This is a genomic window from Vibrio cincinnatiensis DSM 19608, assembly GCF_900167345.1.
GTDB classification, from domain to species: Bacteria; Pseudomonadota; Gammaproteobacteria; order Enterobacterales; family Vibrionaceae; genus Vibrio; species Vibrio cincinnatiensis.
In genome coordinates, this window is record NZ_FUXB01000008.1 from 58,008 (window position 1) to 115,678 (window position 57,671).

Sequence of the window (57,671 nt, forward strand, 5' to 3'; positions counted from 1 at the left end):
AAGCGCCACTCAATATTGATGAAAGTGAACTACCAGAATACAGCGAAGAAGATGCGTTATTCGATAGTGAATTTGAAACAGAATCCGATTTTATCTTTGATGGAGAAGGGCAGCCAGATTTTGATGAGTTGGTGAACCATCTTGATGAAGATGAACATAATGAGCAAGACAGTGTTTCTGACTCTAAAGAGCTGGATATTGAAGAGTCTTCAGAGTCACGGGATTCTGCGATGGAGGTTCAGCCCAAACCTGATATCGAAGAGGTCGACTTTACCGAGTTAGCTAGTGATAAGTTTAATGAACAACAATTAGACTCTTTGTTGGATGAACATATCGAACAGACTAGTGAACGTTTGAATACGCCGTTGGATAACCAAACCATTGATAGCGCTGGCATGGATATTGAAGCCATGCTGCAAATGGGTGGGGAAGATTGGAATGGGTTTAATCTCACCGAAGATCAAAAAGCGACGATTCCTGATGAGGTTCCTGAAGAAGACCAAGCAATATGGCAACCGGAGATTCAAAATCAACAGCCAGAAGTTGAAGTCGAAAATTGGGGACATCAAGAAGATATAGTCGATTTTGACCCTGAAAAAAGCGAGTTTATGACCATCGATGAATTGATGGCACAGGTGGAGAGAGAAGAAGGCTCCATCAATCCGGATGAAGAAGAGCTTAAGCTCGATGTTGGCTTGGATGAGTTTCCAGATGTCATTGGTGATATCACCGATTTTGATGTAGATAGCAACGCTGAAGCCGCGGGTAAATTAGATCTCGCCAAAATTTATATGGAGATGAATGATCGCAAAGGGGCAATTAAACTCTTGGAAGAAGCGATTGTTGATGGGAGTGATGATATTCGTCGACAAGCCAAACATCTTATCGATGTAATTAATGGTCGAAGATGATCACCCGTCGAGGAAAGAAAGGCAACAAGAGGTCATGTGGGTTTCCTCTTGTTGCCTCAATGATTGAGAACCTTCAGCAAGGTTGAACCTAGCATCTCTAAGTCACTTGGGTATATACTGCCACCCCCATTTTTCAACGAGAAGTAGATCATGAGAATTGCTCTGGGTATTGAGTATGACGGTACTCATTACTTTGGCTGGCAGCGCCAACGAGAAGTTATCAGCGTACAAGAAAAGCTGGAAAAAGCCCTATCAACGATTGCTAACCATCCGATAGAGGTGCAATGCGCAGGGCGTACTGATGCCGGAGTTCACGGAACTGGGCAAGTGGTACATTTTGATACCACCGCTGATCGAAAAATGGTTGCTTGGACCATGGGGGCCAATGCGAATTTACCGAAAGACATTGCTGTTCGCTGGGCAAAAGAAGTCTCTGATGAATTCCATGCTCGTTTTAGCGCAACCGCTCGTCGTTACCGTTACATTATTTATAACCATGCCTACCGACCTGGAATTTTATCTTCAGGAGTGAGTCATTATCATGGGGAGCTGGATGTAGATCGGATGCATTTGGCCGGGCAATACTTACTGGGTGAGAATGATTTCACGTCATTTCGTGCTGTGCATTGCCAGTCTCGTAGTCCTTGGCGTAATATTATGCACTTAACGGTCACTCGCCATGGGCGCTATGTTGTCATAGACATCAAAGCGAATGCTTTTGTCCATCATATGGTTCGTAATATTGCAGGAAGCCTTATCAGCGTCGGGCGTGGTGAGCAGGAGCCGCAGTGGATAGAATGGCTGCTCGCGGCAAAAGATCGCAAGCTTGCTGCCGCGACGGCGAAAGCAGAAGGGCTATACTTGGTGGATGTGGATTATCCCGAGCGGTTTGAGTTACCCAAAGCTCCGCTTGGTCCGTTATTTTTAGCGGAAGATTTGAACTAATTGGTCATTGTGACTTCCAACAACATGAAGGTGTGGTCGGCATAAAAATAGGTACAACCAGTTTTTTGTCTACAGTTAGCATTTTGTATGCTTTAATCCTCGCGTTAATGTCTAATTTATATCTTTCGTAATAAAGCGGGAGATGGGAAAGTAAAAGGTCTTGCATGAGTTGGCTTGAAAAGATTTTAGAGAAAAGCAACATCGTCAGTTCACGTAAAGCGTCTATACCTGAAGGGGTATGGACCAAGTGTACATCATGTGAACAGGTGCTTTATTACGCTGAGTTAGAGCGCAATCTTGAAGTTTGCCCTAAGTGTAATCACCATATGCGAATGAATGCTCGTCGACGTCTTGAAACGTTTTTAGATGAGAATCACCGTCGTGAAATTGCAGATGAACTTGAACCCAAAGATATTCTGAAGTTTAAAGACTCAAAACGCTATAAAGAGCGTATTGCAGCAGCACAGAAAAATAGTGGTGAGAAAGATGCATTAGTGGTGATGACGGGCGAAGTTATTGGCGTTCCGGTTGTTGCTTGCGCATTTGAATTTTCTTTTATGGGCGGTTCAATGGGGTCTGTTGTTGGTGCCCGTTTTGTACGTGCTGTTGATGCTGCAATTGAAAACAACTGTGGATTGGTTTGCTTTTCTGCCAGTGGGGGTGCTCGTATGCAAGAGGCATTAATGTCTTTGATGCAAATGGCTAAAACCAGTGCAGCATTAGAACGTCTTTCTAATAAAGGGTTGCCTTTTATTTCAGTGATGACAGATCCAACGATGGGCGGAGTTTCAGCCAGTTTAGCGATGCTGGGCGATATTAATATTGGCGAACCTAAAGCATTAATTGGTTTTGCTGGACGTCGCGTGATAGAGCAAACCGTTCGTGAAGATCTCCCAGAAGGCTTTCAGCGTAGTGAATTCCTTTTAGAGCACGGTGCGATAGATATGATCGTTGATCGCCGAGAAATGCGCCAACGTGTTGCTGGATTATTAGCCAAAATGACCCGTCATTCTTCACCTCTGGTTGTTTCTGTGGACGGTGCGCCACAGGAAGAAACTTATTCTGTACCAGAAGTGGATAAAAAAGGGTAAAGTAGGGGCTAACAAAACCAAGCATAACCACGGTTCTACGTTAGATGACTCAATACTCTATTCCTCAAGCCACCTCTCCACTTGCGATGTGGCTTGATTATTTATCACACATTCACGCTTCAGCCATTGATCTCGGGTTAGAACGTGTCCAAGCGGTTGCGGAAAAAGCACAACTGACTCAACAAGCGGCAATGGTGATCACTGTTGCGGGCACCAATGGTAAGGGTTCTACTTGCGCATTAATGGAGAGTATTCTTCTTCATGCAGGTTATTCTGTGGGCGTTTACAGCTCTCCTCACTTAATCCGTTATAACGAACGGGTTCGTATTAATGGTCAAGAACTTCCAGATGAGAAACACGCCCAAGCTTTTGCCTATGTAGAAGCTAAACGGGGGGATATTTCACTGAGTTTGTTTGAATTTGGAACGCTTGCAGCGTTGCGACTTTTTCAAACAGAGAAAGTTGAGGTCATTTTATTGGAAGTTGGGCTTGGTGGACGTCTGGATGCCACTAATGTCGTTGAGCATGACATTGCGGTTATCACCAGTCTTGCTATTGACCATGTGGATTGGTTAGGCAGTGACATTAATGTGATTGGTTTTGAAAAAGCGGGTATTTTTCGAAAAGGAAAGCCTGCCATTTGTGGGCAACCTTCTCCTCCTGCAACCGTCGCTGCGCATGCGGATGATATTGGTGCGAAATTTTACCAAGTGGGGATTCAGTACCATTATGAATTATCGTCTGAAAATGGCTGGAACTGGAAAAGTGGTTCATTTGAGTTGACCGATTTACCCGTACCCAATTTACCGCTGCCGAATGCGGCGACGGCATTGATGGCACTCGGTTGCTCAGGTTTGAATGTGAGCGATATTGATGTCATTGAAGGTTTGCGTACCGCAGCGCTCGCAGGTCGGATGCAACGGTTAGATACCCAACCAACCATTGTATTAGACGTTGCACATAACCCCCATTCAGCTCACTATCTCGTTGCTCAACTTGAACGCCAGTATCCTCAGAAGAGCATTCACCTAGTGATTGGTATGTTGCATGATAAAGATATTAAGTCGACCTTGGATGCGCTCGCTCCTATTGTGACGCACTGGTATCCAGCTTCACTTTCAGGCCCTCGCGCCGCAACCGCTCAAGCGCTTACTCAATACATTCCTTATGACCTACAACACTATGACAACCCTGTCACGGCTTTTAAAACTGCGTTGACACAAGCACAGGCTGATGATGTCATCGTTGTTGCTGGCTCGTTCCATACCGTAGGTGAAGTGCTTGAGTATTGGCAAGAGAAAGGAGAGTAAATGGCGAGTAAATTTCAAAGCCGATTAGTGGGAACGATTATTTTAGTGGCTATCGGCGTCATTGTACTACCAGACTTATTAGATGGAAAAAAACTCCACTACCAAGAGGAGATCGCAAGCATTCCTCTTAAACCTGAATTAGACAGTGAAGTGGAAAGATTTGAAATTCTAGATCCTATCGAAGATCAAGTTGCCCTTCCTGACTCTCCTGTGACCGCCGTTGATACGGCTCCGGTTGAGCAAGGTGCTGAGAAAGGTACACAGAAACTCACCACGACCACTCGGCCTGTTATTGAGAAAAATGACTACCAAGACAGTGCTTGGATCATTCAGCTGATGGCTCTGAAAAATGCCGAAAATGCTAAAACGGTTGTGGCGGATCTACAAAAGCGGGGTTACCAAGCCCACACCAAGCAAGAAAATAGCTTTACGCGAGTGATCATTGGGCCTGATGTATCAAAAAGTAAGCTAGAAAAACAGTTGGTGGAATTAGAGAAAATTACCGGTGCAAAAGGTCAATTGCTCAAGTTTAAGCCAATAAACCCATAAGAAAACGTTTGCGTCGCGTATTTTTCTGTTAAAATGCGCGCCAACTTAGAATGTAAGAACTCATGAATTGGTTAGATATTGTCATTTTAAGTGTGATCGGCTTGTCCGCGTTGATTAGCCTAGTTCGTGGTTTTGCTAAAGAAGCATTATCGTTAGTGATATGGTTTGCGGCGTTTTATATCGCCTCCGAGTATTATGCGAAATTAGCGGTGTACTTTAGCAATATTAACGATGACATGTTCCGAAATGGGGCGGCAATAGCCGTGCTATTTGTGGCAACATTGATTGTCGGAGCGATTGTTAATTACGTGATTGCACAGTTGGTTCACAAAACTGGGTTATCAGGAACAGACAGAATTCTCGGCGTCGTTTTTGGTGCTTTACGAGGCGTTCTGATTGTTGCCGCCGCCTTATTTTTTATGGATGCTTTTACTGCATCCCCAAGCGCAGAGTGGTGGAAGAGTTCGCAGCTGGTGCCGGAGTTTAGCCGCATTATTGCTCCGTTCTTTGAACATCTACAAGCAACATCAAGTTTTCTTTCTGGCGCGGTTTAAGCGCCAGTTATTGTCGCAAATCGAGGATTAGGACATGTGTGGTATTGTTGGAATCGTGGGTACAACGCTGGTAAACCAGTCAATTTATGACGCGTTAACGGTATTGCAGCATCGTGGCCAAGATGCCGCTGGTATTTGTACCATAGAAAGCAATCGTTTTCGTCTGCGCAAGGCGAACGGTTTAGTCAAGGATGTCTTTGAAGCTAAGCACATGCAGCGTCTTCAAGGGACGGTGGGAATTGGCCATGTCCGTTATCCAACGGCAGGCAGTTCAAGTGCTTCTGAAGCTCAACCTTTCTATGTCAACTCTCCATTTGGTATTACCCTTGCGCACAATGGTAATCTGACGAATGCGGCCGATGTGCGGCAAAAACTCTTCGAAAAAGATCGTCGCCATATTAATACTACTTCAGATTCTGAGGTTTTATTGAATGTGCTGGCCCATGAGATAGATACCGTCAAAGGAAATGTGACCGCCGAGGATGTGTTTCGTGCCGTTGCAAATGTCCATCGTACTATCCGTGGCGCTTATGCCGTCACCGCGATGATTATTGGCCATGGCATGATTGCTTTTCGTGACCCACATGGTATCCGCCCGCTCTGTTTAGGTAAGCGAGAAGTGGGCGAACGTACGGAGTACATGGTTGCTTCTGAATCGGTGGCGCTAGATGCGGTAGGCTTTAGCTTTATGCGCGATATCGCACCCGGTGAAGCTATTTATGCAACCTTTGAGGGGGAGCTGTTTACCAAGCAATGTGCTGATCATCCGGTTTTGAACCCGTGTATTTTTGAGTACGTTTATTTTGCTCGCCCTGATTCTTTTATTGATAAAATTTCGGTTTACAGTGCCCGAGTGGAAATGGGTAAGAAGTTGGGTGAACGCATTAAAGAAAATTTTAGCGAATTGGATATCGATGTGGTGATTCCTATTCCTGAAACCTCGTGTGACATTGCCTTACAAATTGCACAAGCAATCGATAAACCTTATCGACAAGGGTTTGTGAAAAACCGTTATGTTGGCCGTACATTCATTATGCCTGGGCAGCTACAGCGGATAAAATCAGTTCGCCGTAAACTGAATGCGATTCGTTCTGAATTTAAAGACAAAAATGTACTGCTGGTTGATGATTCGATTGTACGTGGTACTACCTCTGAACAGATCATTGAAATGGCTCGTGATTCAGGCGCGAAAAAAGTGTATCTGGTTTCTGCCGCCCCTGAAATTCGTTTTCCTAACGTTTATGGGATTGATATGCCGAGTGCGAATGAACTGATTGCACATGGACGTGATAATGAAGCCATTTGTCAGCAGATTGGCGCTGATGCGCTAATCTTCCAAACATTGGAGGATCTGGTGCAAGCGGTTGGTTTGGGCAATCCTGATATTACTCAATTTGAAGCGTCAGTTTTTAATGGAGAATATGTCACTGGAGATATCGATCAGGCTTACTTAGAATACCTTGAGTCGATGCGTTGTGATGATGCAAAAACTCAAGCGGAAATTCAGCAAGATCTCGCCAACCTTGAGCTTCATAACGAAGGGGCGTAATGTTTCTTTAGTGGGTTTAATGATAGAGAAAAAAGAGAGCGCAAAATTAGCGCTCTCTTTTTTGTAGTTATTCTTTATTTACAACACCATTGCGGCAAGCCAGCCAAATGCAATTAACGGTAAGTTATAGTGAATAAAGGTTGGGACGACTGTCTCCCAGATGTGTTCATGTTGTCCATCCGCATTTAAGCCAGAAGTCGGGCCTAAAGTGGAGTCTGAAGCTGGAGACCCCGCATCACCCAGTGCTGCCGCTGTCCCTACTAGAGCAATGGTTGCCATCGGAGAGAACCCAAAAGCAAGGCAAAGGGGAACATAAATCGTTGCGATGATCGGAATGGTTGAGAATGAAGAGCCAATCCCCATCGTGACTAATAAACCCACCACAAGCATTAGCAATGCCGCAAGAGGTTTGTTATCCCCAATACTGGTAGAAAGAGCGGTAACCAGTGATTCAACGCCACCAGTTGATTTCATGACGGCGGCAAATCCTGCTGCGGAAATCATGATAAACCCGATCATTGCCATCATGTGTACCCCTTTGGTAAACACATCATGGGTTTCTTTCCATGCTATCACACCGCCAAAAGTAAAGACCATAAAGCCGGCTAAAGCCCCAATGATCATTGAACCGGTTGCCAGTTGTACGGCTAAAGCGGCGACAATCCCAATCGCAGCGATGACAATATGTTTATGATTGATTTTATGATTTTCTTGATGGATAACCGTTAGTTCGGTTTCTTTATATTCTCGTGGTTTACGGTAAGTAAAGAAGATGGCAAGGAGCAAACCGACGACCATGCCTAATCCTGGTAGTAACATCGCCATCGGAACTTGGCTGGCTGTTACATGTTCTAAACCGTTATCTCGCAGGTTTTTCAGCAAAATATTGTTGAGAAAAATCCCGCCAAAGCCAACGGGTAAGATCATATAAGGAGTGATCAGTCCAAAGGTGAGTACACAGGCAATCATACGACGATCCACCTTTAATCGAGCAAAAACACCTAAGAGTGGCGGAATTAGAATTGGGATAAAGGCGATATGCACAGGGATAACGTTTTGAGAAGACATAGCCATTAGAAGCAAGGCAACCAATACGGCGTATTTCATCCCCGTTGTTGCTGCAGAACTTTGTTTTCCATGCAAACGTTTTATGACGGTTTGAGCGAGAACATCGGTGATGCCAGAGCGTGAAATCGCCACAGCAAACGTTCCAAGCATGGCATAGCTTAATGCGATGGTTGCCCCACCACCTAAACCACTTTCAAAGGCAGAAACGGTTTCGTTTAGGCTCATCCCCGCAACGAGCCCACCAACAATTGCACTGAACGTGAGTGCAACAACGACATTAATGCGCATCAGGGCTAAAATTAGCATGACGCAAACAGAGATAACGACAGGATTCATAGACTTCTCAATTCATTCCATTTATTTATTATTCATCGGTAGTTGTGGCCTGTTCAACGAGTGGCCAGCCTCCGAGCGCTTTCCATTTATTGACAATCCCACAGAATAATTCTGCGGTTTGCTGGGTATCATAAAGGGCAGAGTGTGCCTCTTTATTATCAAATTCCATCCCCGCGGCTTTACACGCTTTTGCTAAAACGGTCTGCCCATAGGCCAAACCACTTAGCGCCGCAGTATCAAACGTTGCAAAGGGATGAAAAGGGACTCGCTTCAGTTTGCAGCGCTCATTGGCTGCCATGACAAATCCATGGTCAAAGGCTGCATTATGCGCGACAATAATTGCTCGGCTGCAATCCGCGGCTTTTTGTTCTTTTCTAACCTGTTTATATATCTCTTTTAAGGCGTACTCTTCACTTACTGCCCCACGCAATGGGCTAAATGGGTCATAAATCCCCGTAAATTCTAACGCCGCCTTTTCTATATTGGCACCTTCAAAAGGTTCGATATGGAAATGAATCGTCGAGGCTGGATGCAAATTGCCTTGTTCGTCCATCGTTAAGGTAATGGCGCAAATTTCCAGTAAGGCATCCGTTAATGGGTTAAAACCTGCGGTTTCTACGTCAATAACTACCGGGAAATAGCCCCTAAAGCGTTTTTTTAGCGTGAGTGCTTCATTAATAACCGTCATGTGAGCCTAACTTATCTAAACATGAGGGCATTATTACAGATTCTGTAGTTAAGCAAAACCGAATCTCTGGGATTTCCCTGTAATAGTTTTTGCTTACCTTCAATAAATGTTATTGAGAGGGATGAATCATAGGGTTTGGAAAAATTACAGTATCGTTCTTGAATCAGCAAGGGTAGACTCATGATTCGAAATAGCGCAGGGATGTTGGGAAACATGGCGAGTTTTTTGCATCATGTTTGCCAGATAGATAAGAGACGATGATTTTTATTCGATAAGCGGCAAAACGTCGCCCCTGTTGTCGAGAAGTGGTAAGAGAATACGTTATGAATAAATGGGTTATGACCAGCTTTTGCATGATAGGAACGATAGTTTCGTTTACTGTTTCTGCGATGAGTAAGCAGTATGTGGCCACACCACAACAATCGACTTGGCAAATGGTTACTAATACCCCTTTAGAATGTCGTTTGGTTCATCCGATTCCTAATTATGGTGATGCGGTTTTTACCTCTCATGCCAGCAAAAAAATCAATCTTGATTTTGAATTGAAAATGCGTAGACCAATGGGAGAAACACGAAACGTCAGTTTAGTGTCTATGCCTCCTGTATGGCGACCTAGTGAGAGTGCAGAACGCATTACCAATCTTCAATTTTTTAAACAGTTTGATGGCTACATTGGTGGGCAAACGGCTTGGGCTCTATTGAGTGAGTTGGAGAAAGGGCGCTACCCTACATTCAGTTATCAAGACTGGCAAAGCCGTAATCAGCGGATTGAGATCATGTTGTCATCGGTTCTTTTCCAGCCTCAATACAATGTTTTTAGTGATTGTATTGCTAATTTATTACCTTACAGCTTTGAAGATATTGCATTCACGATTTTGCATTATGATCGCGGTGACAGCGTTGAGCTTAATAAAGCATCACAAAAACGTTTGGCGCAAGTGGCAGACTACATTCGTTATAACCAAGATATTGATTTAGTTTTGGTGGCTACTTATACCGATAGTAGTGATGGAAAAAATGAGAGCCAGAGTTTGTCTGATAAGCGGGCCGAGTCGTTACAGAAATATTTCCACTCTCTGGGTTTGCCGGAAGACCGAATTCAAGTTCAAGGTTATGGTCGCCGTCGTCCTATTGATGATAACACCTCACCTGTTGGGCGAGATAAAAACCGTCGTGTAGTGATTTCTTTAGGGAGAACACAAATTTAATAAAAGGCTTCTTACCCCTGTACAAGATGGTACATAGCAAGAAAAACCGCTCTTTCGAGCGGTTTTTACTAACCTTCTAAACCCGCACTGGCTTGTGTATTTTGGATAAGTTCAACCATATAGCCATCGGGATCTTTAATGAAGGCGATATGGGTGCTGCCGCCTTTTACTGGGCCTGCTTCACGTGTCACATTCCCGCCTGCGGCTTTTATCGCATCACATGTGGCATAAATATCATCAACACCAATGGCAATATGACCATAGGCATTGCCTAGGTCGTACTCTGCGACCCCCCAGTTATAGGTCAATTCAATGACAGCACCGTCTGATTCATCACCATAGCCTAAGAAGGCAAGGGTGTATTTGTATTCGGTGTTTTCATTTTTACGTAGTAGCTTCATACCCATGACATTGGTATAAAATTCGATAGAACGGTCAAGATCTCCTACACGTAACATAGTATGAAGAATACGACTATTTGACATAAAAGACTCCTAGCTTTCAGGGTGAATTTTTTCTTTATATTCACATAAATCTTCGATAATACAGCTACCACAGCGCGGTTTTCGTGCGATGCAAGTGTAGCGGCCATGAAGAATTAACCAGTGGTGGACATCGATTTTAAACTCTTTAGGGACGACTTTGAGTAGTTTTTGTTCCACTTCATCCACATTTTTCCCTACTGCAAATTTGGTTCGGTTTGAGACTCGGAAAATATGAGTATCTACCGCAATCGTTGGCCAGCCAAAAGCGGTATTGAGTACCACATTCGCGGTTTTGCGTCCGACGCCGGGCAATGATTCGAGAGCGGCACGGTCTTCTGGAACTTCACCTTGATATTTATCTAACAGAATACGACATGTTTTGATGACGTTTTCAGCCTTTGAGTTAAATAAGCCGATGGTTTTAATGTATGACTTTACTCCCTCCACGCCTAGATCCCAAAGGGCTTGTGGGGTATTGGCGACAGCATAAAGCTTATCGGTTGCTTTATTGACACTGACATCGGTCGCTTGGGCAGAAAGCAAGACGGCAATTAATAATTCAAAAGGGCTGTTCCAGTTTAATTCTGTTTGTGGGTTGGGGTTGTTTTCCCTTAGCCGCTGAAGAATTTCGACTCGTTTTGTATTATTCATGGGTATCTTGCTTCCTGTTTATCTTAGGCACTTATACATTGGTGACTCGAGCACGTTCAATGGTTGGTTTTTCTTGTTTAGGTTGGCGCAGTGCGAGTTGCCTATCAATGATATTTTTCATTGCAATAAGAAATCCGACTCCAATAAATGCGCCGGGAGGAAGCAGTGCGAGTAGAAAACTGTTGTCTAAATGGAACACTTCGATACGTAGTATGGTTGCCCAATCTCCAAGCAGTAGATCGGCACCGTCAAAGAGCGTACCGTTGCCAATGATTTCGCGTAGTGAACCGAGTACGACGAGCACAGAGGTCATGCCTAGCCCCATCCAGAACCCATCTTGTGCCGCGGGCAGAACCTCATTTTTGGAGGCAAAAGCTTCAGCTCGGCCAATAATGATGCAGTTGGTGACGATTAACGGGATGAAGATCCCTAACGAGAGGTATAAACCATAAGTATAGGCATTCATCAATAGCTGAACACAGGTGACTAAGGCGGCAATGATCATCACAAAAATTGGTATACGAACTTCTTTAGGCACATAGTCACGCACCAAAGATACGGTCACATTTGAGCCGACTAAGACAAATAAAGTTGCCAACCCAAGGCCTAGTGCATTGGTTATTGTGGAAGAGACGGCTAATAATGGGCATAACCCCAGCAGTTGCACTAAGGCAGGGTTATTATCCCAGAGACCATTTTTCAGCAAGGTTTTATGATCACTCATTATTCTCTCCTCCACAGTAGAGTGGCTGTTGCAGGATTTCATTACGGTGCAGGTTAACGTAATTAACCGTTCTTTTCACCGCTTTAACGACGGCTCGTGGAGTGATTGTTGCTCCGGTAAATTGATCAAATTGCCCGCCATCTTTGCGAACTTGCCACTGCTGCTGATTCTCTTCAGTAACTTGCCGCCCCGTAAAGCTTAGGATCCAATTACTGATTCGTAGGTCAATTTTATCACCCAATCCTGGGGTTTCTTGGTGAGAAAGAACTCGAGTACCAATGACCGTGCCTTCATTATCAATACCGATGATGAGTTTAATGGCACCGTTATAACCATCGGGAGCAATGGCTTCCATCGCTAAGGCCGTTGGTTTACCTTCCAAACTGGCTTGATAAACATGCAGAGTTTTGGTTGTACCGAGTGAGGAATTACTCACTAACGTACAGGTTTGTGATAACTCATTATCGTGTAGATGCGGTGGAACCACTTGATTTAATATCGATAACAGTTGGGCCTTTTCTTGAGCTTGTATTTGGCTGGCGGTTAAATATTGGGTTAAGGCCACAACGCCTGTCGATGCACAAGCAAAGATAGCAAGGATCAGCCCATTTTTACGTATGGCAGTCAGCATCGCTTTTCCTTAATGTCCGTAAGTTCTAGGCTTAGTGTAGTAATCGATCAACGGCACACACATATTGGCTAATAATACCGCAAAAGCGACCCCATCAGGAAAACCACCCCAACTGCGGATGATAAACACCATGCAGCCAATGAAAAAACCATACACCAGACGTCCTTGATGGGTTGTGGATGCGGTTACTGGGTCGGTCGCAATAAAAAAGGCTCCCAGCATAGTGGCTCCTGAAAGCAGATGCATGATTGGTGATGCTGTGGTATCGGGAACCAGTAACATGGCCAGTGTACTTGATGTGATAAGTCCAGTTAGAAAAGCGATTGGAATATGCCAGTGAATAACCCGTAGCTTAATCAATACTACCCCCCCAATGAAATACGCAAGGTTGACCCATTGCCAACCTATTCCGGCTAAACCGCTAAATTGTGGCTGCTTCATTGATTCTGAGACGGTGTGTCCGGTATGGATTGAGATCTTAAAAGCATCTAATGGCGTTGCCATTGTCATACCATCGATGCTGGTTCTTATTTGCTGTAGAGATAATCCGTCTTGATTAAATCCGCTCATAATGAGTGACCAAGAATCAATCAAAGAAACTGACTCAGGAGCCAATGGATTGGGGGCTATCCAGCTGGTCATCTGTACGGGAAAAGAAATAAGCAAAACCACATAAGCCACCATCGCTGGATTAAATGGATTTTGCCCTAATCCACCATACAATTGTTTAGCGATTAAAATGGCAAATAAAATACCAATAGTGATCAGCCACCAAGGGGAGAGTGGGGGAATGGCAATAGCGAGTAGCCACGCCGTTACTAAGGCACTGTGATCACGGATTGCCATTAATGGGGAGCGCTTTCGTAGCCTCATCACGCTGGCTTCTAGCATTAGAGCGATGGTGATGGCCAATAGTAATTGTATAAGGGTTCCCCATCCGAAAAAGTAGGTCTGGGTCAACAACCCTGGTAAAGCGCAAATCGCCACCCACTTCATGAGATCCGATGTACTACGCTTATTATGCGTATGTGGGGAGCTGGCAATAAAAAAGGCCACTATTTGTTCTCCTCAACGTTATTTTGTTGATTTTCTGTTTTCTGGGCGGCTTTACGCGCTTTAGCACGAGCGATAGCGGCCGCCACGGCCGCTTTTTTGGGGTCAGCTTCAGGCGTTGGTTCAGGCTGTGTTTCTACGGTCTGCTGCTCGGCTTTACGGGCTTTAGCTCGAGCGATAGCGGCCGCTACAGCGGCTTTTTTCTCATCGCCGGTGTCTGTGGTTGGCGCAGTTTCAGCGGGGGTATTTTTTTCAGCTTTACGTTGTCGAGCCAGTTGTTTACGTTCTTCACGCAGTTTAATCATTTCAGAATTATCTGGCTCTTGAGTTTCGGTTTGCGAGGCTTTTGCTTGTTTTGCTTTCGCCCGGGCAATGGCCGCTGCCACAGCGGGTTTAGTGGTATTATCGCTGGTTTCTTGGCGGTGTTTTTGGGCTTTAACCCGAGCAATCGCAGCAGCGATTGCGTCTTCACCACCACTTTGTTGCATCTCTTTTCGTCGATCTTCAGCCGCCTTCTTAAAACGATTTTCCCGTTCTGCTTTGTCGCGCTCCATTCGCGCTTTTTTCTCTTCAAAGCGCTGTTTAGCCCGTTCAGCCGCTTCAGTTTCTCGTTTACGAGTGTGAATTTCGGCTTTGGCTTGGCGGTAATAGTGAACCAGTGGAATTTCGCTTGGACAAACATAAGCACAAGCGCCACATTCGATGCAATCTTTGAGGTTCAGTTCTTCACATTTTTCATATTCTTGTGCTTTAGCATGCCAGAGCAATTGTTGAGGCAGCAGAGACACTGGGCAGGCATCGGCACATTGTCCACAGCGGATACAGGCCATTTCTGCTTGTTGTAGAGCGATCTCTTTTCTTGTTGGCGCTAAAATACAGTTGCTGGTTTTAGTAATAGGGACGTTAGCGTGAGGCAGAGTAAAGCCCATCATCGGGCCTCCCATGATCAAACGGGGTAATTTTCTGTCTGCTTGATAGCCAAATTCATCGAGAAGTGATTGAATGGGGGTTCCTAAATGAACCCAAACATTACATGGTTGGGAGAATGTCTCTCCAGTGAGGGTAATTACTCGGCGTATTAGTGGCTCTCCGTCTATAACTGCCCGTTTAATTGCGTGTATTGAGCCTACATTTTGGACAAGGACGCCCACATCGACAGAATGTTTTCCTGCGGGGACTTCAAGGTTGGTGAGGAGCTTGATGAGTTGTTTGGCTGCACCGGAAGGATATTTCGTTGGAATAACCCGAATGACAATATCTTTATCTACGGCGGCTTCCTGTAAGGCTTTGATCGCTTCTGGTTTATTGTCTTCAATACCGATAATGGTTAATTTGGGCTTTAAAATATGCTCAACAATGCTGATGCCATCAATAATTTCTCGGGCATGTTCACGCATAAGGGCATCATCGGCGGTAATATAAGGCTCGCATTCAGCCGCATTCACGATGAATATCTCAACACGAGATAATCCAGAATGAATTTTTTTTGCCGTTGGAAACCCCGCGCCTCCTAATCCTGCGATCCCTGAATTGCGGATGATTTCAATCAATTCTTCTGGTGAGGCTTGAGTATAGTCTGTGATAGGTGAGTGTTCATACCAACGGTCTTCTCCATCGGCTTTAATGACAATACACAGTTCGCTCAGCCCCGATGGGTGAGTAATGGTTCTTGGTTCAATAGCACTAATGATACCTGAGGTAGGAGCATGAATAGGTAGCATGAATGTGCTGGAGAATGAGGTAAGTGGCTGCCCTTTGAGTACTTTATCACCGACATGTACCAACAACTCACCAGACTTACCTATATGTTGTTTTATCGGTAAGACAAATTCCTTAGCTAGACGTGCTTCTACCAATGGTATCTTTGTTGATTGTTTTTTATTTTCTGGTGGATGAACCCCTCCGGGGAAGTCCCATAGAGCACCAGTACGAATTTTTTCGATTAATGACAACATACTCATTCTTAATTCACGCTATTTTGCGAACCGTTTGACGCACCGGATTCATCTGTTGAAAAATGGGGGATATTCACAACTGGAATAGCATTCATTTGCCATTTCCACGTATCCGGCGTTGTTTCCACAGGGATCATCTCGATACAATCTGTTGGGCAAGGCGCGACACATAAATCACAGCCTGTGCATTCGTCTTTTATCACGGTATGTACTGCTTTTGTTCCTCCGACGATGGCATCGACAGGACAAGCTTGAATGCATTTCGTGCAACCAATGCACATATCTTCATGAATAAAGGCAACGGTTTTGACTTTGTTGTCGAGATCGTGTGCAGACTCTTGAACATCAACACCCATTAAATCCGCGAGTTTTTCTATTGTAGCTTGCCCACCTGGAGGGCATTTATTGATTGCATCCCCATTAGCGATAGCTTCAGCATAGGGGCGGCAACCAGGGTAGCCACATTGACCACATTGTGTTTGCGGCAAAATAGCATCGATTTGATCTACGATCGGGTCACCTTCGACTTTAAAACGGATCGAGGCAAACCCTAAGATAGCACCAAAAATCGCGGCTAATGCCGCTAAAGCCAGAACGGCGATCAATAACGTACTCATTACAATTTCACCAATCCGGTAAAGCCCATAAAGGCAAGGGACATAAGCCCTGCGGTAATCATCGCTATCGATGCACCTTTAAATGGAGTGGGAACATCCGCCACTTGAATACGCTCACGCATGGAGGCGAAAAGAATGAGAACCAAAGAAAAACCGACGGCAGCACCAAAACCATAAATGATGGATTGGATAAAGTTATGGTTTTCATTAATGTTGAGTAGTGCCACACCCAGTACTGCGCAGTTTGTCGTAATCAAAGGCAAGAAAATACCTAATAGGCGATATAAGGTAGGGCTGGTTTTATGTACGACCATTTCGGTAAATTGCACAACAACAGCAATCACTAAAATAAAGCTCATGGTTCTTAAATATTCAATGCCAAGTGGGCGAAGAATGTAACTTTCAACCAGATATGCGCAGACGGAGGCAAGCGTAAGCACAAACGTGGTGGCAAACCCCATGCCTATCGCAGTTTCCAGTTTTTTGGACACTCCCATGAAAGGGCATAAGCCCAGAAACTTTACCAGTACAAAGTTATTAACCAATACTGTACCGATTAATAGCAAAAAATATTCGGTCATAATGAAAGTCGTCTTCAATTCTGATCTGAGCATTATCCTGTTTTGAGCCCTCAATAACAACCGAGGAAAAGCAAGGTTTTCACTTACTGAATAGAAAACACACATAAAGGGGTAGCGAGAGTCTCTACTTTCCGCGATATTTAAGAATGGTTGGGCTTTACCGCGTGCTTAAAGAAAAAGGCTTTCATCTTATAAAAAGCCTTTTCAGGTTGATCGTTTTTGGTGATACCTTCTTTTTTATACCTACATTAACGTTTAAAGCGAACCACAAGTTCATGTAAATCATCGGATACTTTATGAACATTATCAATGCAGTCACTGAGCTCATTGGATCCTTTGAGGGTGGAAGTTGCCAGATTGGAAATATTGACGATTTGCTGATTTACCTCTTCTACGACATGGGTTTGTTGCTCTACTGACGTTGCGATTTGTGAGGACATGGCGGCGATCTGCTCAACAGCTTGGGAAATTCCCTTTAATACCTCACCACTTTCTAGCACATAGGTAAGTCCTTGCTCAGCATCAGAAACCCCAGTTTGTGATACGTTGACCGCTTGCTGAGCGCGTTGTGTGAGTTCGGAAATAATCGTATGGATATCTTGTGTGGATTGCTGGGTTCGTGTCGCTAATACTCGAACCTCATCGGCCACAACGGCAAAGCCTCTTCCTTGATCGCCCGCTCTTGCCGCTTCAATTGCTGCATTTAACGCGAGTAGATTTGTCTGTTCTGCAATGTTTTCAATAATTTGTGCTACGTGAGCAATTTTATTGGTTTGTTCAGAAACACTTTGTACGGATTGTCCGATTTGTTGAACAGTGTGTTTGAGTTTTTCGATAGCATCACGTGTGGTATTAGAGGTGGTAACGCCGTTTTGAGTCAGTTTATTTGCCACTTCAGCTTGATCAGCAGCATGATTGACATGCTTTGATACATCATGGATGGAAGTGCTCATTTCATGCATCGCTGCAGCAACCGCTTCAGTCTCTTTTTGCTGCCGAGCTATTTCTTTCTTAGCATTTTGTGTGAGTGACTGACCTTGTTTGGCTTTTGTCGAGACATCGATGGCAGCATTCTCTATTCTGGCAATGATGGTGCTTAAATGCGCAGCTTGGCTATAGAGAGACACTTTAATTTTTCCCAGTTCACCTCTATCGTCGGTATAAGTGTACATGGCGAGTGGGTGGTAGAAGGCGGATTTGAGCATATCACTGAGTGAGCGGAGTGTTTTTTTCCTCGCGTAGGAAACCCACCCTCCGAAGATGATCACCCCTGCAAGTAATAAGCTTTCAGACAATTCTGGATACCCTATGACATAAGCGGTGCTTGAGGCTATCAAAGCCAATACTAAAAAGAGGTTTTCTAACTCAATGGGTGAGGTTTTTTTTGGGGATTTCCCTGAACGGATTCTTTGATAAAATTGTTCCGCTCGGACAATGGCTTTCTTATCTGGGCAAGAACGAACAGACTCATAACCTATCACTTTATTGTCTTGGGTGATCGGTGTGACATAAGCATCTACCCAATAGAAATCGCCATTTTTACAGCGATTTTTTACTAACCCCATCCAAGGTTGTCCCGTTTTGAGGTGTTCCCACATAACTTTAAATGCCTCTGAAGGCATATCAGGGTGACGCACAATATTGTGAGGTTGACCAATAAGTTCCTCTTTTTGAAAACCACTAATTTTGACGAAAGCGTCATTACACTCCAAGATGGTTCCGTGGGTATCCGTGACAGAAATCAGTTTTGTGTTTTTATCAAAGGTTTTTTCTTTGTCTGTAACTGGTAGATTTTTTCGCATAGAAGTACCCTGAAGGCAGTAGCATTGCCGACTGCGATGTTATACATATTGATGTTATGAAACACATTGGTGCCTACATAAGAGTAATCTAATTTTATAAATGTGCCATTGGCTCTCTTATTCTCATGTCACGCTTGTTAATAAATTGTGTGATTTATCACTAACCGTATGAGTATCAAAGTAATGTGAAAGAGAAAGGGGAGGCGTAAAGCCGATTTATAATGAGAAAGCGAGTAGAACTTAGCCGCGGCGCGTTATCATTAAAACGGCGTGACTAAGAGAGTATTCAGTGAAAAACTTGGTTAGCTGGCCAGTAGCCAAATAGCGACGCCCATCATCATTGTGCCAGCGATACGATTCAATACCCGTAAATTATCCGCTTGTCCTAGTGCTTGTTTTAGGCCTTTTCCTCCCATTGCGTAGAGAGACATAGAGACAAACTCAGAAATCATGATGATAGAGACGAGAAGGGTGAGTTGTGGAACTAAGCGGTGAGATTGATCAATAAAAGGGGGTAATAGAGCAATCATAAATGCCCAACCTTTAGGGTTAGCGATGGCGGTGATGAAACCTTGCATCAACAGGGTACGACGATGGTTTGCTATTTGAGAATGGTCAACCGAACTCAGGGCGAGTTTGCCTTTTGAGCGCCACATTTGAATACTCAGATAAAGTAGATAGCCTGCCCCCAGTAGCTTAAATAGGGTAAAAATCCATGGATAATTGAGCATGATGGCAGCAATACCCACCACGGCTGAGATAGCCACTACCGCAACTCCAATCAGCTCACCAATCATCATCCATAGGGTTCGTCGATAGCCAATACTCATTCCAAGCGTTAACGCTAACGTCATACACATCCCGGGTGTAATCGACACAAAGAAAAAAGTTGGAATAAATAAGCCGAGTAATGCGCTATTCATGCAGTGATCCATCAACGATAATTTCTTTGCACAATAAGCGTTGAGCGAAGCTTAGGCAAGAGGTGGCTAGGCCTTTTCTTTTCATCCTAAGGCCTTTTTCTCCATTTGTTGGACAGTTTGAATGAGGCGGTCGGGTAAAGCGGCTTTTTGGCCACTGACAAAGTTGAACATGACGATGGTTGCTGAACCTGTCGTGGTGACTTTCCCTATTTTTTTACTCACGATCTGATACTCCATGGTGAAACGATCCGTTTGAATATCCACCACTCTAGAACCAATTAATAAAGTATCAGGAAAGGTAATGGGAATTTTATAGCGGCATTGGGTTTCACTCAGTACTGGACCTATTCCACTGGTTTGTGTTTCTTCCATTAAGGCGATGTGTTTGAAGTAATCAATTCTAGCGGTTTCAAAGTAGCGAAAATAGACCACATTATTAACATGCTGAAGGGCATCCATTTCTCCCCAAACGACGGAAATTTCAGTAATGACGGGGAAATCGTTGAGTAATGGTTCCATAAAAAGCTCTTCTTGACGTTTTTAGAATAATTATTCTATCGATATTAATGAGTAAATAGGGTGATTTTGTTATCATTTTTTTAACAACTGAGTGAATGTTCCAGCATAATTTATGGGTTACACTGAAACAAAGTCGTATACTACTTTTTCGGATGGGTGAAGCCTCCGTAGAGATCCATCCGACGATGACGTAAGTTGGTCACTGAGCCCTCAGTATTCAGTTGTTTCAGCTTATCCAGATCCACATCAGCAAAAATAATCATCTCTGTATTGGGGCTAGCTTCAGTAATCGTCGCATCGTGTGGAAAAAAAACATCTGAGGGAGAGAAAACGGCTGACTGAGCATATTGGATATCCACATTATCAACTCGCGGTAAATTACCGACACTGCCTCCGATGGCGACATAGCACTCGTTTTCAATCGCTCTGGCTTGTGAGCAAAGACGAACACGCTGATAACCGTTTTTCGTATCGGTCCAGAAAGGAACAAAGATAATTTGCACGCCTTGTTCTGCTAACATGCGCCCGAGTTCTGGAAATTCGCTGTCATAACAAATTAAAATGCCTACTCGGCCAGCATCCGTCTCAAACACTTGGACGTGGTTACCACCATCAATTACCCAGTCGCGTTTTTCATGTGGGGTAATATGAATTTTGTACTGTTCATCAATGGATCCATCGCGGTGGAGTAAATAAGCGACATTATACAGTTGCCCATCTTCTAATACGGGCATACTACCCGCAATGATATTGATGTTGTAAGTCACGGCCAGTTTCGAGAAATGCGTTTTTATCTGTTCACTAAAGGAAGCCAGAAAACGAATGGCTTCGACGCTGTTTTGCTCGCGTTTTAATCCCATCAATGGCGCATTAAAAAACTCAGGGAATAGAGCGAAATCAGCTTGATATTTTGAAAGTGAATCGACAAAAAATTCTGCTTGATCCAGTAAATCTTCTACACTGAGTACCGCCCGCATTTGCCACTGAACGATACCAATACGAACTAAGGTTTTTTCGATATCATGAACAGATTGAATATCTTCTTCATAAAAAAAGTTATCCCACTCGAGTAAAGTGGCATAACCTCGGGAGTTATCGTCTTCAGGTAGGTAGTGGCGCATGATACGTTTGACATCAAAATCATTGGCCAGTTGAAAGGAGAGAATGGGATCGTGTAGCTCACGTCGTTTCACTTTCTCGATATAGTCCATCACTGGCATGTCATCCGCATATTGAGCATAACCGGGTATGCGACCACCCGCTAAAATGGCTTTTAGGTTATCACTACGGCATAACTCCTTTCTGGCGGCATAGAGCCGGCGGCCTAGCCGTAAGCCTCGGTAGTCAGGGTGAACAAACACATCCAAACCATATAAGGCATCGCCATTGGTTTTATGCTGAATGACATTGTGTTCATTGATAATGTCAGTATAAACATGAGGAAGGGAAAAACGGTTGTAATCCACCTTGATGGTCAGCGCGGCTCCAATGATTTTACCATCATCTTCGATGCAAATTTGCCCATCAGGAAACTGATGAATTAAATCCATAATGGTCATTCTTGGCCAAGCGCCACCCACATCGTGAAACACTAAGTCCATTAACGCTGCCAATTCAGGATAGTCACTCTTTTCAATGACACGCAGAGTCAATCGTGGTGTTGGGTTACTCATACACTATGCATCCTTTTTGATTCATACTGGACAATATTTCCTTTTAAATCAAGTTCAAAGGATATTCAGTATAGTTGGGATAGAGTGAGTCATCAGTAAGACGCTTGCCATCTTAACATTGAGAATGTGCGATGGTTTATAATAAAAGTATTAGTAACTTGCATGATAACCTCGAGCTTTGTCACGAGATTAGCGCTGAAAAAATAAGCAATTTAGGTCATATTGTTTGCTAACACGATCATCGTAGTGATTCATCACTATGATGACTCTCTCAATTAGGCTCAGAGTAAATGATCATGCCGTTATGTCAGTTGCCAGTTTTGTATGTGTTATCCCGCAGTCTTCAACTTTTTAAACAACAGTGGCGACCGTTTCTTCGGTTATCGTGGCCTTATTGGTTGGTGACGTTGAGTGCTCACTATTTTATGCCGAAAGAAGAATACAGTGTTCCGCAAACCATACTATGGGGTACGCTTCTTATGGCTATTACTGCTTGGGTTACGGTTCGTTTGCATAGACAGATTCTCTTAGATTCTCTGGAAAATTCATCCTCTTCAGGAATTCGAGAGCTAAGAATGATTGGTTATTGGATATTGATGGGGACCGGGCTGTTTTTCCTGCTTATGGGCAGTGTGTTTGTGTTTTTTTACTTCTTTGAGGCGTGGCTTACTTCCTTTCCCATTTTTATTCTTTATCTATTTTTTTCGTTGCCCTGCTGCTGGTTATTCGCTCGTTGGAGTTTAGTCATTCCAGCCGTAGCGATTGATCAGGAACCGCGGGGCTTGAAAATGGCGTGGAATTTATCGAAACCCTATCAAACACCACTATTTATTTTGCTGGGGCTTTTACCTTACAGCCTGACGGTATTATTTATGGTTCTGATTCAGTGGGATGTCACCGGACAGTGGGACTTGCTTTTTAATGCCGCGATGTATTTTTTCTGGCTATATCAAGTCTGTGTTTTGTCACTCACTTATCACTGGATTGTTCAGCGCAGTAAAATTGAGCGTTTCTTAGATACACCATCATCGGTTACGTTGGTAAATAAGTGATGGTTATTTTATGTAATGCTTGATTTCTCATTATTGAGCAAATCGTCAAATTTGATAGAAATGTCAATGAAATTCCATGATGGTGTCAGCGAGATCGTAGATTAAAAAAGGATTTAGCTTGAGACTCGCTTGAACGCACACTTCTGATTATCCAGAGTTAACACTTCCTTACAATTGCAGTATTACTGTGTTTAGTTTAGGGCAACGACAAATCGGCTTAGATGGCATTCTCGTCCGATTGGAACCCTTCAGCTGTAGACTAACCACTCTTATCAGTTCTTACGCCTACCCCTGCTTGTTGTTCAGTACGCTTGCCCTTAAAAGTCTAATTTTTACTATTTAGGAGAAGAATCATGAGTGACATTGCGCTATCTATCAGCATTCTTTCGCTGGTAGCAGTGCTGGGGTTGTGGCTTGGAAATTGGCGAATATATGGTGTTGGGTTAGGGATTGGTGGGGTGTTGTTTGGTGGCATTTTAGTGGGCCATTTTACGACGGCTTGGGGAATCGAGCTCGACTACAATACCCTACATTTTATTCAAGAATTTGGTCTTATCCTGTTTGTTTATACAATTGGTATACAAGTGGGGCCAGGTTTTTTCTCTTCCTTGCGGTCATCCGGCCTTAAACTTAATGGCTTTGCGGCTTTAATTGTTCTACTGGGTTGCTTAGTGACCATTGCACTTTACTACTTATTTGAGGTGCCATTACCCGTTATTCTGGGTGTGTTTTCGGGTGCGGTAACCAATACGCCTTCCTTGGGGGCTGGGCAGCAAATTCTGGGAGAATTGGGAGGGCAAGAAAACCTGCTCGATTTAACTGGGATGGGCTATGCAATTGCTTATCCATTTGGTATTTGCGGTATTTTACTTACGATGTGGCTATTACGTATGCTATTTCGAGTTAATATTTCGCAAGAAGCCGAGGAATTTGAAATTCATAACGGGCATAAAAAAGAGAGCCTAAACACGATAAATGTCGCGGTGAAAAACCCGAACTTAAATGGGTTGTTTTTACAAGACATCCCCGCGTTAAGTGATGGTAATATTATTTGTTCTCGTTTAAAACGAGGAGAGCAACTTTATGTCCCTAAACCGGATTCTCGTGTTGAACTGAATGACTTACTTCATCTTGTTGGAGATAAGAAAGCATTAGAAAAAGCTCGGTTAGTGATCGGTGAAGAGGTTGATGCTTCGCTGTCTACCCGAGGAACCGAGTTACGTGTGCAGCGTTTAGTGGTCACCAATGAAATTGTGCTGGGTAAAAAACTGCGTGATTTGGATCTGAAAGAAAAGTATGACGTAGTGGTCTCTCGGCTCAATAGGGCGGGGGTAGAGCTAATTCCTTCTAGCCAATCAACCTTGCAATTTGGGGACATTTTAAATTTGGTTGGCCGCAAAGAAGCCATTGAATCAGTGAGTGGTATTGTTGGGAATGCGCATCAAAAATTACAACATGTACAAATGTTGCCTGTCTTTGTCGGAATTGGTCTCGGTGTATTATTGGGTTCGATACCTTTTTACTTGCCAGGTTTTCCTGCGGCGATCAAGCTTGGTCTTGCAGGTGGCCCTCTTATCGTCGCTTTGATTTTAGCCCGTATCGGCAGTATTGGTAAGATGTATTGGTTCATGCCGCCAAGTGCGAACTTAGCGTTGCGTGAAATTGGTATTGTGCTTTTTCTTTCAGTTGTAGGGCTGAAATCGGGTGGGCACTTTGTTGATACCTTGATTCAGGGGGATGGCGTAAGCTGGATGGGGTATGGTGCGTTAATTACGGCGATTCCATTGATTACGGTGGGGATTCTCGCCCGGTTATTTGGTCACCTGAACTATTTAACCGTCTGTGGGATGTTAGCCGGTTCAATGACGGATCCACCAGCTCTGGCGTTTGCTAATGGATTACATGAAACCAGTGGTGCATCTGCACTAGCGTATGCCACGGTTTATCCTTTGGTCATGTGTTTACGAATATTGTCACCGCAGGTATTAGCTCTGATTTTATGGGCATTGTGAGCAATTATGACGGAAGGGGACGATCCTCTTCCGTTTTTATTTATTCACAGGGTGGAGCTAAGTGGATTAAAGCGAGACCACCTAATGCCGTTTCACGATATTTTTTGTTCATATCTTTTCCCGTTTGATACATGGTTTCAATGACTTTATCTAACGAAATAAGACACTTACTGGTTCGCTTAAGTGCCATGCGTGAAGCGTTGATCGCTTTGACGGCCCCCATTGCATTGCGCTCAATGCAGGGAACTTGGACCAAGCCACCAATCGGGTCGCAGGTCATACCGAGGGAGTGCTCCATGGCGATTTCTGCCGCAATACAGATCTGTTCATTGCTTCCTCCGAGCAACGAGGTGAGCCCAGCCGCTGCCATTGAAGAGGATACGCCAATTTCACCCTGACACCCTACCTCCGCTCCTGAAATGGAGGCATTCATTTTATATAGCATACCTATTGCTCCCGCAACGGATAGGAAATCTTTAAGCTGCTTGGTCTCTAGTGGTTGAACAAACTGGTGATAATACATCAAAACTGCGGGAATAACTCCAGCCGCTCCATTGGTGGGAGAGGTAACCACTTGCCCACCCGCCGCATTGTCTTCACTGACAGCAAAGGCAAATAAGTTAACCCAATCTAATATTTCCAAAGGATCTGTTACATTTTTTGCATTTGATTGTAGTTTTTTCAACAACGCAGGAGCACGACGAGTGACATTCAACCCTCCTTCTAAAATGCCTTCCGTCTCAAATCCTCGTTGCATACAAGCAGACATGACTTGCCAAATTTGCTCTGTTTTTTGATTAATGGTAGGGGTGTCGTGGAAGGCAAGTTCATTACGTAGAACTAATCCACTTAAACTTAATCCATTCTCCTGTGCCTGTTTAAGGAGATGCTCAGCACAAGTAAACGGAAATTCTACGGCTATCGGGATGGTTTGATTACCATGTTCAAGTTCGTGTGCGGTCGCAATAAAACCTCCGCCGATGGAGTAGTAAGTTTCACAAGCCAATTTTGTATGCTGCCTATCAAATGCACTTATCATCATTCCATTTTCATGCAGAGGTAAACTTTGCTGATGGAAATGTAGATCCTCTCTCGTCGAAAAGGCAATGTGTTTTTGCCCAGCTAAAAGTAATGTTGAGGTTTGCTCAATCACTTGTAGGGCTAATCTGGCTTGAGTGGTATCAAGAGTCGCTGGGTGTTGACCGAGCAAGCCCAGTAATACAGCGCGATCGGTGTGATGACCTTTACCCGTTAAAGCGAGTGAGCCGTATAGATCAATCTGAACGTTTGTGACAGCGCTGATATCTTTGAGTAAGGATAAAAATTGATGGCCCGCCAACATTGGACCATTGGTATGAGAGCTTGATGGACCGATCCCAATTTTAAAAATATCAAAAATAGACAGCATAATTGTGGCTCCAGTGTTGCTCAATTTAAACAGGCACTTTCTCATGCTTCATGAGTCGTCGCTCCCGATAAATGATGGATTGGCTGCCCATCGAAATGTTGCGGGATTTGTTTATCATAAGTATAGATGGAACTAACGGAGTCATTCAGTAAAAGGAGGCGATAAAACCTAGTGTTTTAGTCTGGTATTTGTTAATTTCCCGTTAATCCCAGATGTTAAGAGAAACGACCATGTCAGTTTGGCAAGCCACGAATTTAAGCTATCGCTATTATTCACTTCCCGAAGCCTTTTATTACCTTGTTGTTCCTCAACCGGTCAAAAATCCGCATTGGGTCATGTGGAACCGTGATCTTGCCGAACAATTATGCCTGCCTAGAGTGCCTAATGATGAGTTATTGGCCAACTTTTCTGGGCAGGTGATACCGGATTTCTTTCAGCCACTTGCGATGAAATATGCTGGCCATCAGTTTGGTGTTTATAACCCAGATTTAGGGGATGGGCGAGGGGTGCTTTTGGCGGAAATCGAAACTCTCTCCGGCGACGTGTTCGATCTTCATCTTAAAGGTGCAGGGCTAACGCCTTTTTCTCGAATGGGAGATGGAAGGGCAGTATTACGCTCCACCATTCGAGAGTATTTATGCAGTGAAGCAATGGCCGGCCTTGGCATTGCGACAACTCGGGCTTTGGCGATGATCAATAGTGAGACTCTTGTTTATCGTGAGCAGTGTGAACAAGGGGCATTGCTGGTACGAGTAGCACAAAGTCATATCCGTTTTGGACATTTTGAACACTTTTTTTATACCCAGCAGACAGACGAACTTCGTTTATTGGCGGATAAAGTGATTGAGTGGCATTTTGCTGATTGTCAGCAAGAAGAGCAGCCTTATTTGGCATGGTTTCAACAGGTTGTTGAGAGAACGGCTAAAATGATCGCTCAATGGCAAGCGGTGGGGTTTGCGCATGGAGTGATGAATACCGATAATATGTCCATTCTTGGGCAAACGTTTGACTATGGTCCTTTTGGTTTTCTTGATGACTATGAACCGGGTTTTATCTGTAATCATTCTGACTATCAAGGGCGTTATGCCTTTGAGCAGCAGCCCCGTGTTGGATTATGGAACCTCTCTGCGCTGGGTTACGCACTCTCGCCACTGATTGAACGCCAAGATATTGAAGACACGCTTCATCAGTATGAAGTTCGATATCGTGATTATTTCAGTATCTTGATGCGACAAAAATTGGGTTTGAAAACGAAGCTTTCGCAAGACAGTGAATGTTTCGATCAACTTTTTCAGTTATTGACCTCGAATCGGGTCGATTACACGCGTTTTTTCCGTCAACTCTCTTGTCTAGATGTCGCCGGCGAGCAGGAAGTTTTAGATTTAATCCTAGATAGGCAAGCTGGGCGAGCTTGGTTAGATCGTTATCTGGCTCGTTGCCAAGAAGAAAAAAATGAGCAAGGGCGGGTGATAACCTGTCATGAACGTTGCTCAGCAATGAGGCGGGTAAATCCGAAATATATTTTGCGTAATTATTTAGCACACCATGCCATTGAAGAAGCCAAGCAGGGAAATTACAGTGAAATTGAAACGCTCACACAAGTATTGCGACATCCTTTTGATGAACAACCTGAACATGATCAGTATGCAAAATTACCACCAGCGTGGGGGAAAAAACTGACGATAAGCTGCTCTTCCTAGGAGAGAGGGGATAAATGGTCGATTCTATGCCTTATAAAATAAGAGCAAGATCTCTTTTTAAGGATTTGGATAAAAAAAAGCCTCGATTCTCTTGAAAAAGCCTTTATTGTCCCCATTTCAACTCTCATGGTTTTAAGTGTTTGATGAATTTTTTAGCACTTAGGTCAGTTTTGACAGATTCAGTGGCCGTGATTTTGGGTTTAACTCGACAGGAAAAGCCCAGATCGGTAGAATGTCACGTCTAAATTTTTGCCCTGAGACTAATCAGAGATACCTTTATTCGGCGCAAATCGGCAAAGATATCACTTATTAGTCCGATATTAAGGCTTATTCAGCTGAGATATCGATGCTCAATATTTATCATTTAAGTGTTCAATCGAGCACAACACAAGGATGCAGCCAATCACTGTATTGGCTCATGATGCTCAGAAATACTGAGCCAGTTTTGAGGTTTATAAACAATGCAAGTTACTGTTGAAACGCTAGAAGGCCTAGAGCGCCGTCTCAATATTACTGTTCCAGCTGCAAACATCGAAGATGCGGTGACAGCGGAACTACGCAACATCGCAAAGAACCGTCGTTTCGATGGTTTCCGCAAAGGCAAAGTGCCAATGAAGATGGTTGCTAAGATGTACGGCAAAGCAGTACGTCAAGATGTATTGGGTGAAGTGATGCAGCGTCACTTTATCGAAGCGATCGTGAAAGAAAAAATCAACCCAGCTGGCGCACCAACCTTTGCTCCTGTTGAAAATGAAGCGGATAAAGATCTTGTATTTACCGCAACTTTTGAAGTTTATCCAGAAGTTGAATTAAAAGGTTTGGAAAACATTGCAGTAGAAAAACCATCAGCAGAAGTGACGGATGCCGATGTAGCAGAGATGCTAGAAACGCTTCGTAAGCAACAAGCTACTTGGGCTGAAGTGGACGAAGCTGCGGCAGAAGGCAAGCGTGTTTCTATCGATTTCGTTGGTTCTATTGACGGTGAAGAATTTGAAGGCGGTAAAGCGGACAACTTCCCACTAGAAATGGGTGCTGGCCGTATGATTCCTGGTTTTGAAGACGGTATCGTTGGCAAAACGAAAGGAATGGAATTTGAAATCGACGTTAACTTCCCTGAAGATTACCACGCAGAAAACCTAAAAGGTAAAGCGGCGAAGTTTGCAATCAAAGTGAATAAAGTTGAAGCTCGTGAACTACCAGAAATGAACGATGAGTTCGTGGCTAAGTTCGGTGTGGCTGAAGGCGGACTTGAAGGCTTGAAAGCAGAAGTTCGTAAAAATATGGAACGTGAACTAAAACAAGCAATCAAAACTCGCGTAAAAGAGCAAGCGATTGAAGGTTTAGTGAAAGAGAATGAAATCCTCGTTCCTTCAGCTCTGGTTGATCAAGAAATCAATGTATTGCGCCAACAAGCCGCTCAACGTTTTGGTGGCAACATAGAAGCCGCCAATCAGTTACCTCGTGAGCTATTCGAAGAGCAAGCGAAACGTCGCGTAGTGGTGGGCTTATTACTTGGTGAAGTGATTCGTACTGAAGAGTTGAAAGCAGACGAAGAAAAAGTGAATGCGCTTATCAATGAGATGGCGACAGCCTACGAAGACCCATCAGAAGTGATTGCTTACTATCAACAAAATGAGCAAATGATGAATAATATGCGCAACGTGGCTCTTGAAGAGCAAGCGATTGATGCGATCATTGCTAAAGCAAAAGTGACGGAAAAAACCGTTAGCTTCAATGAGCTAATGAATCCAGAAGCGGCTTGATTTCAGCAAGTTGTCACGTAGAAGGGTTGACGAAATGTCAACTCTTCTGCTAACAATGGTCCGTGTGATGCCCATCATTCGGGCCATTTATTTTAGGGACACAAGACTATATGAGCTACCAAGAAAAAAATACAATGTCGCCAATTATTGATGCGCTCGTACCCATGGTGGTAGAGCAAACCTCTCGGGGTGAGCGTTCATATGACATCTATTCTCGTCTATTAAAAGATCGAGTCATTTTTCTGACAGGTCAAGTAGAAGATCACATGGCAAACCTTGTCGTGGCTCAGCTGCTTTTCTTAGAATCTGAAAATCCAGATAAAGACATTTTTCTCTACATTAATTCTCCCGGTGGTAGTGTGACGGCTGGTATGTCAATTTATGACACGATGCAATTTATCAAGCCGAATGTGAGTACTTTATGTATTGGGCAAGCTTGTTCGATGGGGGCTTTCTTGCTCGCTGGTGGCGCGCCAGGTAAACGTTATGTATTACCTAATTCTCGAGTTATGATCCACCAACCATTAGGTGGCTTCCAAGGGCAAGCCTCCGATATCCAAATTCATGCTCAAGAAATTCTTAGCATTAAGAATAAGCTCAATAAATTGTTGGCAGAACATACAGGTCAACCACTGGAAGTGATTGAACGTGATACTGATCGTGATAACTTCATGTCAGCAGAACAAGCAGTAGAATACGGTTTAGTGGATGCAGTGTTAACTCACCGTGGTGAATAACCCATGTGATAATTGGTTAACGCAATTTAGTGTAAATTGTTATACACTGAAACCATAAAGAGTAAAGGCTAAGAGGTTAGCGAATGACAGATAAAAGCAAAGAGGGTGGTAGTAGTAAACTGCTGTACTGCTCTTTCTGTGGCAAAAGCCAGCACGAAGTTCGCAAGCTAATCGCAGGTCCTTCAGTATACATTTGTGATGAATGTGTCGATCTTTGTAACGATATTATTCGTGAAGAGATCAAAGATGTTTTACCGAAGAAAGAATCGTCGGCATTACCTACGCCGCGTGATATTCGTGAACATCTCGATGACTATGTGATTGGGCAAGAACATGCAAAAAAAGTGCTTGCGGTTGCGGTATATAACCACTACAAGCGTTTACGTAACGGTGATACAACGAGTGATGGTGTGGAATTAGGCAAAAGTAATATTTTGCTTATTGGCCCAACGGGAAGTGGTAAAACACTGCTTGCTGAAACTTTAGCTCGCTTTTTAGACGTTCCGTTTACGATGGCAGATGCCACCACACTCACTGAGGCGGGTTATGTGGGTGAGGATGTTGAAAATATCATCCAGAAGTTGCTGCAAAAATGTGATTATGATGTCGCTAAAGCAGAACGCGGTATTGTTTATATCGATGAGATTGACAAGATTTCACGTAAAGCTGAAAACCCATCTATTACTCGGGATGTCTCTGGTGAAGGGGTTCAGCAGGCGCTACTAAAATTAGTGGAAGGGACAGTGGCTTCCGTTCCTCCGCAGGGTGGGCGTAAGCATCCTCAGCAAGAGTTTTTGCAAGTGGATACGTCGAAAATCCTCTTTATCTGTGGAGGCGCGTTTGCAGGCCTAGATAAAGTGATTGAACAACGTGTAGCGAAAGGCACCGGAATTGGCTTTGGCGCAGAAGTTCGCTCAAAAGATAGTAGCAAGTCTTTAAGTGAACTCTTTACCCAAGTTGAACCAGAAGATTTAGTGAAATATGGATTGATTCCAGAGTTTATTGGCCGTTTGCCTGTAACGGCAACCTTGACCGAACTGGATGAAGAAGCCTTAATTCAAATCTTATGTGAACCGAAAAACGCACTGACCAAACAGTATGCTGCTCTTTTTGAGCTAGAATCAACAGAACTAGAGTTTCGTGAGGATGCCCTACGTGCCATCGCAGCTAAAGCGATGAAGCGTAAAACAGGCGCTCGTGGCCTACGTTCTATTCTTGAAAACGTGCTGTTAGAAACCATGTATGAATTACCGTCAATGACAGACGTTGAGAAAGTCGTCATTGATGAATCTGTGATAAATGGTGAGTCAGAGCCGTTGCTTATTTACACCGGAAATGAGAATCAAGCCGCAGGTGCTGAGTAAAAATTGTTCGACTGTTTTAAAAGGAGGCTGTTAAGCCTCCTTTTTTTAATTCTGTCATTGAATCCAGTCTGTTAGCCCCCATATACTGCGATATACATAAAAGCGGAAGAGAGAATAATATGAACTTGGAACGTTCCGAGCGTATTGAGATCCCAGTACTGCCTCTACGTGATGTGGTGGTGTACCCACATATGGTCATTCCTCTGTTTGTTGGCCGTGAAAAATCCATCCAGTGCTTAGAAGCGGCAATGGATAACAACAAGCAAGTGCTTCTGGTTGCTCAAAAGCAAGCGGAAACCGATGATCCGAAAGTTTCTGATCTTTTTGAAGTGGGAACGGTAGCGACCATTCTTCAGTTGTTGAAACTACCTGATGGTACGGTAAAAGTCTTAGTTGAAGGTCAGCAGCGCGCAAAAATCAATCAATTCAATGAAGGCGATTTTTTCTCAGCAGAAGCCGAGTTCTTATTAACGCCAGAGTTAGATGATAAAGAGCAGGAAGTGGTTGTTCGAAGCGCAATCAATCAATTTGAAGGTTTTATCAAACTAAATAAAAAGATTCCTCCAGAAGTTCTGACATCATTAAACGGCATTGATGAAGCGGCTCGTTTAGCCGATACCATTGCAGCCCATATGCCACTGAAATTAGTGGATAAGCAAAAAGTATTAGAGATTTTAGATGTTGCTGAACGTCTGGAGTTTTTGATGGGGCAGATGGAGTCAGAAATCGATCTTCTGCAAGTTGAAAAACGTATTCGAACCCGTGTTAAAAAACAGATGGAGAAATCCCAACGTGAGTACTATTTGAATGAGCAAATGAAAGCGATTCAAAAAGAACTTGGCGATATGGATGATGCACCTGATGAATTTGAAGCTCTACAGCAGAAAATCGAAGGCTCGAAGATGCCAAAAGAGGCACGCGAGAAAACGGAGCAAGAGCTACAGAAACTAAAAATGATGTCCCCCATGTCTGCTGAGGCGACAGTGGTACGTAGCTATATCGATTGGATGGTGAGCGTTCCTTGGACAAAGCGTTCTAAAGTTAAGAAAGATCTATCAAAAGCGGAAGAAATTCTTAACGCGGATCACTATGGTTTAGAACGGGTTAAAGAACGAATCCTAGAATACCTCGCGGTGCAAAGCCGAATCAATAAGCTTAAAGGGCCTATTCTATGTTTAGTTGGGCCTCCTGGGGTTGGTAAAACGTCATTAGGTCGTTCTATTGCAGCGGCGACGGGGCGTAAGTATGTCCGTATGGCTTTAGGTGGGGTTCGTGATGAAGCGGAAATTCGTGGTCACCGCCGGACTTATATTGGCTCATTACCGGGTAAATTGATTCAGAAGATGGCAAAAGTGGGGGTTAAAAACCCGTTATTTCTATTAGATGAAATCGATAAAATGTCGTCAGATATGCGTGGCGATCCTGCTTCCGCTTTATTAGAAGTGTTAGATCCTGAGCAAAATAACTCTTTTAATGACCACTATTTAGAAGTGGACTACGATTTATCTGATGTGATGTTTGTTGCTACATCAAACTCGATGAATATTCCAGGACCTTTATTAGACCGTATGGAAGTGATTCGTCTATCTGGCTATACAGAAGATGAAAAACTCAATATTGCTAAACGCCATTTGGTGAATAAACAGATTGAACGAAATGGCTTGAAGCCGAGTGAGATTATGATCGAAGATTCGGCCATTATCGGTATCATTCGCTACTACACTCGGGAAGCTGGGGTTCGTGGACTTGAGCGGGAAATTTCAAAAATCTGTCGCAAAGCGGTGAAGAAAATTTTGCTCAATACAGATGTGAAAACCGTGACGGTTAACCAAGAGAATTTGAAAGAGTTTTTAGGTGTGCAGCGCTGTGATTATGGTAAAGCGGATGATAGTAACCGTATTGGTCAAGTCACTGGGCTTGCTTGGACTGAAGTTGGGGGCGATCTTCTTACTATTGAAACGCAATCAATGCCTGGCAAAGGTAAGCTGACGCAAACCGGGTCTCTGGGTGATGTGATGCAAGAGTCTATCCAAGCCGCGATGACGGTGGTTCGTTCTCGTGCGGAGAAATTGGGTATCAATACTGATTTCTATGAGAAAAAAGATATCCATGTCCATGTTCCTGAAGGTGCCACTCCGAAGGATGGTCCAAGTGCGGGTATTGCAATGTGTACAGCACTGGTATCTAGCTTAACGGGTAACCCTGTTAAAGCTGAAGTTGCCATGACAGGAGAAATTACTTTGCGTGGTGAAGTTCTTCCTATCGGTGGCTTAAAAGAGAAGTTGCTCGCTGCGCATCGTGGCGGAATCAAAGTGGTGCTGATTCCTAAAGATAATGAGCGTGATTTAGAGGAAATACCGAGCAATGTTATTGCTGACCTTCAAGTGATTCCCGTACAGTGGATTGATGAAGTCTTACGTGTTGCACTGGAAAAAGATCCGAGTGGGGTCACTTTTTCGGTAGCAAAATAGTGATATGCAGCAAAAATAAGTAAAAGATTGTGCTGATAGGCAGAAAAAGGCTTGTCAGCCTTTTTTTTGAGAGCTAACGTTACTCACTATGGCTTAAGCCCAGTTGTCACAAGGCTTTAAGCCTGTTTTTAATGTTAATGGAACGAAATCGGCACCGAACAAAATAATAACTTGGTGACCAAAGGGGAATCACAGTGAATAAGACACAATTAGTAGAAAAAATCGCAGCTAACGCTGATATTTCAAAAGCATCGGCAGGCCGTGTACTTGATGCGTTCATTGAAGCGGTTAGCGATACTCTTCAGTCTGGCGATCAGGTAGCATTAGTCGGCTTTGGTACATTCTCTGTTCGTACGCGTGCAGCTCGTACAGGTCGTAACCCAAAAACGGGCGAAGAAATTCAAATCGCTGAAGCAAAAGTACCTGCTTTCAAAGCAGGAAAAGCATTAAAAGATGCTTGTAACTAATTGAGTTACTTTTTTGCTGTTTCTAAGCAAATTTAATTCGAACCTTTTGAAATTATGCGCATCATACTGATGCGCATTTCTTTTTCTGATATTATCGCGCTATTCAATTTTAGCTGAAGTGTGTTACTTCAAACCCGGAGAGCAGTAAAACTATGATGGATCGATTACGCGAGGGCGTGAACAGCATCGCGGTAAAAATTATCCTAGGATTAATTATCCTTTCTTTTATCTTTGCTGGGGTAGGCAACTACCTGATCAGTGGCGGCAACAATGCAGCGGCTAAGGTTGGCGGTATTGAAATTAGTCGGGGGGAGTTTGAGCAAGCTTATCAAAATGAACGTAATCGTATGCAAGCTCAGTTTGGTGATTCTTTTTCTAACTTATTAGCTGACCCCGCTTACGTCTCCTTATTTCGAAAATCAGTACTCGATAATTTGATTAACGATGTTTTGATTGAGCAACACGCCCAGTCTCTTGGGCTAAGAGTCAGTGATGAACAAGTTCGGAAGATGCTCTTATCTATGCCGGAATTTCAATCAGCAGGTCGATTTGACCAAGAAATCTATCAATCCGCCTTACGTCGAGCCGGGTTTACTCCTGAAGGGTTTGCACAATATTTACGACGTAATTTAGTCCGTAATCAATTGATGACAGCTTTACAAAGTAGTGAATTTACCTTAACGGGTGAGGTTGAAGCTCAAAACGCTTTAATGACTCAGCGTCGTGAAATTCGTACCATTACCTTGCCTACGGCTTCTTTTACTCAATCTGTTGAACTTACGGATGAAGAAATCGAGCAGTATTATCAGCAAAATGATGAGCGTTATACCCGTCCAGAACAGATGAGAATATCTTACATCGAGCTAGCGGCTAAAAAGCTAAAAGAGACGATTGTGATTAGTGATGAGCAAGTGAACGCTTATTATCAAACTCATCAAGATAAATATACTTCGAATGAACAGCGTAAAGTGAGCCACATACTGGTTCAAGGTGATGATGAGTCGTCTGCTCAAGCTATTCTTGATGAACTCAATAATGGCGCTGATTTTGCTACTTTAGCCAACCAGAAATCACAAGATGTTGGTAGCTCAAGAGAAGGGGGCAATCTTGGCTGGATTGAGCGTGGCACTATGGATATTGCTTTTGAAAATGCCGCATTTTCTTTGCAGCGAGTGGGTGATGTTACGGGGCTTGTCAAATCAGAGTTTGGTTATCACATTATTAAACTTGATGAGTTAAAAGCGCCAGTGGTTCAGCCTCTTGAGCAAGTTGCGGCAGATATCAAAGCAGATCTGCAAGATCAACAAGCGGTTGACACATTTTACCAATTACAAAATGAGCTGGAAAAAGTGGCCTTTGAGTCGCCGGATTCATTAGATGAGGCCGCAAAAGTTATCCATGCTTCTATTCAAAGAACGGATTTTGTTTCAACGAATAATATTCCAGAACTATTACGTCATCCAACGGTGATGCAAGCATTACAGTCACCGGAAGTAAAAGACGATGGGTTAAACTCTGAGGCGATCGAAATCGCGCCAGAACACGTTATTGTTGTCCGTATTGAAGAGTCGCGCCCGGAAATTATTTTGCCATTGTCAGAGGTGAGAGAGTCTATTGAAACCAAGCTGGCGCAATTAAAAGCTGAGCAACAAGCGTTAGCATTAGCCAGTCAGCTAGTCAACGAGCTCCGGACAGGAGATGACCACTTACTGACGGAGCATAACCTCACTTTTAGTAAACCAGAAATCGTGGACCGTGATACGCCGCTTGCTCATGTGATTTTTGCGATGTCTAAACCAGACCTTGATCAAACGGTTTATACTCAAGCGAAAGATCAGGCGGGAAATGTTGTTGTGATCGCATTAGATAAAGTGGAAACCGCAGCAGATGTTCGATTCCATGAACCTATTGCTGCGCAATTAGCTCGTGTCGGCACTCAGCAAGATTTGAACGCCGTACTTGGCGTGTTGCGTCAAAATACCAAAATTGAGTATTTTGCTGTGAGTCAATAGTCGGCAATTATGTAATTGATATGTTTATTAAAATGGGCTGCATTTGCAGCCCATTTGATTTTGTATATTTTCATAAACAGTTGAAACAAGGTTTCCTTTACTATCCCACTGCATTGCCATACAGGGTAAAAACAAGGAGAGTCATAATGTTGAGAAAATATATAATTGTATTGTTATTAGGGCTTTGCTGGCCGACTAGCTATGTGCTGAGTGAAGAAATGAAAGAGAATAGCCAAGGGTTTACTATCACAGTAAACATTAATACTGCATCCGCAGAAGAGATAGCAACGCTATTGCAAGGCGTCGGGCTGCAAAAGGCCCAAGCAATCGTCGAATACAGGGAGACCAATGGCGCTTTCTTACATAAGGAAGATCTAGCGAAAGTTAAAGGAATTGGCAGTGCAACGGTGAGAAAGAACGAGAAACGCATCCTACTTTGAGTCTAGAGGCTGTTTGTTTGGAAAAACTCAGGGCATTGCCTCTGAGTTTTTTGTTATATGCAGTTGTGTTAAGTATTTTTATGCGTTTTTATTCTTTTATTTCTCAATCATAGGATGGTGTATTCACCCTCGATAAGCGATGGCATTATTACCCTAGAGTTAAATGTTTGGGACACTCGCATCTTGATAGTACAGGGTATATAATTCTGCGCTGGTTAAACGCGCCGTCAGTCGTGAAAATAAAAAATAGATGGAGTAAAGCATGTCCTTGCAAACAGCGGTCATTACCGTAGATGGGCCAAGTGGTGCAGGTAAAGGCACTCTTTGTATGTTATTAGCGAAAAAACTGGGTTTTCAGCTATTAGACTCTGGGGCTATTTACCGCGTGTTAGCTCTTGCAGCCATTCATCATGGTGTTGATATTGAATCGGAAGATGCTTTAGTCCCACTGGCGACACACCTTGATGTGCAATTTATTGCTGAAGGTGAGCTTGTCAAAGTGATTCTTGAAGGGGAAGATGTTTCAAGAGAGCTGCGAAAAGAGGAAACGGGTATGGCCGCCTCAAAAGTTGCTGCCTTTCCACGAGTTAGAGAGGCATTGTTACGCAGACAAAGAGCGTTTGATCAAGGTCATGGCTTAGTGGCGGATGGCCGCGATATGGGAACCGTTGTTTTCCCTAAAGCTACAGTGAAAATTTTCTTAGATGCGAGTGCACATGAACGCGCTCAGCGTCGTTATAAGCAGTTGCAACTGAAAGGGCTTGATGTTAAATTTGACGCCCTTTTAAGCGAAATTCAAGAGCGAGATGCACGAGACCGCAACCGCTCCGTCGCGCCGTTACGCCCGGCTGAAGATGCGCTGTTGCTTGATTCAACCACACTTTCTATCGACGAAGTGGTTGATAAAGCACTACAATATATCGAATCGAAACTAGCGGAATAAACCACGCTAGTTAAGAGCGTTGGTCGCAAGGATGATGACCAGCGATTTTAATAACCCCATGCGGTAGGATACCCATGGACGTTTAATTATTGAAGATTAAATACATGACTGAATCTTTTGCTCAACTCTTTGAAGAGTTTCTAAACGAAACCCAATTCCAACAAGGTACTATTGTTAAAGGTACTGTTGTTGCGATTGAAAATGGCTATGTTCTTGTTGACGCTGGCCTTAAGTCTGAGTCTGCAATTCCTGCTGAACAATTCAAGAACGCTGCTGGCGAACTTGAAGTTGAAGTTGGTTCTGAAGTAGATGTAGCGCTTGACGCGGTTGAAGACGGTTTCGGTGAAACTCAACTTTCTCGTGAGAAAGCAAAACGTCACGAAGCGTGGATCGTTCTTGAGAAAGCTTACGAAGAAGCAGAAACGGTTATCGGTATCATCAATGGCAAAGTTAAAGGTGGCTTTACTGTTGAATTAAACGGTATTCGTGCGTTCCTTCCTGGCTCTCTAGTTGATGTTCGCCCTATCCGTGACACTGCTCACTTAGAATACAAAGAGCTAGAGTTCAAAGTTATCAAGCTAGACCAGAAACGTAACAACGTTGTTGTTTCTCGTCGTGCGGTTATCGAATCAGAAAGCAGTGTTGAGCGTGACGAACTTCTTGAAACTCTACAAGAAGGTACTGAAGTTAAAGGTATCGTTAAGAACCTTACTGATTACGGTGCATTCGTTGATCTTGGCGGTGTTGATGGTCTACTACATATCACAGATATGGCGTGGAAACGTGTTAAGCACCCATCAGAAATCGTTAACGTTGGTGACGAAATCTTAGTTAAAGTTCTTAAGTTTGACCGTGACCGTACTCGCGTATCACTAGGTCTAAAACAGCTAGGCGAAGATCCATGGGTAGCGATTGCTAAACGTTATCCAGAAGGTCATAAACTGACTGGCCGTGTAACAAACCTAACTGATTACGGCTGCTTCGTTGAAATCGAAGAAGGTGTAGAAGGTCTTGTTCACGTTTCAGAAATGGATTGGACGAATAAGAACATCCACCCATCTAAAGTTGTTAATGTTGGCGACGAAGTTGAGGTTATGGTTCTTGATATCGACGAAGAACGTCGTCGTATCTCTCTAGGTCTGAAACAATGTAAAGCTAACCCATGGCAATCATTCGCTGAAGCGCAAGCTAAAGGCGATAAAGTCACTGGTAAGATCAAGTCTATCACTGATTTCGGTATCTTTATCGGTCTTGATGGTGGTATCGATGGTCTTGTTCACCTATCTGACATCTCTTGGAATGTTCCTGGAGAAGAAGCGGTACGTGATTACAAGAAAGGCGACGAGATCTCTGCTGTTGTTCTAGCGGTAGACGCAGAGCGTGAGCGTATTTCTCTAGGCGTTAAGCAAATGGAAAATGACCCATTCAATGCTTATGTTGCTGATAATAAGAAAGGCACTCTAGTTAACGGTACAGTAACAGCGGTTGATGCTAAAGGCGCAACCATTGAGCTAGAAGATGGCGTTGAAGGTTACCTTCGTGCCTCTGAAATTACTCGTGATCGTGTAGAAGATGCATCTCTACTGCTTAATGTTGGTGATAAAGTTGAAGCGAAATTTACTGGTGTAGACCGTAAAAACCGCGTAATCAACCTATCTATCAAAGCGAAAGATGAAGCTGAAGAGCAAGAAGCAATGGCATCAATCAACAAACAAGATGACGCTGCTTTCGGTAATGCAATGGCAGACGCTTTCAAAGCTGCTAAAGGTGAGTAATCTAACTTACTGATTAGAAAGGGGCCATATGGCCCCTTTTTTATAGGTTGATTATTATAACCTGATGATTTATTCCGTTTAGTTATGCTAATATAACCAAGCCTCAAAGACCTTATTGATTTTTTGAGGTATAAAACCGAGCAAAAAGTCTCCTATACGGTCGATCTTCCCTGATCCCCATAGTGCTGCTTAGCAATGCTCTTTTTTATAGAATATTAACCAAGTGTTTGTTGGAATTGATATTACTGACTATAATCAGGGTAAAAACTCGAAGAGGGAAACTATGACTAAGTCTGAATTAATAGAAAGGCTGTGTGCCGAGCAACCCCATCTTTCAGCAAAAGAAATTGAAGATGCGGTAAAAGATATTCTTGAACACATGTCGAAAACATTAGAGGCTGGGGAGCGCATCGAAATTCGAGGATTTGGTAGTTTCTCTTTGCACTATCGTGATCCCCGTGTTGGACGCAATCCTAAAACTGGTGAAAAAGTCGAATTGGATGGCAAATATGTCCCTCACTTTAAACCCGGTAAAGAATTACGTGAGAGAGTTAATCAAGATCTATAATGGTAGAACGGCCTCATAAGCGGCATACTGTCACAGTGTGCCGTTTTTTTATGTGCTCTCTTTGACGGTGTTTTCTTTTGATCGTTTATCGTTTTTGGGTTGAAGAAGAGTGATAAAAACAGGGTCTCTGAGCGGTATGGTAGATTTCGGTTAACGTCGATGGAATTTGATTATAGAATCGAACATGGTTTGTCTGAGCAATTTCCTGCATAATCAGTAAATAGATTTGTGGATGGGTCATCAATTATGAAAATTATAAAAATCCTTGCGCTGCTTGCTCTATTCTTACTTGCTTTAGCGTTAGGTTCACAGAATCAAGCACTGGTCACATTTAACTACTTATTGGCTCAAGGTGAGTTTCATTTGTCCACTTTACTCGGTTCTGTCTTTATCGCCGGTTTTCTTATCGCTTGGGTTATTTTTGGCAGTTTATACCTCAAATCTCAGTTGGAAGTTCGAAAACTGAGTAAGAAGCTTAAAAAACAATCAGAGCTACAAGAACTTGCTAAACCTAAAGCGAATCTTGAATAAGGCTATCAGTTAGATGTTAGAACTTCTCTTCTTGCTCTTGCCAATTGCCGCCGCCTACGGATGGTATATGGGAAATCGTAGTGCCCAGCAAGACAAGCAGAAGCATTCCCACCAAATTTCTCGCCAATATGTGACGGGGTTGAATCTGTTACTTTCTGATCAGTCTGATAAGGCCGTTGATCACTTTATTGAATTATTGCAAGTGGACAATGAAACGATTGATACCCACCTTGCATTAGGTAACTTATTCCGTTCTCGTGGTGAAGTGGATCGGGCGATTCGTATCCACCAAAATCTTATTTCTCGTTCTGGCTTAACGATTGATCAAAAAAACCTTGCATTACAACAGCTAGCGAAAGACTACATGGTCTCTGGTTTTTTAGATCGGGCCGAAAAAATTTTTGAACAACTGGTGGATGAGCCAGAACATCGTGAATCAGCGCTTCAACAGTTGACTGCGATTTACCAACAGACTCGTGAATGGCATAAGGCGATTGCTTGTGCACAAGCCTTGGTGAAGCTGGGGCGAAAGCGAATGAAGCAGACCATTGCTCATTTTTGGTGTGAATTGGCCATGCAAGAAAAAGCGGAAGGGAAAGATCATAAAGCCATTCAGTTATTTAAACGAGCTCTGCATGAAGACCCGAAATGTGTTCGAGCCAGTATTTCCCTTGGAAAACTCTATTTATCTCATCAAGATTATAAACAAACGCTGGTTTATCTTGAGAAGGTCTTAGAGCAAGATATTGATTTTATCGGGGAGGTTTTACCTTCTTTAGCTGAGTGCTATCACCAACTTGGGCAAGAGGCACAATTGGTCGAATTTTTACGTCAATCTATTGATAGTAATGCTGGGGTTTCAGCAGAGCTTATGCTGGCTCAACTGGTTGCTCAACACGATGGCGTTGCCAGTGCTCAGGAACTGCTGACTCGTCAGTTAGTGAAAAATCCTACCATGAAAGGGTTTTATCGACTGATTGATTATCATATTGCAGAAGCAGAAGAAGGGCGGGCCAAAGCTAGCCTATCGACATTACAGCGTTTGGTAGGAGAACAATTGAAAGCTAAGCCGCATTATCGATGTCGTCGGTGTGGTTTCTCAACGCATTCCCTCTATTGGCATTGTCCATCTTGCAAAGGGTGGGGTTCGATCAAACCTATCCGAGGTTTGGACGGTGAATAATTTTTAAGATTTGCAGCTCTATAGGCTGCATTTTTTTAGGCTCAATATATCTTAGGAGTAGAAATGAAGGACCCAAAAGTAATCGTGGCACTGGATTATGAACAAAAAGAGGATGCGCTTCGGTTTGTCGATAGAATTGACCCTGCGAGTTGTCGATTAAAAGTTGGCAAGGAGATGTTTACCCTGTTTGGTCCCCATTTTGTTACGGAACTTCATGCTAAAGGCTTTTCGGTATTTCTTGACCTCAAGTTCCATGATATTCCGAATACATGTTCTAAAGCGGTACGTGCGGCGGCTGAGCTTGGTGTCTGGATGGTCAATGTTCATGCTAGTGGTGGAGAGCGAATGATGACCGCTTCACGAGAAATTCTTGAACCCTATGGCCATGAGCGTCCGTTGCTTATTGGTGTTACTGTGCTAACCAGTATGGAAAAGCATGATTTACAGGGTATTGGTATTGAGAGTGAACCTGAGCAGCAGGTGATGCGCTTAGCTACATTGACGAAAAATTCTGGTTTAGATGGGGTGGTTTGTTCCGCTCAGGAAGCGGCTATGTTGAAAAGTGAACTTGGGCAAGCATTTAAACTGGTGACACCTGGGATCCGGCCTGTAGGGGCTGAGGTTGGCGATCAGCGTCGGATTATGACTCCTGTTCAAGCTATTCAGTCTGGGTCTGATTATTTAGTAATTGGTCGGCCAATTACACAATCGGTTAATCCAGCTCAGGTGCTAGCAGAGATTAATGCCTCATTATGCTAGGCCATTTTTGAAACCGCTGGATCTACATAAACAAAAAGAGGTGGGCTGTTCACCTCTTTTTGTTTCTCTAGTTGTGAGTAGTGTCAATGGGACTGCCACTATGAAATTTAAAGTCATGATCGGGTGACGAAATCAGTTTAGCTTCGACAAGGCGAAAATAGTCGATGCGTTGGTGAATCTCTTTTTCTGCTATTTGTTCGGCTAATGCTAAGTAATCTTGATAGTGACGGGCTTCTGAGCGTAAAAGTGATAGGTAAAACTTTCCGATGGATGTTTCTAAATAAGGCGCAAGTTTCGCAAAACGTTCGCATGACCGAGCTTCAATAAAGGCTCCAATAATCAGCTTATCGACGAGTGCATCTGGTTCATATGTTTTGACATGCTTAATCATGCCTTTAGCATAGCGGCTCGCGTTAATAGGATGATACTCCAACCCTTTTGCTTCGATAAGTTCAAGAACTTGATAAAAATGGTGCAGCTCTTCTTTGATCAGTAGTACCATTTTATCAATCATTTCCTGCCCATAAGAGCAGTTGGGTTTGGCTTGAATTGATTTTGACAGTTGGCTTTTCCCTTTTAGAGTGTTGAGGTTACCAAGGCATTTATAAGCAAACTGTTCATACGGCTCAACTAAACGGCTCAACAGCTGGCCAGCCTCTTCTGTGACTGCATAGCGTTTGAGCAAGAAGATGGCGCTTTGTGCTGCTTTCAGCTCACACAATAAATGATCGCGCAGAATAATAGGGAGGTTTTCCGGCTTTTTTGCTTCCTCAATCCAAGCTTCTGGCGTTGTGCAGCCGAGAAACTGATCAATAGGGTTTAGTAGCTCTTGGATAGTTGGAGTATTTATCATCATCATAAGTAATTAAAAAAGGCCGCCAATGCGACCTTGTTAGACATGAATCGCACAGAAGGCGATTACCACTTTTTCTTTTCGCCAAAAAGGGCTTCCATATCACTATTGCGCTCTTTTTCTTCAAGCTGTTGGACTTCAGAAGCATTTTTTGATTGACGACGAGCTTCGACCTCATCATACATGGTCTGTAGTTTTTCTCTCGCCTGATTGGAGTAGTTATCATTTTTTGTGCTTAGCACATCAATGCCTTTTCGTAACAATTGAAGTGCTGTGCCGGGTTGGCCTCGTACGATGGCATCATTTGCCCGTTTGATCACATTTTCAATGTTGATCCGGATTTGTATCGTTTCCAATCGAGCATTTTCAGTCACGTAAGCTTGGGTGTCAAAACGGCCTTTATTGTGTTCACTGCGGATGGTATCTCGTAAGCGCTTGACGAGTTTGAGCATTACGATGGCTTGTTTATCACTACTTGGGACTTTAAAGGTAGTGCTTTCCCCACCTTGGTGGTGTTCCTTTAGATGTTGGATTTGGGTTTGCATGTTTTCAACACGTTGGGCTAGTTGCTTATTTTTAGGATCGAGATCCAACATGTTCTGTAAGGCATCAAGGATACGACTATTTAAACAAACGAGTAAATCTTTGCTAAACGGCAAATGATGTGCATTGCCGATGAGATCTTCGGTTGCATCAATAATGGTCAGATATCTTGCCGACTCTTGCTTTTTTGTCGTTTCAACCTTGAGTTTGTATTGAAGCATAATGTTATAACCCAAGATTAAAACCAGTAAAATGGCCACCAGAGCGATAATTAAACCTATATTCATAAAATCCGTATCTTTTTCAAAGGGCCCAATGCCAAAGGATACACTATCCTAGCTGTTCTCTACACTACCTACCAATAGGCAATGTCCATTATTTCTGTTTTCCGCATAAAAAAATGCAACAGAGCGATCATTTTTAGTGGGAACTGCTGATTTTCCCTTAAAATACTCGAAAGATGAATCTTTTATAGAACAATTTCTTGTAAGCTCTTTGCATTATGTTTACGAAGCGTTATAACTAATAATTATAAACTATGAAATTGCGATGTCGCACTTCGCATGGAAATATAGGATCAATTATGAAGTTGCAGCAGCTTAAATATATTGTAGAAGTGGTCAATCATAACTTAAATGTGTCGGCAACAGCAGAAAGTCTATATACGTCGCAACCTGGTATCAGTAAGCAAGTGCGTTTACTGGAGGATGAACTGGGTATTCAAATTTTTGAACGTAGTGGTAAGCACTTAACACAGGTGACGAGTGCAGGGCAGGAGATAGTCCGTATTGCGACGGAAATTTTAGCCCGGACTGAAAGTATTAAATCGGTGGCGGCAGAACATACCCACCCAGAAATGGGGACGCTAAATATTTCGACCACTCATACTCAAGCGCGTTATGCCTTACCCGATGTGATTAAAGGCTTCACGGCTCGCTATCCTAAAGTTTCCTTACACATGCATCAAGGTACGCCGAGCCAAATGTCAGAAGCGGTAGCGAAAGGGATAGCGAACTTTGCTATAGCGACTGAAGCGTTACATTTATACCAAGATGCGATCATGTTGCCTTGCTATCACTGGAACCGTTCAATTGTGGTACCGAAAGACCACCCATTAGCACAAAAAACAGCAGTGACGATTGAAGATATAGCCGCTTACCCTTTAGTCACGTACGTATTTGGTTTTACGGGGCGTTCAGAACTGGATACGGCATTTAATCGTGTTGGATTGCACCCAAGGGTTGTGTTTACTGCAACGGACGCAGATGTCATTAAAACCTATGTTCGGATGGGGATCGGGGTCGGTGTTATTGCGAGTATGGCGATTGATAAAATCCAGGATACGGATTTAGTTGCTATTGATGCTAGCCATATTTTTGGGGCGAGCACGACCAGCATTGGTTTTCGTCGAGGAACGTTTTTACGCTCGTATATGTACGATTTTATGGAACGTTTTGCTCCACATCTCACTCGCCCAGTTGTGGAGCGAGCGATTTCTTTAAAATCCAATGCAGAAATTGAAGAGATGTTTAAAGATATCGAATTACCAGTTCGTTAGCCCTTTCCTCTTGGTTATCCTCCCTCTAGAATAAGCTCTTTCTTTAGGGGGGATCATGAGAGACATTTTCCAACAGTGTGATACGTTTCTTTACCAAACCCAGCCTTTCTGGCGTTTTGAACCTTTTCACTACAGTGGCGCTTTAATCTCTCCTTGGCATCATATTATTCCTGAGTTAGATAACCGATTAGAGGGTCTTTCTCTTGAACATATCGTTACCTTGAAACAGCAGCCAGAACAACTTACGAATCTTTTAGCACCGTACATTCCCGACTTAGATAACATGGTTCGTCTTCAAGACGCTTTGCTATCGAAGGTGAGTGTTGAAAGTGCTCGAGAGGCGTGTCGTGACCTTTATACGGGCGTCCCAGGGCGAAAAGTGAGGCAGATACAGAGTTTGGGCCCTTTTCTGGTGAGTCGACATCAAGGAGAGGCTGAGGCTTGGCTTGAGTGGTGTTCTGGTAAAGGTTATCTTGGTCGTTGGCTTGCTGCTCACACCTCACATCCTGTTGTCAGTTTTGAGTATCAAGCAACATTATGCGAAAAAGGGCAATATGAAGCGGATCATTTAGGGTTGGCGATGACTTTTGTTCAAGGGGATGCCTTTGATGTTGGTAGCCAGAGTCTATTTCAAGCCCATCAGCATGCTGTTGCTTTGCATGCTTGTGGTGATCTACATATTCGATTGATGCAGTATGCTGTCAAAGGCCAGTTAGCCGCCATGACCTTTTCTCCTTGTTGTTATCATCTTATCGAAGGACAGCATTATCATCCGATTTCTGAGGCAGGGAAACGTTCTTGTCTAAATTTGACTCGTAATGAATTGCGCATACCGCTACAGGAAACGGTGACTGGAGGAGAGCGGGTTAAACGCCATCGTCAACTTGAGATGAGTTATCGTCTCGGGTGGGATGCATTGTTACGAACGGAATTGGGTTATCAAGAATACTTACCCACCCCAAGTATTAAAAAATCGCAGCTAAGTGATGGATTTCAAGCTTTCTGTCTCTGGGCAGCGGATAAGAAAGGGATTGATTTACCTCTGGTTGATTTTAACCATTATCAAGAACAGGGCATTCAGCGTTTTTGGCGTATGGAACGGCTTAGCCTAGTTCAACAAGGATTTCAACGCTTACTGGAATTATGGTTAGTGTTGGATAGAGCGGTCTTTCTACAAGAGCAAGGGTATCAAGTTGAGATCAGTGTGTTTTGCTCACGTGAAGTCACACCAAGGAATATTGTTATTCATGCTCAAAAAGATAACCGGGTATAACCCGGCTATAAACAGGTATCATATCAGTGGTTGATGGCCTCGAGTGGGGGAACATAGGGAAGCTTGAAATTATCGGCAACTTCTCGACACGTGATCTGCCCATGAATGATATTGAGGCCTTTCAAAAATCCGGGATCACTGAGCAACGCTTGTTGGTAACCTAAGTTTGCCAATTTTACAATGTAGGGAAGCGTGGCATTGTTGAGAGCAAAGGTTGATGTTCGAGCCACGGCTCCCGGCATGTTGGCAACACAATAGTGGACGACATTATCAATGACGTAAGTGGGATTGTCGTGGGTGGTCGGACGAGAAGTTTCAATACATCCTCCCTGATCAATAGCGACATCGACGATGGCCGAACCTGGTTTCATTCGTTTGATATGCTCTTTCGTGACGAGTTTTGGCGCTGCAGCCCCCGGAATTAATACGGCACCAATGACCAAATCGGCCTCTAAAACCTGCTGCTCAATCGCATCGGCAGTGGAATAAATCAGTTTTACTCGGCCTTGAAACTCTTCATCAAGTCGACGGAGTGCGTCGATGTTTTTATCTAAAATCGTCACCTCAGCTTTCAAGCCTATGGCGATTCGTGCTGCGTTTGCCCCAACCACGCCTCCCCCAATAATGACGACTTTCGCTGGAGCGACCCCGGGAACACCACTAAGCAGCAACCCCATTCCTGCATGAGATTTTTCCAGAGCGAGTGCTCCGGCTTGGACCGACATTCTACCCGCAACCTCAGACATAGGCGCTAATAGTGGTAAGCGTCCCATATTATCTGTTACAGTCTCGTAGGCGATGCAGACCGCTTTACTCTTGATAAGTGCTTCAGTTTGTGGAAAATCTGGGGCAAGATGTAGATAGGTAAATAGAATTTGCCCTTCTTTTAGCATTGCTCGTTCTACAATCTGAGGCTCTTTCACTTTTACAATCATGTCTGCTTGCGCAAAGATATCAGCAGAAGAGTGAAGGATGGATGCGCCTGCAGCGATGTAATCATCGTCTGAAAAACCGATACCTATGCCTGCGTGGGTTTCGACAATCACTTGGTGGCCGTGGGAGAGAAGTTCTCTTACACTGGCGGGAATCAATCCCACACGATATTCGTGGTTTTTGATTTCTTTAGGGATGCCAATTATCATCCTAGCTCCTTATGTGTTGGGTTGTGTTAATGAATGTAGCTGTTTTGTGTCGAATTTATAACTAGTTTAGTTGCGCATATATAAAGTTTGATGCTGAATATAAAGAAGTTGAAGTATATTTTTTTGCAAGGAAGTAATAAGGTGGAATAAAAAATGGCAGACAACTATAAAAGGCCGTCCAAGGATCTTGACCGTATTGATCGCAATATCTTAAATGAGTTGCAAAAAGATGGTCGTATTTCGAACGTAGAATTATCCAAGCGAGTAGGGCTTTCTCCTACTCCTTGTCTAGAACGTGTGCGCCGTTTAGAGCGTCAAGGTTACATCACGGGTTATACCGCGTTGCTTAACCCACAGTATCTCGACGCTTCACTGCTTGTGTTTGTCGAAATAACGCTCAATCGTGGTGCTCCTGATGTGTTTGAACAGTTTAATACAGCAGTACAAAAACTGGATGATATTCAAGAATGTCATTTAGTCTCTGGTGATTTCGATTATCTTCTTAAAACACGAGTCTCTGATATGGGGGCGTATCGTAAGCTGTTGGGAGACACCTTGTTGCGTCTACCTGGGGTGAATGACACGCGTACTTATGTTGTTATGGAAGAAGTAAAACAAACCAACCAGTTGGTCATTAAGACCCGTTAATACGGTAATGAAGGTGGTTAAATCAACTTCTTGCCACATTCTGACGTAGAGACATTGGGTTTTTGACCTTGGTATGGTTAAATCAATAAACAAACCGAGCGGCTATGGCCGCTCGGACTGTTTTCATCTCTCCAGTATGCGTATAGTGTAGTGCATATTGGGCATTATCATAGTCAAGTTGGTTTATGTTCAAAGAGAACAAGCATAAAGTTGAAACGATTATCAAGACCAGTGAAGAGCCTCAGTCTTTGCGCTTGAATGGTAAACAACGACTAAAAGAGTGCGGATTGATTCTCGCTGTGCTCTCCTCCATCTTATTGTCAGTCGCTTTACTGACTTTTCATCCTGCGGATCCTTCTTGGTCACAAACCGCATGGGGTTCTGATATCCAAAATGCAGGAGGTATTGTTGGGGCGTGGGTCGCCGACACTCTTTTCTTTATTTTTGGTTCGTTAGCGTATTTATTGCCAATTCTTTTAACACTCTCTGCTTGGATTTTTCTAAGGCCGAGAGAGGCAGATGAAAAGTTTGATTTCACGCTATGGGGAACGCGGTTGCTGGGGTTAGTCATGGTGATTTTAACCAGTTGTGGCCTTGCTGATATTAATTTTGATGATATTTGGTATTTCTCTTCTGGTGGGCTTATTGGCGATGTTTTAACTAGCCTTGCATTACCCACGTTGAATCTGTTAGGTACGACGCTTGTTTTACTCTTTTTATGGGGGGCAGGGTTCACCTTACTGACTGGGATATCATGGCTCACTATTGTGGAATGGTTGGGAGAGGGGGCGATCAGCGCCTTTCAATGGCTGGTTAACCGTTTCCGTGGCGAAAATGCAGAATTAGTCGCTCCTCAGTTAGTTGAACCTCAAGTCGCTGAACCTCAAATGGTTGAGCCTATCCAAAATCCGAACCCTCAGCACATTGATGAAGAGGTGGGGGCTCACTCTGAATTTTCAACGATAGAGCTTGAAGAGGATCCGCAAGAGCGGCGCTTTAATATTCATATACCAGAGCCGCGTACTGCTGATGTTCGTTCGGTTCAACCAAAGAGCGTTTCTCAACAGGAACCTCCTGAATTTTCTTATCCAGATGACGCTGAACCCGTATCGCCCACACCATCGCGTGAGGCGCAGCTTGGTGCGACCATTGAAGAACTAGAAAATGCGGCTCGTCAGAATAACGATTTTGCTGTGGTACTCGAAGAAGAAATAGAACAACTCAATGACGTTTCTGGTGTGCCAGCAACGGTGGGCTCCGAGCAAGAAGTGCAAGAGAGTCACCATACCTTTTCTTCATTACCCAAGTCGGATGATGATTTTGCTGAACCGATGATTTCAACACTGGATGTGGTTGAAACGTCAGCAGAAGAATATCCAGCGAAAACATCATCGATGAACACTGAGGAACCCACAATAGAGGGAGAAAGTGAGGATGACCCTGATGTACAGGCTTTTCAAACCTTGGTTTCAGAGGCTCAAGCCAATATTGCCGCAAAACAAAATCCATTTTTGATGCAGCAAGATGTGAATTTACCGAAACCCACAGAGCCGATGCCAACGTTAGAACTTCTGTATCATCCAGAGAAACGAGAAAACTTTATAGATCGAGCGGCTTTAGAAGACATTGCTCGCTTGGTTGAATCCAAATTGGCTGATTATAAAATTCAAGCGCAAGTGGTGGATATCTTCCCTGGCCCAGTCATTACTCGTTTTGAGTTAGACTTAGCTCCCGGAGTGAAAGTAAGCCGCATTTCTAGTTTATCGATGGATTTGGCTCGTTCTCTTTCTGCGATGGCTGTTCGGGTTGTTGAAGTGATTCCTGGTAAACCTTATGTTGGATTAGAACTGCCCAATATGAGCCGTCAAACGGTTTATTTATCCGATGTGATCAGTAGCAGCCAGTTTAAAGAATCAAAGTCGCCCACTACCATCGTATTGGGCCAAGATATTGCGGGTGAAGCGGTTGTCGCAGATTTATCAAAAATGCCTCATGTTCTGGTCGCTGGAACCACGGGGTCGGGTAAGTCGGTCGGTGTTAACGTCATGATTCTTAGCATGTTGTATAAATCGACGCCGGAAGAGGTTCGATTTATTATGATTGACCCGAAAATGCTTGAGTTATCAATCTATGAAGGCATCCCTCATTTATTGTCCGAAGTTGTGACTGACATGAAAGATGCCTCCAACGCATTGCGTTGGTGTGTGGGAGAAATGGAACGCCGTTATAAATTGATGTCTGTATTAGGCGTTCGAAACATCAAAGGCTTTAACGATAAACTGAAAATGGCGGCACAGGCGGGGCATCCGATTCATGATCCACTTTGGAATGAAGGGGACAGTATGGATACGGAACCTCCATTGTTGGAGAAACTGCCTTATATCGTGGTGGTGGTTGATGAATTTGCCGATTTAATGATGGTTGTTGGGAAAAAGGTGGAAGAGCTGATCGCTCGCTTAGCTCAAAAAGCGCGCGCGGCGGGTATTCACCTTATTCTGGCAACACAACGGCCTTCTGTGGATGTGATCACCGGATTGATTAAGGCCAACATTCCGACACGGGTTGCCTTTACCGTTTCAACGAAAACCGATTCACGAACCATTTTGGATCAAAGTGGTGCTGAGTCGTTATTGGGAATGGGGGATATGCTTTATCTACCGCCGGGTTCAAGCCATACCATTCGTGTCCATGGTGCTTTTGCTTCCGATGATGATGTTCATGCGGTAGTCAATAACTGGAAAGCGCGGGGCAAGCCAAATTATATCAGCGATATTATTAATGGTGACCAAGGGCCGGATGCATTATTGCCGGGAGAAAGAATGGAGGAGGATGAAGAGATGGATCCTCTGTTTGATCAAGTAGTAGAGCATGTGGTAGAAACTCGACGAGGCTCGGTGTCTGGGGTTCAACGTCGCTTTAAAATTGGTTATAACCGTGCTGCTCGTATCGTTGAACAACTGGAAGCTCAAGGTATTGTGAGTGCTCCAAGTCATAATGGTAATCGAGAAGTTTTAGCCCCCGCACCACCGAGAGATTAATCTCCTCTATCATCGTCATGCAGCTTAGAGTGATCTAAGCTGCATTTTTTATACTCCTCTCTCAGTCAATTTGATGGAGTCCCAGCATTAACCCTTTATCTTCACGCGACAAGCAAGCTCTTTTCGATCTATTTTCTGCCTTTCTATTTTCTGTTTATTTACATTTATTCTGTGAATTAATTTTTTCAGTAAAAAAATTAACAATAATAATCATGCCAATATTTAATTTCTTATCCAAATTAATTCAATAAGCGTGATGAAGGGAATATTCCTGAATATTGATTAATTGGGAACGGTTCCTTGTGTGATCGCATTCATGGTTTCTATCGTTTTGGTGAATGTAAACTCTCCTCTGTCAGTGGCATGCAGGGAGGCGCATGTACAGTGGTCACTGGCCTCAGAAATGAAAGGATTACCACATTGAAACAATGTACCCCCTAATCAATACGTTCTTTCTGAGTAGCGCTAAGGAAAAGCATTAAACCAATAAAATTAAGACAATGACTATCAAGTCAATGGAGATAATAATGAAATTCAATACCTTTGGTAAACTTTCGCTTGCTTCAGTTTTAGTTTCTACTGCGCTGGCAGCGAATGCTGGTATCAGCGTTGAGAACGAGATGGGTCTATTTACGATTGGCGGTGACGTTGAGTATGATCTCAACTTTACTGATAAAGAACGTGGTAACAGTGATAAACAAAATTTCAACCAAGACGGCCGAATTTTGGTTCAAATTGCTGCTGAGCGTGCTGTAGCTAATGATCACTATCTAAAAGTACAAGTTCAACCGCTATTAAAATCAAGCGGGGACGTCGATTTAGATGATGCTTTCTTTGCTATTGGTCGCCAAGCCGATTGGGAATTGAAGATTGGTCGTTTTGAAGCGTTTGATATGTTCCCTGTTGGGCAAGATACCATGCTCGATTTTGCGGGCGATGAACCTTACCGCTTGAAAGAGGCTCGTGGCCGTGGTGATTATGGTCAAGTTAGCTATGCAAAATCGTTCGACAATCTTTATTTCGAATTAGCATCATTATTTAAAGAAAATAACAGTACTGACGCAGACAAGAATGCGGTATTTGTTCGCCCAGTTTTAGCTTTCCAAGCAACAGACAGTTTGCGTTTTGCTGCGGGTATGGAAGCTAACCTGACGGCAGACAAGAAAGATGAAGCGAATGACTACATCGGTTATGGTGCGACGATTCAATATGCTGTGCAGGACTTTAGCTTAGATTTAAGCTATGCCTACCGTGACTTTGATACCGTAAAACAAGATGACACTTCGATTGGTGCCGTTATTCAGTATAAACGTTTTGGTTTAGGTCATATCTATTCTGAAACTGATACGGGCAGCAAAGAGAAAATGAACACCACTTGGGCATCTTATGAAATTGCTAACGTGATGGATGTGCAAGATTTCTCTATCTACCTTGGTTCTTACTTCTCTAAAGTGGATAACGATAGCGATGACCAAGATGTTGGCGTTCGTGTTCGCTTCAAATACTTCTTTTAATTCGTAATTCGCACTGCTTAGTTTGCCCACCGATTGGTGGGCTTTTTTATGAGAAGTGGAAGTTATGTCTGCTAAGGCTATGAAGCACGTTTAATGCATTGCGCAACCAAGATTGCAGCAAGGGCGACTAAGTTTCCAGCAAAAATGATGATGAGCCATTGTGGCATACTTAGCGTAAATAATTGCCAAGAAATATCACTGCAATCCCCATAGGCTTCGAACATCCAAGGTGCCCACTGATTCAATGGAGCCCAGCTTGGGAAGGTGACAAAAAGATCGCAAGTATTAAAAGGGGAAGGGTTTAGTTGGTAATCTACATGCTGCATGGATAAGACTAGCCCTTGGTAGGCACTACCTCCCCAAATGAGGAGCCCTAGCCACCGAAAGATTGGATGTTTAGGTTTGATGAAGCCGATAAGGGCCCCTATACCAATGCCTAACATGGCGATTCGTTCATAGATGCACATAACACAAGGGGCTAGCAGCATCACATGTTGAAAATAGAGTGCTGAAAGCTCAAAAAAAAGTACGAACAGAAATAATATCGCCCAAGAGAGGCGACGATGAGAGAAATGTTTGAGTTGCAAAAGTGCGTTCACATCATCATCCTTGCGTAATTAGGATAGTATTTGAGCCATTGATATTGATGAGTATCAATGGCTTGATATAGTAGTCAGAGCTTTTTAACGTGGAATAGTTTCTTATTCAATACAAATTTTTAATGCCCCATTGTAATCACTGCTGATTTAAGGCTATGGTGGGTAATCCACCCCATTTCATAAAAATAGCTAGTCATGGGGTCAAGTAAGAGTATTACGCAACTCAAACCCACTAAACTCATCACAAGGGTATATGGCAGAGCCATGAATACCATTCTCCCATAAGAGAGGCGGATTAATGGCGCGAGGGCAGAAGTGAGGAGAAATAAAAAAGCAGCCTGTCCGTTTGGCGTAGCGACGGAAGGAAGGTTTGTTCCGGTATTGATAGCAACGGCCAATAAATCGAATTGATCTCGAGAAATTAACCCATGTTCCAGTGCCGATTGTACTTCACTGATATACACGGTTCCAACAAAGACATTGTCTGACACCATAGATAAAAGACCATTGGCCACATAAAACAGAGCAAGCTGAGTGCCTTTATCTTCAATGTGTAACACACCATGGATGATTGGAGTAAACAGCTGTTGATCAATAATGACTGCCACAATAGAGAAAAATACCGCTAGCAACGCCGTAAACGGTAAGGCTTCTTCAAACGCTTTACCTAAAGCATGTTCTTCGACGATGCCTGAAAAGCTCGTGGCAAGAATGATCACCGATAAACCAATTATTCCCACAGCGGCTAAGTGCAGCGCCAATCCGGTGATCAGCCAAATAGCGATAAGAGCCTGTACCCATAGTTTCGCCCTATCTTGTTGAGTTCGATTCATGCGGGTTTCGTTATCAAAATCCATCAGGATTTGGCGAACATTGGTGGGTAATTGTGCGCCATAGCCGAAGATTTTAAAGTGTTCAACCAATAGGCAAGTCACTCCCCCGCAAAAAAAGACAGGAATGGTGATGGGGGACATGCGAATAAAAAATTCACCAAATAACCAGCCAGCGTGATCGGCAATAATCAGATTTTGCGGCTCACCCACCATGGTCATTACCCCCCCTAGAGCCGTTCCAACTCCTGCGTGCATGAGTAGTGAGCGTAAAAATGCACGATAATTTTCTAAATCCTCACGGGTCAGTTCGGAAAGTTGTTCATCGTGCGTATGATCGTGTGATAGTGCCGACGGTTGTCCGGAGGCCACTCTATGATAAATCGCATAAAACCCGACGGCGACACTGATGATCACTGCAATCACCGTCAGTGCATCTAAGAATCCAGAAAGAAATGCGGCGGTAATACAAAAAGCCATTGATAACATCAGCTTCGAGCGGATACCTAATAAAATCTTGGTGAAGATGAATAACAGCAAATTCTTCATGAAGTAGATACCCGCAACCATAAACATCAGCAGTAGTAGCACTTCAATATTAGCGACGAGTTCATGTTTAACTTGATCTGGGCTAGTCATACCAATGGCAATGGCCTCAATCGCCAATAATCCACCGGGTTGTAGCGGGTAACATTTCAAAGCCATGGCGAGTGTGAAAATAAATTCTGCAACTAATAACCACCCGGCGATAAAGGGGTCGATAAAAAAGAAGACCATGGGGTTGATGATTAAAAAGACGATGATGGCGATTTTGTACCAATCTGGGGCTTTACCCAGAAAGTTTTTAATAAAAGCACTTCCGAGAGATATCGGCATGATGATGACTCTTGTATTGGTAAACCAGCGAATGGGATCATTTTTTATACTGACTGAATAATATGATAAACAAGAATACGTCTATTTTTACTGAGTCAGATATTAACAAATAAGCATATTTATGCAGTTGAGTGTAAATTAAACCAAGTAAATTGAATCTTATCTCCTGTGAATGAAACAACGTCGATAGCGATAACCGGAGATGTCTCTATTTTGACGATAGAAGGGTAGTGGATGATGCGGAGGGAGTAAACGGTGTTAACCCGCTTTTCACGGGTGCTTTTTGATAAATTAAATTGAAGAAATGAGCGGATATAATGTGGGTATTACCGCTATCTATGATTGAAATTGAGTTGTTACTCTAATATTGAAGATGTGACAAGTTTACTTAGGGTTTGTTTCCGCTCAATGAAAACTAGTGGTATGATGAGTGCCATTCGACCCAAATAAATTAGAAACTGGATAAGTAGTTAATGGTCATCAAAGCAAAAAGCCCAGCAGGTTTTGCAGAAAAATACATCATTGAAAGCATTTGGAATGGTCGTTTCCCACCAGGCTCCATTTTACCTGCCGAGCGAGAGCTTTCTGAACTTATAGGGGTTACTCGTACCACATTACGAGAAGTGCTTCAACGTCTCGCTCGAGACGGTTGGCTCACCATTCAACATGGCAAGCCGACTAAAGTAAATCAGTTTATGGAAACATCAAGCCTGCATATTTTAGACACACTAATGACATTGGATGCAGAAAATGCCACCAGTATTGTGGAAGATTTGCTTGCTGCTCGAACCAATATCAGCCCCATATTTATGCGTTATGCTTTTAAAGTAAATAAAGAGAGTTCAGAACGCACCATCAGTAATGTGATTGAATCTTGTGAATCTTTATTAGCAGCAGAATCGTGGGATGTGTTTATTGCAACCTCACCATATGCCGATAAAATTAAACAGCATATTAAAGATGAAGCGGATAACGAAGACTATACTCGTCAAGAAATGTTGATAGCAAAAACGTTTAACTTTTATGACTATATGCTGTTTCAACGCTTAGCCTTTCACTCGGGTAATCAGATCTATGGTTTGATTTTTAATGGGTTGAAGAAACTGTATGATCGAGTTGGCAGTTATTACTTTTCTAATACAGAAGCGCGTCAACTGGCCCTATCTTTTTATCGTGATTTACTTGAGGTGTGCCATTCGGGAGCTCGTGAACAGTTACCGATTGTGATTCGTCAGTATGGTATTGAAAGTGCACAAATCTGGAATCAGATGAAAATGACGTTACCGTCAAACTTTACAGAAGATGATAGTTAATTCTTTAACAAGTCACGATGTGATTGAAAAAGCCCAAATGGGCTTTTTCTGTATCCAGCCTTATATATCACCACCAGCTGCTTGAAACCAACCGGTTAGGTGCCTTTTTAAATCTTTCAATTCATCAGGGCCAATCAGAGCCAGCCCTAAATCCTCGGCGCGAGTAATATCATTATGACGTAATGGGCGGAAGCTGACTAACATGGCTCGGGCTTGTAGCCCGCCAAGTAAGTCACGTAAGGACTCTAATTTATATAAGGTATCGTCACCATCATCACGCATCCCTTTCGTCTTACATTCAATAATATGCAGCTTATTATTGACAACGGTTGCGACATCTAACTCATTACGTACTTCTCGTTCACCGAGTTGACGGTAAACCTGAACATTAAGTGAGCGATCTTGGATAGTTGGCATCCCATCTTGGATCTGTTTTACCGTACTGTGAACGAGTGTTTCTAGCCACTCACCGTTTG

General features: G+C 43.3%; 50 protein-coding genes and 3 pseudogenes (1 of these 53 only partly in view). 32 read left to right on the forward strand and 21 right to left on the reverse strand.

Going from position 1 to position 57,671, the window contains the following annotated elements:
- The 7 genes from B5D54_RS08935 to purF form a co-directional block, all read left to right on the forward strand.
- Nucleotides 1-911, forward strand: a 911-nt coding sequence (locus B5D54_RS08935; protein ID WP_303046252.1) for a FimV C-terminal domain-containing protein, incomplete at its 5' end; no start/stop codon positions are given.
- Nucleotides 912-1,061: 150 nt separating this feature from the next.
- On the forward strand, nt 1,062-1,856 hold the full coding sequence (gene truA, locus B5D54_RS08940; protein WP_078926203.1) for a tRNA pseudouridine(38-40) synthase TruA: 795 nt from the start codon (nt 1,062-1,064) through the stop codon (nt 1,854-1,856).
- A gap of 164 nt (nt 1,857-2,020) precedes the next feature.
- A complete protein-coding gene (gene accD, locus B5D54_RS08945; protein ID WP_078926204.1) occupies nt 2,021-2,947 on the forward strand; it encodes an acetyl-CoA carboxylase, carboxyltransferase subunit beta in 927 nt (308 codons plus the stop codon).
- A 44-nt stretch (nt 2,948-2,991) separates the two neighbouring features.
- The gene (gene folC, locus B5D54_RS08950) at nt 2,992-4,257 is read left to right on the forward strand and encodes a bifunctional tetrahydrofolate synthase/dihydrofolate synthase (protein ID WP_078926205.1); all 1,266 of its coding nucleotides are present in this window, start codon (nt 2,992-2,994) and stop codon (nt 4,255-4,257) included.
- Nucleotides 4,258-4,806, forward strand: coding sequence for an SPOR domain-containing protein (locus tag B5D54_RS08955; protein ID WP_078926206.1), 549 nt, complete (start codon nt 4,258-4,260; stop codon nt 4,804-4,806).
- 62 nt (nt 4,807-4,868) lie between these two features.
- Nucleotides 4,869-5,360, forward strand: coding sequence for a CvpA family protein (locus tag B5D54_RS08960; protein ID WP_078926207.1), 492 nt, complete (start codon nt 4,869-4,871; stop codon nt 5,358-5,360).
- 34 nt (nt 5,361-5,394) lie between these two features.
- Nucleotides 5,395-6,909: an amidophosphoribosyltransferase gene (gene purF / locus B5D54_RS08965; RefSeq protein ID WP_078926208.1), complete on the forward strand. Its 1,515-nt coding sequence runs from the start codon at nt 5,395-5,397 to the stop codon at nt 6,907-6,909.
- 78 nt (nt 6,910-6,987) lie between these two features.
- Here the strand turns inward: purF and B5D54_RS08970 are convergent, their stop codons facing one another.
- On the reverse strand, nt 6,988-8,313 hold the full coding sequence (locus tag B5D54_RS08970) for a Na+/H+ antiporter family protein (RefSeq protein WP_078926209.1): 1,326 nt from the start codon (nt 8,311-8,313) through the stop codon (nt 6,988-6,990).
- A gap of 28 nt (nt 8,314-8,341) precedes the next feature.
- The gene (gene rnt / locus B5D54_RS08975; RefSeq protein WP_078926210.1) at nt 8,342-9,001 is read right to left on the reverse strand and encodes a ribonuclease T; all 660 of its coding nucleotides are present in this window, start codon (nt 8,999-9,001) and stop codon (nt 8,342-8,344) included.
- A gap of 323 nt (nt 9,002-9,324) precedes the next feature.
- Here rnt and motY point away from each other — a divergent pair, with 323 nt between their 5' ends.
- Nucleotides 9,325-10,209, forward strand: coding sequence for a flagellar protein MotY (gene motY, locus B5D54_RS08980; protein WP_078926211.1), 885 nt, complete (start codon nt 9,325-9,327; stop codon nt 10,207-10,209).
- Between the two features lie 68 nt (nt 10,210-10,277).
- On the opposite strand, the gene gloA is transcribed toward motY, so the two are convergent.
- The 12 genes from gloA to B5D54_RS09040 all read right to left on the reverse strand — a co-directional run bounded on the left by gloA (nt 10,278) and on the right by B5D54_RS09040 (nt 21,823).
- Nucleotides 10,278-10,694 (reverse strand): lactoylglutathione lyase, encoded by a 417-nt coding sequence (gene gloA / locus B5D54_RS08985; protein ID WP_078926212.1) that lies wholly within the window; start codon nt 10,692-10,694, stop codon nt 10,278-10,280.
- A gap of 9 nt (nt 10,695-10,703) precedes the next feature.
- Nucleotides 10,704-11,345 carry an endonuclease III gene (gene nth, locus B5D54_RS08990; RefSeq protein WP_078926213.1) on the reverse strand — a complete coding sequence of 214 codons (642 nt, stop codon included), beginning with the start codon at nt 11,343-11,345 and terminating at the stop codon, nt 10,704-10,706.
- A gap of 31 nt (nt 11,346-11,376) precedes the next feature.
- Nucleotides 11,377-12,069, reverse strand: a complete 693-nt coding sequence (locus tag B5D54_RS08995; RefSeq protein ID WP_078926214.1) for an electron transport complex subunit E — start codon at nt 12,067-12,069, stop codon at nt 11,377-11,379.
- The gene (rsxG, locus tag B5D54_RS09000) at nt 12,062-12,700 is read right to left on the reverse strand and encodes an electron transport complex subunit RsxG (RefSeq protein WP_078926215.1); all 639 of its coding nucleotides are present in this window, start codon (nt 12,698-12,700) and stop codon (nt 12,062-12,064) included. The genes B5D54_RS08995 and rsxG overlap by 8 nt, the downstream gene beginning before the upstream one ends.
- Nucleotides 12,701-12,709: 9 nt before the next feature.
- Nucleotides 12,710-13,756, reverse strand: coding sequence for an electron transport complex subunit RsxD (rsxD, locus tag B5D54_RS09005; RefSeq protein ID WP_078926216.1), 1,047 nt, complete (start codon nt 13,754-13,756; stop codon nt 12,710-12,712).
- A complete protein-coding gene (rsxC, locus tag B5D54_RS09010) occupies nt 13,756-15,708 on the reverse strand; it encodes an electron transport complex subunit RsxC (RefSeq protein ID WP_078926217.1) in 1,953 nt (650 codons plus the stop codon). The genes rsxD and rsxC overlap by 1 nt, the downstream gene beginning before the upstream one ends.
- Nucleotides 15,709-15,716: 8 nt before the next feature.
- A complete protein-coding gene (gene rsxB, locus B5D54_RS09015) occupies nt 15,717-16,325 on the reverse strand; it encodes an electron transport complex subunit RsxB (protein ID WP_078926218.1) in 609 nt (202 codons plus the stop codon).
- Nucleotides 16,325-16,906, reverse strand: coding sequence for an electron transport complex subunit RsxA (rsxA, locus tag B5D54_RS09020; protein ID WP_078926219.1), 582 nt, complete (start codon nt 16,904-16,906; stop codon nt 16,325-16,327). The genes rsxB and rsxA overlap by 1 nt, the downstream gene beginning before the upstream one ends.
- Nucleotides 16,907-17,154: 248 nt before the next feature.
- Nucleotides 17,155-18,708, reverse strand: a complete 1,554-nt coding sequence (locus B5D54_RS09025; protein ID WP_078926220.1) for a methyl-accepting chemotaxis protein — start codon at nt 18,706-18,708, stop codon at nt 17,155-17,157.
- Nucleotides 18,709-19,010: 302 nt separating this feature from the next.
- On the reverse strand, nt 19,011-19,631 hold the full coding sequence (locus tag B5D54_RS09030) for a LysE family translocator (RefSeq protein ID WP_078926221.1): 621 nt from the start codon (nt 19,629-19,631) through the stop codon (nt 19,011-19,013).
- A gap of 81 nt (nt 19,632-19,712) precedes the next feature.
- Nucleotides 19,713-20,150, reverse strand: coding sequence for an acyl-CoA thioesterase (locus B5D54_RS09035; protein ID WP_078926222.1), 438 nt, complete (start codon nt 20,148-20,150; stop codon nt 19,713-19,715).
- A 140-nt stretch (nt 20,151-20,290) separates the two neighbouring features.
- Nucleotides 20,291-21,823, reverse strand: coding sequence for a bifunctional GNAT family N-acetyltransferase/carbon-nitrogen hydrolase family protein (locus B5D54_RS09040; RefSeq protein WP_078926223.1), 1,533 nt, complete (start codon nt 21,821-21,823; stop codon nt 20,291-20,293).
- 290 nt (nt 21,824-22,113) lie between these two features.
- On the opposite strand from B5D54_RS09040, the gene B5D54_RS09045 reads away from it, so the two are divergent.
- Nucleotides 22,114-22,875, forward strand: a complete 762-nt coding sequence (locus tag B5D54_RS09045) for a hypothetical protein (RefSeq protein WP_078926224.1) — start codon at nt 22,114-22,116, stop codon at nt 22,873-22,875.
- A 353-nt stretch (nt 22,876-23,228) separates the two neighbouring features.
- Nucleotides 23,229-24,887 (forward strand): putative transporter, encoded by a 1,659-nt coding sequence (locus B5D54_RS09050; protein ID WP_078926225.1) that lies wholly within the window; start codon nt 23,229-23,231, stop codon nt 24,885-24,887.
- 40 nt (nt 24,888-24,927) lie between these two features.
- Here B5D54_RS09050 and B5D54_RS09055 read toward each other — a convergent pair whose 3' ends face one another.
- Nucleotides 24,928-26,295, reverse strand: a complete 1,368-nt coding sequence (locus tag B5D54_RS09055; RefSeq protein ID WP_078926226.1) for an L-serine ammonia-lyase — start codon at nt 26,293-26,295, stop codon at nt 24,928-24,930.
- 230 nt (nt 26,296-26,525) lie between these two features.
- On the opposite strand from B5D54_RS09055, the gene B5D54_RS09060 reads away from it, so the two are divergent.
- The 15 genes and pseudogenes from B5D54_RS09060 to pyrF all read left to right on the forward strand — a co-directional run bounded on the left by B5D54_RS09060 (nt 26,526) and on the right by pyrF (nt 43,008).
- A complete protein-coding gene (locus tag B5D54_RS09060) occupies nt 26,526-27,995 on the forward strand; it encodes a protein adenylyltransferase SelO (RefSeq protein ID WP_078926227.1) in 1,470 nt (489 codons plus the stop codon).
- A 42-nt stretch (nt 27,996-28,037) separates the two neighbouring features.
- A pseudogene (locus tag B5D54_RS17505) lies at nt 28,038-28,139 on the forward strand (TolB protein); the annotation flags it as partial.
- 317 nt (nt 28,140-28,456) lie between these two features.
- Entirely contained in the window at nt 28,457-29,758 is a 1,302-nt protein-coding gene (tig, locus tag B5D54_RS09070) for a trigger factor (protein ID WP_078926228.1), read from the forward strand.
- 110 nt (nt 29,759-29,868) lie between these two features.
- Nucleotides 29,869-30,495 (forward strand): ATP-dependent Clp endopeptidase proteolytic subunit ClpP, encoded by a 627-nt coding sequence (clpP, locus tag B5D54_RS09075; RefSeq protein WP_078926229.1) that lies wholly within the window; start codon nt 29,869-29,871, stop codon nt 30,493-30,495.
- Nucleotides 30,496-30,578: 83 nt separating this feature from the next.
- Nucleotides 30,579-31,859, forward strand: a complete 1,281-nt coding sequence (gene clpX / locus B5D54_RS09080) for an ATP-dependent protease ATP-binding subunit ClpX (RefSeq protein ID WP_078926230.1) — start codon at nt 30,579-30,581, stop codon at nt 31,857-31,859.
- A 119-nt stretch (nt 31,860-31,978) separates the two neighbouring features.
- Nucleotides 31,979-34,330, forward strand: coding sequence for an endopeptidase La (gene lon, locus B5D54_RS09085; RefSeq protein ID WP_078926231.1), 2,352 nt, complete (start codon nt 31,979-31,981; stop codon nt 34,328-34,330).
- Between the two features lie 194 nt (nt 34,331-34,524).
- A complete protein-coding gene (locus B5D54_RS09090; RefSeq protein ID WP_078926232.1) occupies nt 34,525-34,797 on the forward strand; it encodes an HU family DNA-binding protein in 273 nt (90 codons plus the stop codon).
- A 152-nt stretch (nt 34,798-34,949) separates the two neighbouring features.
- Nucleotides 34,950-36,809, forward strand: coding sequence for a peptidylprolyl isomerase (ppiD, locus tag B5D54_RS09095; RefSeq protein ID WP_078926233.1), 1,860 nt, complete (start codon nt 34,950-34,952; stop codon nt 36,807-36,809).
- 143 nt (nt 36,810-36,952) lie between these two features.
- Nucleotides 36,953-37,249, forward strand: a complete 297-nt coding sequence (locus B5D54_RS09100) for a ComEA family DNA-binding protein (protein ID WP_078926300.1) — start codon at nt 36,953-36,955, stop codon at nt 37,247-37,249.
- Between the two features lie 262 nt (nt 37,250-37,511).
- Entirely contained in the window at nt 37,512-38,192 is a 681-nt protein-coding gene (gene cmk, locus B5D54_RS09105; RefSeq protein WP_078926234.1) for a (d)CMP kinase, read from the forward strand.
- 104 nt (nt 38,193-38,296) lie between these two features.
- Nucleotides 38,297-39,967 carry a 30S ribosomal protein S1 gene (rpsA, locus tag B5D54_RS09110; protein ID WP_078926235.1) on the forward strand — a complete coding sequence of 557 codons (1,671 nt, stop codon included), beginning with the start codon at nt 38,297-38,299 and terminating at the stop codon, nt 39,965-39,967.
- 283 nt (nt 39,968-40,250) lie between these two features.
- Nucleotides 40,251-40,535, forward strand: a complete 285-nt coding sequence (ihfB, locus tag B5D54_RS09115) for an integration host factor subunit beta (protein ID WP_078926236.1) — start codon at nt 40,251-40,253, stop codon at nt 40,533-40,535.
- Nucleotides 40,536-40,781: 246 nt separating this feature from the next.
- Nucleotides 40,782-41,066: a LapA family protein gene (locus tag B5D54_RS09120; RefSeq protein ID WP_078926237.1), complete on the forward strand. Its 285-nt coding sequence runs from the start codon at nt 40,782-40,784 to the stop codon at nt 41,064-41,066.
- A 13-nt stretch (nt 41,067-41,079) separates the two neighbouring features.
- On the forward strand, nt 41,080-42,249 hold the full coding sequence (gene lapB, locus B5D54_RS09125; RefSeq protein WP_078926238.1) for a lipopolysaccharide assembly protein LapB: 1,170 nt from the start codon (nt 41,080-41,082) through the stop codon (nt 42,247-42,249).
- A 63-nt stretch (nt 42,250-42,312) separates the two neighbouring features.
- Nucleotides 42,313-43,008, forward strand: coding sequence for an orotidine-5'-phosphate decarboxylase (gene pyrF / locus B5D54_RS09130; RefSeq protein WP_078926239.1), 696 nt, complete (start codon nt 42,313-42,315; stop codon nt 43,006-43,008).
- Nucleotides 43,009-43,075: 67 nt separating this feature from the next.
- Here the strand turns inward: pyrF and miaE are convergent, their stop codons facing one another.
- Together miaE and B5D54_RS09140 are read right to left on the reverse strand one after the other, a co-directional pair.
- On the reverse strand, nt 43,076-43,867 hold the full coding sequence (miaE, locus tag B5D54_RS09135) for a tRNA isopentenyl-2-thiomethyl-A-37 hydroxylase MiaE (RefSeq protein WP_115174012.1): 792 nt from the start codon (nt 43,865-43,867) through the stop codon (nt 43,076-43,078).
- A 59-nt stretch (nt 43,868-43,926) separates the two neighbouring features.
- Nucleotides 43,927-44,691 carry a DNA repair protein gene (locus tag B5D54_RS09140; RefSeq protein ID WP_078926240.1) on the reverse strand — a complete coding sequence of 255 codons (765 nt, stop codon included), beginning with the start codon at nt 44,689-44,691 and terminating at the stop codon, nt 43,927-43,929.
- Nucleotides 44,692-44,987: 296 nt separating this feature from the next.
- On the opposite strand from B5D54_RS09140, the gene cysB reads away from it, so the two are divergent.
- On the forward strand, nt 44,988-45,962 hold the full coding sequence (gene cysB / locus B5D54_RS09145) for an HTH-type transcriptional regulator CysB (protein ID WP_078926241.1): 975 nt from the start codon (nt 44,988-44,990) through the stop codon (nt 45,960-45,962).
- Between the two features lie 55 nt (nt 45,963-46,017).
- Nucleotides 46,018-47,235, forward strand: a complete 1,218-nt coding sequence (locus B5D54_RS09150; RefSeq protein ID WP_078926242.1) for a methyltransferase — start codon at nt 46,018-46,020, stop codon at nt 47,233-47,235.
- A 23-nt stretch (nt 47,236-47,258) separates the two neighbouring features.
- Here B5D54_RS09150 and ald read toward each other — a convergent pair whose 3' ends face one another.
- Nucleotides 47,259-48,377 (reverse strand): alanine dehydrogenase, encoded by a 1,119-nt coding sequence (ald, locus tag B5D54_RS09155; RefSeq protein ID WP_078926243.1) that lies wholly within the window; start codon nt 48,375-48,377, stop codon nt 47,259-47,261.
- Nucleotides 48,378-48,530: 153 nt separating this feature from the next.
- Here ald and lrp point away from each other — a divergent pair, with 153 nt between their 5' ends.
- From lrp to B5D54_RS09170, 4 genes and pseudogenes are all read left to right on the forward strand, one after another.
- Nucleotides 48,531-49,025, forward strand: a complete 495-nt coding sequence (gene lrp / locus B5D54_RS09160; RefSeq protein WP_004726475.1) for a leucine-responsive transcriptional regulator Lrp — start codon at nt 48,531-48,533, stop codon at nt 49,023-49,025.
- Nucleotides 49,026-49,210: 185 nt separating this feature from the next.
- Nucleotides 49,211-49,895 (forward strand): annotated as a pseudogene (locus B5D54_RS17545) (DNA translocase FtsK 4TM domain-containing protein); the annotation flags it as partial.
- A gap of 563 nt (nt 49,896-50,458) precedes the next feature.
- Nucleotides 50,459-52,063: pseudogene (locus B5D54_RS17550) on the forward strand (DNA translocase FtsK); the annotation flags it as partial.
- Nucleotides 52,064-52,590: 527 nt separating this feature from the next.
- On the forward strand, nt 52,591-53,577 hold the full coding sequence (locus tag B5D54_RS09170) for a carbohydrate porin (protein WP_078926245.1): 987 nt from the start codon (nt 52,591-52,593) through the stop codon (nt 53,575-53,577).
- A 77-nt stretch (nt 53,578-53,654) separates the two neighbouring features.
- Here the strand turns inward: B5D54_RS09170 and dsbB are convergent, their stop codons facing one another.
- Together dsbB and nhaB are read right to left on the reverse strand one after the other, a co-directional pair.
- Nucleotides 53,655-54,176, reverse strand: a complete 522-nt coding sequence (gene dsbB / locus B5D54_RS09175; protein WP_078926246.1) for a disulfide bond formation protein DsbB — start codon at nt 54,174-54,176, stop codon at nt 53,655-53,657.
- 119 nt (nt 54,177-54,295) lie between these two features.
- Nucleotides 54,296-55,882 (reverse strand): Na(+)/H(+) antiporter NhaB, encoded by a 1,587-nt coding sequence (gene nhaB, locus B5D54_RS09180; RefSeq protein WP_078926247.1) that lies wholly within the window; start codon nt 55,880-55,882, stop codon nt 54,296-54,298.
- A gap of 473 nt (nt 55,883-56,355) precedes the next feature.
- On the opposite strand from nhaB, the gene fadR reads away from it, so the two are divergent.
- A complete protein-coding gene (gene fadR, locus B5D54_RS09185; protein ID WP_078926248.1) occupies nt 56,356-57,195 on the forward strand; it encodes a fatty acid metabolism transcriptional regulator FadR in 840 nt (279 codons plus the stop codon).
- Between the two features lie 60 nt (nt 57,196-57,255).
- Here fadR and B5D54_RS09190 read toward each other — a convergent pair whose 3' ends face one another.
- A protein-coding gene (locus B5D54_RS09190) for a DUF1887 family protein (RefSeq protein WP_078926249.1) crosses the window boundary here: on the reverse strand, nt 57,256-57,671 show its 3' portion. It continues 739 nt past the right edge of the window; 416 of the gene's 1,155 nt are visible here — the last part of the coding sequence; the start codon falls outside the window, past its right edge — the gene reads right to left on this strand; the stop codon is at nt 57,256-57,258.

Coding starts and splice junctions, on each gene's coding strand:
- truA (WP_078926203.1), top strand. CDS start 1,062: ATGAGAATTGCTCTGGGTATTGAGTATGACGGTACTCATTACTTTGGC.
- accD (WP_078926204.1), top strand. CDS start 2,021: ATGAGTTGGCTTGAAAAGATTTTAGAGAAAAGCAACATCGTCAGTTCA.
- folC (WP_078926205.1), top strand. CDS start 2,992: ATGACTCAATACTCTATTCCTCAAGCCACCTCTCCACTTGCGATGTGG.
- B5D54_RS08955 (WP_078926206.1), top strand. CDS start 4,258: ATGGCGAGTAAATTTCAAAGCCGATTAGTGGGAACGATTATTTTAGTG.
- B5D54_RS08960 (WP_078926207.1), top strand. CDS start 4,869: ATGAATTGGTTAGATATTGTCATTTTAAGTGTGATCGGCTTGTCCGCG.
- purF (WP_078926208.1), top strand. CDS start 5,395: ATGTGTGGTATTGTTGGAATCGTGGGTACAACGCTGGTAAACCAGTCA.
- B5D54_RS08970 (WP_078926209.1), bottom strand. CDS start 8,313: ATGAATCCTGTCGTTATCTCTGTTTGCGTCATGCTAATTTTAGCCCTG.
- rnt (WP_078926210.1), bottom strand. CDS start 9,001: ATGACGGTTATTAATGAAGCACTCACGCTAAAAAAACGCTTTAGGGGC.
- motY (WP_078926211.1), top strand. CDS start 9,325: ATGAATAAATGGGTTATGACCAGCTTTTGCATGATAGGAACGATAGTT.
- gloA (WP_078926212.1), bottom strand. CDS start 10,694: ATGTCAAATAGTCGTATTCTTCATACTATGTTACGTGTAGGAGATCTT.
- nth (WP_078926213.1), bottom strand. CDS start 11,345: ATGAATAATACAAAACGAGTCGAAATTCTTCAGCGGCTAAGGGAAAAC.
- B5D54_RS08995 (WP_078926214.1), bottom strand. CDS start 12,069: ATGAGTGATCATAAAACCTTGCTGAAAAATGGTCTCTGGGATAATAAC.
- rsxG (WP_078926215.1), bottom strand. CDS start 12,700: ATGCTGACTGCCATACGTAAAAATGGGCTGATCCTTGCTATCTTTGCT.
- rsxC (WP_078926217.1), bottom strand. CDS start 15,708: ATGTTGTCATTAATCGAAAAAATTCGTACTGGTGCTCTATGGGACTTC.
- rsxB (WP_078926218.1), bottom strand. CDS start 16,325: ATGAGTACGTTATTGATCGCCGTTCTGGCTTTAGCGGCATTAGCCGCG.
- rsxA (WP_078926219.1), bottom strand. CDS start 16,906: ATGACCGAATATTTTTTGCTATTAATCGGTACAGTATTGGTTAATAAC.
- B5D54_RS09025 (WP_078926220.1), bottom strand. CDS start 18,708: ATGCGAAAAAATCTACCAGTTACAGACAAAGAAAAAACCTTTGATAAA.
- B5D54_RS09030 (WP_078926221.1), bottom strand. CDS start 19,631: ATGAATAGCGCATTACTCGGCTTATTTATTCCAACTTTTTTCTTTGTG.
- B5D54_RS09035 (WP_078926222.1), bottom strand. CDS start 20,150: ATGGAACCATTACTCAACGATTTCCCCGTCATTACTGAAATTTCCGTC.
- B5D54_RS09040 (WP_078926223.1), bottom strand. CDS start 21,823: ATGAGTAACCCAACACCACGATTGACTCTGCGTGTCATTGAAAAGAGT.
- B5D54_RS09045 (WP_078926224.1), top strand. CDS start 22,114: ATGATCATGCCGTTATGTCAGTTGCCAGTTTTGTATGTGTTATCCCGC.
- B5D54_RS09050 (WP_078926225.1), top strand. CDS start 23,229: ATGAGTGACATTGCGCTATCTATCAGCATTCTTTCGCTGGTAGCAGTG.
- B5D54_RS09055 (WP_078926226.1), bottom strand. CDS start 26,295: ATGCTGTCTATTTTTGATATTTTTAAAATTGGGATCGGTCCATCAAGC.
- B5D54_RS09060 (WP_078926227.1), top strand. CDS start 26,526: ATGTCAGTTTGGCAAGCCACGAATTTAAGCTATCGCTATTATTCACTT.
- tig (WP_078926228.1), top strand. CDS start 28,457: ATGCAAGTTACTGTTGAAACGCTAGAAGGCCTAGAGCGCCGTCTCAAT.
- clpP (WP_078926229.1), top strand. CDS start 29,869: ATGAGCTACCAAGAAAAAAATACAATGTCGCCAATTATTGATGCGCTC.
- clpX (WP_078926230.1), top strand. CDS start 30,579: ATGACAGATAAAAGCAAAGAGGGTGGTAGTAGTAAACTGCTGTACTGC.
- lon (WP_078926231.1), top strand. CDS start 31,979: ATGAACTTGGAACGTTCCGAGCGTATTGAGATCCCAGTACTGCCTCTA.
- ppiD (WP_078926233.1), top strand. CDS start 34,950: ATGATGGATCGATTACGCGAGGGCGTGAACAGCATCGCGGTAAAAATT.
- cmk (WP_078926234.1), top strand. CDS start 37,512: ATGTCCTTGCAAACAGCGGTCATTACCGTAGATGGGCCAAGTGGTGCA.
- rpsA (WP_078926235.1), top strand. CDS start 38,297: ATGACTGAATCTTTTGCTCAACTCTTTGAAGAGTTTCTAAACGAAACC.
- ihfB (WP_078926236.1), top strand. CDS start 40,251: ATGACTAAGTCTGAATTAATAGAAAGGCTGTGTGCCGAGCAACCCCAT.
- B5D54_RS09120 (WP_078926237.1), top strand. CDS start 40,782: ATGAAAATTATAAAAATCCTTGCGCTGCTTGCTCTATTCTTACTTGCT.
- lapB (WP_078926238.1), top strand. CDS start 41,080: ATGTTAGAACTTCTCTTCTTGCTCTTGCCAATTGCCGCCGCCTACGGA.
- pyrF (WP_078926239.1), top strand. CDS start 42,313: ATGAAGGACCCAAAAGTAATCGTGGCACTGGATTATGAACAAAAAGAG.
- miaE (WP_115174012.1), bottom strand. CDS start 43,867: ATGATGATGATAAATACTCCAACTATCCAAGAGCTACTAAACCCTATT.
- B5D54_RS09140 (WP_078926240.1), bottom strand. CDS start 44,691: ATGAATATAGGTTTAATTATCGCTCTGGTGGCCATTTTACTGGTTTTA.
- cysB (WP_078926241.1), top strand. CDS start 44,988: ATGAAGTTGCAGCAGCTTAAATATATTGTAGAAGTGGTCAATCATAAC.
- B5D54_RS09150 (WP_078926242.1), top strand. CDS start 46,018: ATGAGAGACATTTTCCAACAGTGTGATACGTTTCTTTACCAAACCCAG.
- ald (WP_078926243.1), bottom strand. CDS start 48,377: ATGATAATTGGCATCCCTAAAGAAATCAAAAACCACGAATATCGTGTG.
- lrp (WP_004726475.1), top strand. CDS start 48,531: ATGGCAGACAACTATAAAAGGCCGTCCAAGGATCTTGACCGTATTGAT.
- B5D54_RS09170 (WP_078926245.1), top strand. CDS start 52,591: ATGAAATTCAATACCTTTGGTAAACTTTCGCTTGCTTCAGTTTTAGTT.
- nhaB (WP_078926247.1), bottom strand. CDS start 55,882: ATGCCGATATCTCTCGGAAGTGCTTTTATTAAAAACTTTCTGGGTAAA.
- fadR (WP_078926248.1), top strand. CDS start 56,356: ATGGTCATCAAAGCAAAAAGCCCAGCAGGTTTTGCAGAAAAATACATC.